42 protein-coding genes (1 of these 42 running past the window's edge) are annotated in these 57,671 nt (G+C 45.0%); 23 read left to right on the plus strand and 19 right to left on the minus strand.

Going from position 1 to position 57,671, the window contains the following annotated elements; genetic code table 11:
* Positions 1-95 precede the first annotated feature (95 nt).
* Positions 96-686, minus strand: coding sequence for a cytochrome b (locus QUA10_RS03375; protein ID WP_333081166.1), 591 nt, complete (start codon positions 684-686; stop codon positions 96-98).
* A gap of 128 nt (positions 687-814) precedes the next feature.
* Positions 815-1,027, minus strand: a complete 213-nt coding sequence (locus QUA10_RS03380) for a hypothetical protein (RefSeq protein WP_333081165.1) — start codon at positions 1,025-1,027, stop codon at positions 815-817.
* Positions 1,028-1,323: 296 nt separating this feature from the next.
* On the opposite strand from QUA10_RS03380, the gene QUA10_RS03385 reads away from it, so the two are divergent.
* Positions 1,324-5,277 carry a PAS domain S-box protein gene (locus QUA10_RS03385; protein ID WP_333081163.1) on the plus strand — a complete coding sequence of 1,318 codons (3,954 nt, stop codon included), beginning with the start codon at positions 1,324-1,326 and terminating at the stop codon, positions 5,275-5,277.
* Between the two features lie 77 nt (positions 5,278-5,354).
* On the opposite strand, the gene QUA10_RS03390 is transcribed toward QUA10_RS03385, so the two are convergent.
* From QUA10_RS03390 to QUA10_RS03410, 5 genes are all read right to left on the minus strand, one after another.
* Entirely contained in the window at positions 5,355-10,259 is a 4,905-nt protein-coding gene (locus QUA10_RS03390) for a choice-of-anchor Y domain-containing protein (protein ID WP_333081162.1), read from the minus strand.
* 437 nt (positions 10,260-10,696) lie between these two features.
* Complete coding sequence (locus QUA10_RS03395) at positions 10,697-13,954, minus strand: tetratricopeptide repeat protein (protein ID WP_333081160.1); 3,258 nt, start codon at positions 13,952-13,954, stop codon at positions 10,697-10,699.
* 225 nt (positions 13,955-14,179) lie between these two features.
* The gene (locus QUA10_RS03400; protein ID WP_333086175.1) at positions 14,180-14,674 is read right to left on the minus strand and encodes a glycosyltransferase; all 495 of its coding nucleotides are present in this window, start codon (positions 14,672-14,674) and stop codon (positions 14,180-14,182) included.
* A gap of 66 nt (positions 14,675-14,740) precedes the next feature.
* Positions 14,741-14,932, minus strand: coding sequence for a hypothetical protein (locus QUA10_RS03405; RefSeq protein WP_333081158.1), 192 nt, complete (start codon positions 14,930-14,932; stop codon positions 14,741-14,743).
* Positions 14,933-15,148: a hypothetical protein gene (locus QUA10_RS03410; RefSeq protein WP_333081156.1), complete on the minus strand. Its 216-nt coding sequence runs from the start codon at positions 15,146-15,148 to the stop codon at positions 14,933-14,935.
* A gap of 39 nt (positions 15,149-15,187) precedes the next feature.
* On the opposite strand from QUA10_RS03410, the gene rpiA reads away from it, so the two are divergent.
* The 3 genes from rpiA (at position 15,188) to QUA10_RS03425 (ending at position 18,328) form a co-directional block, all read left to right on the plus strand.
* Positions 15,188-15,904 (plus strand): ribose-5-phosphate isomerase RpiA, encoded by a 717-nt coding sequence (gene rpiA / locus QUA10_RS03415; RefSeq protein ID WP_333081155.1) that lies wholly within the window; start codon positions 15,188-15,190, stop codon positions 15,902-15,904.
* 247 nt (positions 15,905-16,151) lie between these two features.
* On the plus strand, positions 16,152-17,360 hold the full coding sequence (locus QUA10_RS03420) for an aldo/keto reductase (protein ID WP_445243552.1): 1,209 nt from the start codon (positions 16,152-16,154) through the stop codon (positions 17,358-17,360).
* A gap of 212 nt (positions 17,361-17,572) precedes the next feature.
* Positions 17,573-18,328, plus strand: a complete 756-nt coding sequence (locus QUA10_RS03425) for a Fe-Mn family superoxide dismutase (RefSeq protein ID WP_333081153.1) — start codon at positions 17,573-17,575, stop codon at positions 18,326-18,328.
* 66 nt (positions 18,329-18,394) lie between these two features.
* Here the strand turns inward: QUA10_RS03425 and rsmG are convergent, their stop codons facing one another.
* Both rsmG and QUA10_RS03435 read right to left on the minus strand, forming a co-directional pair.
* Entirely contained in the window at positions 18,395-19,138 is a 744-nt protein-coding gene (gene rsmG / locus QUA10_RS03430; RefSeq protein WP_333081151.1) for a 16S rRNA (guanine(527)-N(7))-methyltransferase RsmG, read from the minus strand.
* Between the two features lie 198 nt (positions 19,139-19,336).
* Positions 19,337-20,002, minus strand: a complete 666-nt coding sequence (locus QUA10_RS03435; protein ID WP_333081148.1) for an energy-coupling factor ABC transporter ATP-binding protein — start codon at positions 20,000-20,002, stop codon at positions 19,337-19,339.
* Positions 20,003-20,374: 372 nt separating this feature from the next.
* Here QUA10_RS03435 and QUA10_RS03440 point away from each other — a divergent pair, with 372 nt between their 5' ends.
* The 3 genes from QUA10_RS03440 (at position 20,375) to QUA10_RS03450 (ending at position 22,478) form a co-directional block, all read left to right on the plus strand.
* Complete coding sequence (locus QUA10_RS03440) at positions 20,375-21,391, plus strand: Sll0314/Alr1548 family TPR repeat-containing protein (RefSeq protein WP_333081146.1); 1,017 nt, start codon at positions 20,375-20,377, stop codon at positions 21,389-21,391.
* A 15-nt stretch (positions 21,392-21,406) separates the two neighbouring features.
* Positions 21,407-21,859 (plus strand): DUF3531 family protein, encoded by a 453-nt coding sequence (locus tag QUA10_RS03445; RefSeq protein ID WP_333038358.1) that lies wholly within the window; start codon positions 21,407-21,409, stop codon positions 21,857-21,859.
* A 184-nt stretch (positions 21,860-22,043) separates the two neighbouring features.
* Entirely contained in the window at positions 22,044-22,478 is a 435-nt protein-coding gene (locus tag QUA10_RS03450; protein WP_333081144.1) for an NUDIX hydrolase, read from the plus strand.
* Positions 22,479-22,626: 148 nt separating this feature from the next.
* On the opposite strand, the gene QUA10_RS03455 is transcribed toward QUA10_RS03450, so the two are convergent.
* On the minus strand, positions 22,627-22,992 hold the full coding sequence (locus QUA10_RS03455; RefSeq protein WP_333030414.1) for a phage holin family protein: 366 nt from the start codon (positions 22,990-22,992) through the stop codon (positions 22,627-22,629).
* Between the two features lie 21 nt (positions 22,993-23,013).
* Positions 23,014-24,105: a redox-regulated ATPase YchF gene (gene ychF / locus QUA10_RS03460; RefSeq protein WP_333081142.1), complete on the minus strand. Its 1,092-nt coding sequence runs from the start codon at positions 24,103-24,105 to the stop codon at positions 23,014-23,016.
* A 175-nt stretch (positions 24,106-24,280) separates the two neighbouring features.
* On the opposite strand from ychF, the gene QUA10_RS03465 reads away from it, so the two are divergent.
* Complete coding sequence (locus QUA10_RS03465; protein WP_333081140.1) at positions 24,281-24,583, plus strand: hypothetical protein; 303 nt, start codon at positions 24,281-24,283, stop codon at positions 24,581-24,583.
* A 133-nt stretch (positions 24,584-24,716) separates the two neighbouring features.
* On the opposite strand, the gene QUA10_RS03470 is transcribed toward QUA10_RS03465, so the two are convergent.
* The gene (locus QUA10_RS03470; RefSeq protein ID WP_333081138.1) at positions 24,717-24,965 is read right to left on the minus strand and encodes a gamma-aminobutyric acid A receptor, epsilon-like protein; all 249 of its coding nucleotides are present in this window, start codon (positions 24,963-24,965) and stop codon (positions 24,717-24,719) included.
* A gap of 525 nt (positions 24,966-25,490) precedes the next feature.
* Here QUA10_RS03470 and QUA10_RS03475 point away from each other — a divergent pair.
* From QUA10_RS03475 to QUA10_RS03505, 7 genes are all read left to right on the plus strand, one after another.
* Positions 25,491-25,721, plus strand: a complete 231-nt coding sequence (locus QUA10_RS03475; protein ID WP_333081136.1) for a hypothetical protein — start codon at positions 25,491-25,493, stop codon at positions 25,719-25,721.
* Between the two features lie 98 nt (positions 25,722-25,819).
* Complete coding sequence (locus tag QUA10_RS03480; RefSeq protein ID WP_333081133.1) at positions 25,820-29,263, plus strand: caspase family protein; 3,444 nt, start codon at positions 25,820-25,822, stop codon at positions 29,261-29,263.
* 83 nt (positions 29,264-29,346) lie between these two features.
* Positions 29,347-35,751 (plus strand): nSTAND1 domain-containing NTPase, encoded by a 6,405-nt coding sequence (locus QUA10_RS03485; RefSeq protein WP_333081132.1) that lies wholly within the window; start codon positions 29,347-29,349, stop codon positions 35,749-35,751.
* Positions 35,752-35,927: 176 nt separating this feature from the next.
* Positions 35,928-37,535 carry a penicillin-insensitive murein endopeptidase gene (locus tag QUA10_RS03490; protein WP_333081131.1) on the plus strand — a complete coding sequence of 536 codons (1,608 nt, stop codon included), beginning with the start codon at positions 35,928-35,930 and terminating at the stop codon, positions 37,533-37,535.
* Positions 37,536-37,976: 441 nt separating this feature from the next.
* The gene (locus QUA10_RS03495) at positions 37,977-39,539 is read left to right on the plus strand and encodes an aminotransferase class I/II-fold pyridoxal phosphate-dependent enzyme (protein ID WP_333081130.1); all 1,563 of its coding nucleotides are present in this window, start codon (positions 37,977-37,979) and stop codon (positions 39,537-39,539) included.
* Between the two features lie 99 nt (positions 39,540-39,638).
* Positions 39,639-40,232 (plus strand): precorrin-6Y C5,15-methyltransferase subunit CbiT, encoded by a 594-nt coding sequence (gene cbiT / locus QUA10_RS03500; RefSeq protein WP_333081129.1) that lies wholly within the window; start codon positions 39,639-39,641, stop codon positions 40,230-40,232.
* 277 nt (positions 40,233-40,509) lie between these two features.
* Positions 40,510-41,427, plus strand: a complete 918-nt coding sequence (locus tag QUA10_RS03505; RefSeq protein ID WP_333081128.1) for a phosphatidate cytidylyltransferase — start codon at positions 40,510-40,512, stop codon at positions 41,425-41,427.
* Positions 41,428-41,548: 121 nt separating this feature from the next.
* On the opposite strand, the gene QUA10_RS03510 is transcribed toward QUA10_RS03505, so the two are convergent.
* Positions 41,549-42,340 (minus strand): DUF2993 domain-containing protein, encoded by a 792-nt coding sequence (locus tag QUA10_RS03510; protein ID WP_333081127.1) that lies wholly within the window; start codon positions 42,338-42,340, stop codon positions 41,549-41,551.
* 349 nt (positions 42,341-42,689) lie between these two features.
* Positions 42,690-42,815, minus strand: coding sequence for a hypothetical protein (locus QUA10_RS03515; protein ID WP_333086170.1), 126 nt, complete (start codon positions 42,813-42,815; stop codon positions 42,690-42,692).
* A 143-nt stretch (positions 42,816-42,958) separates the two neighbouring features.
* On the opposite strand from QUA10_RS03515, the gene QUA10_RS03520 reads away from it, so the two are divergent.
* Positions 42,959-43,753 carry a pseudouridine synthase gene (locus tag QUA10_RS03520; RefSeq protein ID WP_333081126.1) on the plus strand — a complete coding sequence of 265 codons (795 nt, stop codon included), beginning with the start codon at positions 42,959-42,961 and terminating at the stop codon, positions 43,751-43,753.
* Positions 43,750-44,631, plus strand: a complete 882-nt coding sequence (locus tag QUA10_RS03525) for a RodZ domain-containing protein (RefSeq protein ID WP_333081125.1) — start codon at positions 43,750-43,752, stop codon at positions 44,629-44,631. The genes QUA10_RS03520 and QUA10_RS03525 overlap by 4 nt, the downstream gene beginning before the upstream one ends.
* A 500-nt stretch (positions 44,632-45,131) precedes the next feature.
* Here QUA10_RS03525 and malQ read toward each other — a convergent pair whose 3' ends face one another.
* The 4 genes from malQ to QUA10_RS03545 all read right to left on the minus strand — a co-directional run bounded on the left by malQ (position 45,132) and on the right by QUA10_RS03545 (position 50,024).
* Positions 45,132-46,640: a 4-alpha-glucanotransferase gene (gene malQ / locus QUA10_RS03530; protein WP_333081124.1), complete on the minus strand. Its 1,509-nt coding sequence runs from the start codon at positions 46,638-46,640 to the stop codon at positions 45,132-45,134.
* Positions 46,641-47,102: 462 nt separating this feature from the next.
* Entirely contained in the window at positions 47,103-47,228 is a 126-nt protein-coding gene (locus QUA10_RS03535) for a photosystem II protein Y (protein WP_333053037.1), read from the minus strand.
* Positions 47,229-47,403: 175 nt separating this feature from the next.
* Positions 47,404-48,162, minus strand: a complete 759-nt coding sequence (locus QUA10_RS03540) for a MinD/ParA family protein (protein ID WP_333081123.1) — start codon at positions 48,160-48,162, stop codon at positions 47,404-47,406.
* A gap of 71 nt (positions 48,163-48,233) precedes the next feature.
* Positions 48,234-50,024 carry a CHASE2 domain-containing protein gene (locus QUA10_RS03545; protein WP_333081121.1) on the minus strand — a complete coding sequence of 597 codons (1,791 nt, stop codon included), beginning with the start codon at positions 50,022-50,024 and terminating at the stop codon, positions 48,234-48,236.
* Between the two features lie 336 nt (positions 50,025-50,360).
* Here QUA10_RS03545 and QUA10_RS03550 point away from each other — a divergent pair, with 336 nt between their 5' ends.
* The 5 genes from QUA10_RS03550 to QUA10_RS03570 all read left to right on the plus strand — a co-directional run bounded on the left by QUA10_RS03550 (position 50,361) and on the right by QUA10_RS03570 (position 54,957).
* Complete coding sequence (locus QUA10_RS03550; protein ID WP_333081120.1) at positions 50,361-51,101, plus strand: DUF928 domain-containing protein; 741 nt, start codon at positions 50,361-50,363, stop codon at positions 51,099-51,101.
* Positions 51,102-51,243: 142 nt separating this feature from the next.
* The gene (locus tag QUA10_RS03555) at positions 51,244-51,981 is read left to right on the plus strand and encodes a DUF928 domain-containing protein (RefSeq protein WP_333081119.1); all 738 of its coding nucleotides are present in this window, start codon (positions 51,244-51,246) and stop codon (positions 51,979-51,981) included.
* 204 nt (positions 51,982-52,185) lie between these two features.
* Positions 52,186-52,980 carry an HAD family hydrolase gene (locus QUA10_RS03560; protein ID WP_333081118.1) on the plus strand — a complete coding sequence of 265 codons (795 nt, stop codon included), beginning with the start codon at positions 52,186-52,188 and terminating at the stop codon, positions 52,978-52,980.
* 409 nt (positions 52,981-53,389) lie between these two features.
* A complete protein-coding gene (locus QUA10_RS03565) occupies positions 53,390-54,607 on the plus strand; it encodes a DNA double-strand break repair nuclease NurA (RefSeq protein ID WP_333081117.1) in 1,218 nt (405 codons plus the stop codon).
* Positions 54,608-54,738: 131 nt separating this feature from the next.
* A complete protein-coding gene (locus QUA10_RS03570; RefSeq protein WP_006633087.1) occupies positions 54,739-54,957 on the plus strand; it encodes a hypothetical protein in 219 nt (72 codons plus the stop codon).
* 119 nt (positions 54,958-55,076) lie between these two features.
* Here QUA10_RS03570 and QUA10_RS03575 read toward each other — a convergent pair whose 3' ends face one another.
* Positions 55,077-57,128 (minus strand): ABC transporter ATP-binding protein, encoded by a 2,052-nt coding sequence (locus QUA10_RS03575; RefSeq protein WP_333081116.1) that lies wholly within the window; start codon positions 57,126-57,128, stop codon positions 55,077-55,079.
* 445 nt (positions 57,129-57,573) lie between these two features.
* On the opposite strand from QUA10_RS03575, the gene QUA10_RS03580 reads away from it, so the two are divergent.
* Positions 57,574-57,671, plus strand: the beginning of a protein-coding gene (locus QUA10_RS03580) for a GNAT family N-acetyltransferase (protein WP_333081115.1). The gene runs 427 nt beyond the window's last position; only the first 98 of its 525 coding nucleotides appear in the window; it begins with the start codon at positions 57,574-57,576; its stop codon lies off the right edge, out of view.

The raw sequence follows: 57,671 nt of genomic DNA on the forward strand, positions 1-57,671 counted from the left end.
ATGCTTTCATTAGGTTTGATTACACAATGATATTTCATTATTATTGATTGTACCTCATTACAGCGGGAACCGCTGTATAGTACCTCATCGCAAATTTATCCAACCTTTTGAGACTTTGCGAACTTAGTGCGAACAAAATTTTCCAACCTGCGCCAATTAGCCCTCACAACTTTCTTCTGATCTAAAATATGCAAAATTACGCACGCTAAAAACGTGTATCCAAGCCAAAAATGCAAACTCCTTCCCACCTCGACCAGTGCGGAATTCTGCGGAAACATATCCGGCAAAAGAATTCCGAAAAATTTCACATTGTTACTTTTGTAAGAGTTAGAAAGTAAGAAACCCGCAACCGGAACTAGCCACATAAAAACGTACAAATTTGCGTGCAGAGCAAAATTTTTGTACCATTCCTTCGTAAACTTTGGCAGGCGTTTCGTATATTTTTTCCACCATACGCGCAGCAGAGTTAAAATCCGCCAAGTCAGCAAAGCCATTGTTAGCACTCCTACGGATTTGTGAAAATCGTAAAGGGGGCCTCGAATAAACAATTCTCCTGGCAATCGAGCCATAGAAGTACCGGTAATAAACAGCACTAAATAGCAAGCTGACATCGCCCAGTGTAAAGACATCAATTGTTTGAACGCAGAATTAAGTCTGGGTTTCGCAGCGGGTTTTACGGTACTCACTCTTTCTTACCTCCTTAGCGTTTGCTGCACAAGATTAAGTATAAACTATAGGACTAAAGCCCGTGGTCGATTGTGCCTTATAAGATTTACTTAACTTAATTATTACAAATATTTATTGAACAGTCTAATTAACTATATTCACGATCGTCATTCCCAACACAAAACATCGTACTTAGGTCGATCGCCTCCCAAGCAGTTTTCAGGTCGAGTATCCCCAAAGCCACCACAAAAGCTGACCCGATAATTGCAACCGCCGCTCGGTTCATCCGTCGCCCCGGCAAATATCCCCAACCGAATCCGAAGTAGGTCGGTCCCAATACTAGGTATTTGAGTGTTATCATATATACTTAAAACTATTGATTGCCGATTTTTTTTATTGTCTAGGATGCTAAAAGTACAGCCTGGGTAATTGCAGCTAAACCTGCTGGCATTGCAACTATCGGGAAATATCGTCTGCAGACCGTGTACCAGCTAGAAACAAACACAGTGGTTGGATGTGGAAGCGAAAACCAGCACGCTGGACAAGTCGTATTTTTGTTACAACTTGTAACTTTTTTCAAACAACAGGTTTAATTTAGTTTCACAAAAAAGTTAAATTCCAGAAAGTAAAATTAATTACAGTCGAGTTAAGCTAAAAGTGTTTGCTAAAAAAAGTAATTCAAGCAACCCCGAAACCAACTATTCTCACTTGATCGACACCGAGGGCGACTTCGCGACAGCAAAACTTTCGTGTAGCCAACAAGTCGAACAAGATTGGTATGGAACTCTCTACGAGAATTTTCCGGGCATTTACTTCGTTCTAGATGCTTTGGGAAGAGTTTTTTCGCTAAATGAATTCGGCGCGTCTCGCCTCGCCTACAAATCGCAGGAATTAATTTGTCATTCAATTTTTAACATATTTTACTGCCAAGAGCAAGGGAAAATGCAGGCAGAATTTGCCGGATTGGCCCAGCCGGAAAACGGTACGCCAACTCCAAAAATTGCCTGTTGGGAAGGCTGCTTGACTTGCAAAGACGGCAAGATTATTATGGTAAAAGCAACAGCGCGACCAATGCCGGCGGTAGATTGGAAAATAGATGAAAATACCAAGGGTCGCTCACTTGCCAATTTCCAACGACCGGCTGTACTGTTAGTTTGCGAAGAAATTAAGGCCGCTTCGCAGTCACCCATGCCGCCCAACCAGAGAGGAAATTGGCGCAGTCCAACTTTGGCGATCGCAAAATTAGCCAAAAGTCAACTTAAAGAACGCCACAATATAGAAGACTTCATCCGCGAAGTAACAGAAACCGCTGTCAGTATTGTCAACTGCGATCGAGCTAGTATTTGGCTGTATGGCGAAGACAAAACGCAGCTTCACTGTATCGACCTTTACGAACAAAATACTAAACTCCATTCCGTACAAATCATCATCACAGCATCCGACTGTCCGGCATATTTTCAAGCTTTAAAATCTGCAAGTGTGATCGCTACTGTGGCAGCAGAAAATGACCCCAGAACACGAGAACTTGTCGGTCTTTATTTGCTCGATCAGGCAACGACTTCCCTGTTAAACGTACCGATTATGCTAGCAGGTCAAAGGTTGGGAATAGTCAGCGCCGAACGCCAGTGTTCCGACGGTGATTGGACGGAAGAAGAACACGAATTTACCCAAATATTAGCAGATTTTGTATCCTCCAGTTTGTCAGCTAGCGAAAAGTTAAAATTAGAAGCAATGCGGCACGAACAGCAGCAAAACTTGCTGACCCAATACTACGATCAACTAGAAGAAAGAGTAGAAAGACGCACTGCTGAACTCAAAAAAGCTAATCAAAAACTGCAAAAAGAAATAATTAAAAGAAAACAAGCAGAAGCAGAACTACGCCTGCAGCAACAAGAACAGCAAATTATTTTTGATTCCGTGCCGGCGATGATTTGGCTCAAAGATACCGAAAGTCGTTTGCTGCGAATTAATCAAGCCGCTGCTGCATCAAGAGGTTTGCCCGCAGCTCAATTAGAAGGTAAATCATTTTATGAAATCTATCCAGACGAAGCAGAGCAATATTATTTAGAAGATTTGGAAGTAATCAATTCTGGCGTTCCCAAGCAGGGCAAAGTCGAACTGCTACCAACAGTTTCTGGTCAAAAATGCTGGGTGCGTACAGATAAAATACCTTACCGCGATGAAACAGGTAAAGTCGCTGGTGTAATCGTCTTTGCAGTAGATATTACTGATTTAATTAAAGTCGAAAGAGAACTGCGAGAATATCGCGATCGCCTCGCACAAAAAGTCGAAAAACGTACTGCTATGTACAGGCAAGCCATGACCGCTTTGTACTCGGCAAATACGCAATTGCAACAGCTAATTAACAACAGCTATTCCTCGGGCGAAAATGGCAGCAGTTACTCAGCAGCGCGCTTGCTCGAATGCGAAGCTTATTTTGAAGCAGTTGCCGTGGCTGACCGCGACACAATTTTGAGCGTCAGCAGTAATTTTGCCCAACTTTTCGGTTACGAAACGGCGGAAATGGTGGGAATGAGCTTGCTGGAACTACTGTCGCCGAAATCATACAAACAGGCGCCGCAAATGATTTCAGCAGCCAGCAATACAGTCTGTGAAACTATTTTTCTTAAGCGAGATGGCACTGCTTTTCCTGCTGACGTTCGCAGCAAATTCGTATTTTGGGAAGGTCGTTTAGTACAGGTGAAAGCAGTCCGAGACCTCACGGAACGCAAATTGACCGCAGCAGAATTAGAGCGATCGCGCTCTTTGCTGCACGCTACCTTAGAAGCAACGGCAGACGGCATTCTCGCCGTTACTACCGCCGGAGAAATGATTAGTTATAACGAAAAGTTAGTTCAAATGTGGGGGATTTATGAAGAAGTTAGAAACTCAATGGATAGAACGGTGCGGCTGGCATTTCTCACTAAGCAAGTGAAAGATCCGAGGGCTTTTTTGCAGAGAGTTAAAGAATTTTATAGTGATGCGGAGTCTGAAGGTTGCGATATTCTAGAATTTAAAGACGGCCGCACTTTTGAGCGCTACACGCAGCCAATTAGAGTCGGACAAAATATTATTGGCAGGGTGTGGCGCTTCCGCGATATTACCTCTCGCGAAAAAGTGACGGCAATGTTGGGAGATTCTCAAAGGCGCTTTCGGGCAATTTTTGATTCTTCTTTCCAATTTGTGAGTTTATTGAAACCGGACGGTACTCTGCTGGAAGCTAACCAAACTTCTCTGGATTTCGCGGGAATTAAGCTGCGGGATGTGGCCAATAAACCGTTTTGGCTGTTGCCTTGGTGGGGAGATTCGGAGGAAGTTCAGGAACAGTTGCAAGATGCAATTTCTCGATCGGCACAAGGTGAATTTGTCCGCTATGAAGTGGAAGTTCAAGGTGTAAATCGGACGGCAATTGTTGATTTTTCTCTCAAACCTGTCGCGGATGAAACTGGCAAAATAGTATTGTTGCTGCCGGAAGGTCGGGACATTACTAAAAGTAAGCAAGCCCAAGTCGCGCTGCGGCAACAAATAGAACGGGAACGCCTGATCGGGCAGATTCAATCGCGCATCCGTTCTTCTCTGGATATCCAAGATATTCTCAACACTACAGTAGCGGAAGTGCGGGAGTTTTTGGCAACCGATCGCGTGCTGATTTTCCGCTTCCGACCAGACTGGAACGGAGATGTGGTGGTGGAGTCGGTTGCAGAAGGATGGATACCACTCAAAGGGATGGGAATTGACGATTGCTGTTTTGCCAATACTTACATCGGACAGTATTTAAAGGGCCGCATTCGCGCCATAGAGGATATTCATGCTTCTAATTTGAGCGAGTGTCACCTTAAGTTTTTGGAGACTTGTCAGGTGAAGGCAAATTTGGTGGTGCCGATTGTCCAGCAGGGCATAGAACCTAGGGAAGGTAACGGTTCTTGTCAAGTGCCGAAGTTGTGGGGTTTGCTGATTGCCCACCACTGTTCGGCACCCCGCCAGTGGCAGCAATTTGATGTGGATTTGCTGAGTCAGTTGGGTACTCAAGTTGCGATCGCGATCGAACAATCTTTACTTTACCAGCAGCTAGCTGCGGCCAACCAGCGGTTGGACGGGTTGGCGAATTTGGACAGTCTGACTCAACTAGCTAACCGCCGCCGTTTTGACGAGGTGATCAACCGAGAATGGGAGCAGTCGAGCTCTTCGGAACCGCTATCTTTGATTCTGTGCGACATTGACTGTTTTAAACTTTACAACGACAATTACGGCCATCAAGCCGGGGATGCTTGTTTGCAGCAAGTGGCGCGGGCGATCGGGGATGCTTGCACAAATGCACCCGCAGAACGCCTCTATTTGGCTGCTAGGTACGGCGGCGAGGAATTTGGGGTAATTTTGCCAAATACGGATGTCGTGGCTGCACAGGCGGTTGCGGAGGGCATCCGCAGCCGCGTCAAAGCCTTGGCCATTCCCCACATCAAGTCGGTTGTCAGTGATTGTGTGACTCTCAGCTTGGGAGTGGCGGGCGTTTCGCAAAGTCAAAACTCCCCGAAAATGTTGATTGAAGCGGCGGATAAGGCACTGTATCGAGCTAAGTCTGGCGGGCGCGATCGAGTGGCTATTAATGAGTAGTTGTTACTTGTTACTTGTTACTTGTTGGTGAGTAGTTATTTGTTTCCCCTAACTCATAACCAACAAATAACCGATAACTAAAGTAAAGTGATATCGCTAAGTGCGATCGCACTAGCTTCCACTCCTACCAACAGAACCAACCGTTCCCCATTTGCTTTACTAATTAAAGTGCCTTCTGGAATTTGAGTTATTGCCAAATTCCCAATAGTTCCGCCTTTATATTGTAGCACATCCAGCCCTTTCGTGAAATCAGAAATAATATCAAATCCGCCGTTACTTTCTAACACAAATGTGTCATTTCCTAGACCCCCAATTATAGTATCATCGCCCAAACCAGAGATTAAAATATCATCGCCCAAACCGCCAGTGAGAGTGTCACTACCAGCCCCGCCAAAGATAGTATCATTTTCCTCGCAGCCATCGAGCAAATCGTTACTTTGATTCCCACTTAAAAAATCCTTGCCAGCACCTCCGCAGATAGTATCGCTGCCCGAATTGCCGTAGAGAAGATCATTGCCTTTGCCACCCAACACAATATCATCACCTTTGCCACCAAATGCAGAATCATTACCTTTACCGCCGTCGATAAAATCAGCACCTTCATTGCCAAAAATTAAGTCGTTTTCTTCCTTGCCATTTATGGAATCATTGCCACGATTGCCAAAAATAATATCTTCACCTTCACCACCAAAAATGATGTCATTATTCTTTCCTCCAAAAAGGATATCATCTCCCTTGTTCCCGTCAATAAAATCATTGCCTCGGTTCCCGTAAAGGATATCGTTTCCTTCACCGCCATAGAGGTTATCGTCGCCTAAATCCCCATCGAAAAGGTTCTGATTTGGACTGCCGTAAAAAGCATCATTTCCTGCAGTGCCAAACTGAATTTCACCGCTACCATTGCTGTTGATAATATTGTCAACTTGATTGGGTTGGTTGAAATTGGGCTGCGGAATAGTATCGCAAATGCAATCGCTTTCAGTGGGCGTTGGCGTAGGCGTTCCGGCTGGGGTCGGCGTCGGAGTTGGTGTTCCCGTTGGAGTTGGGGTCGGTGTTCCCGTCGGAGTCGGAGTTTCCGTTGGCGTTGGAGTCGGAGTCGGAGTTTCCGTTGGCGTGGGAGTCGGTGTTCCCGTCGGAGTTTCCGTTTCCGTTGGAGTCGGAGTTTCCGTGGGAGTCGGAGTCGGAGTTTCCGTGGGAGTCGGAGTCGGAGTCGGAGTTTCCGTTGGAGTTGGAGTCGGAGTTTCCGTGGGAGTCGGAGTCGGGGTTCCCGTTGGCGTGGGAGTCGGAGTCGGTGTTCCCGTGGGAGTCGGAGTCGGAGTTCCCGTTGGCGTTGGAGTCGGAGTTTCCGTGGGAGTCGGAGTCGGAGTCGGAGTTTCCGTTGGAGTCGGAGTCGGAGTCGGAGTTTCCGTTGGAGTCGGAGTCGGAGTTGGTGTTCCGGTGGGAGTCGGAGTCGGGGTTTCCGTTGGAGTTGGAGTCGGAGTTTCCGTTTCCGTTGGAGTCGGAGTTTCCGTTTCCGTTGGAGTCGGAGTTTCCGTTTCCGTTGGAGTCGGAGTCGGGGTTTCCGTTGGAGTTGGAGTCGGAGTCGGAGTTTCCGTTGGAGTTGGAGTCGGAGTGGGAGTCGGAGTGGGAGTCGGAGTTTCCGTTGGTGTGGGAGTTGGTGTGGGAGTGGGAGTCGGAGTTTCCGTTGGTGTGGGAGTTGGTGTGGGAGTCGGGGTGGGAGTTGGCGCGGTAATATTAACGCTGAAAGTTCCTAAAATCGTAGGATTTACAGGATTCCCAGCAGTATCTTGAATTTGATTACCTTGCAGATTAATACTGTAAGTTGGATTATTATCTGCAATATCCCAACTTCCCCCAGGCGGAGTAAATGAATAAGTAGCTGTCCGCGTCAAGCCATTCGTATTAGTATCAATACTGACAAAGTTAACAGGAATACCACCGCCCGACCAATTGATTAAAAAGTCAGAACTGTCTAGAGTTGTAACATCGATCGCGCTATCATCGTTAAAAGTAACAGTAAAATCTTGAGTGGTTCCCCCCGCGACCGTAATATCAGCAATAGTTGTCGGATTTACAGTTGGGGCAATGCCATTTATTACTATTGCCTTATTTTGACCCAAGGAATTAGCAGCAGCCGGATTCGGCAAAGTCAACACAGCATCACCATTAGTCAAATTCCTAATACTACCGCCGTTGAGAGATAAGGCAGTTGCGGAGGTATAATCTAAGTCGAGACTGCTATTGCCTGCTGTGACTGTGTAATTAAATGTCAGAGTATTGCTGCCGCTGCCACTGGCATAATTGATCACAGTACCTGCACCGCCTGTGGCTAAGGTAAGCTGCGGCGTACCCGTAACAGTAACTGGTTGACTGAATGTGACGGTAATGGGAATTACTGCACCGATGCCGTAGCTTCCATCTGCCTGATCTGATGTGATATTAGTAATAGCAGCTAAAGGACTAACTGTAATGCTGGCTGTTTCGCCGGCTGTACTAAAAGGACTAGAAACGCCATTATTTTCTAAGTCCCCTGTCACATCGGCTGTGCCGCCGTTAGTGCCGGTGATTGTATCCCAAGCATTGAAGGTAATGCCGTCAGTAACTGTTCCGGTGTAGTTAGTATTGGGAACGAAGCGGAGGCGAGTTGTCGCGTCGGCTGCTAACAACAGGGCAGTTGCAGCGGTAGGAACAGTAGTAATATTGTTCCAATTTGTGCCGTCTGTCGTATACTGCCAACTGCCATTTGTGGTATCTAAATTTGTGAGGGCGATGCCTCTGGGACGCAGGGAAATTGAGTCGTTGGGGTCGGTGATGCTGCTGCCGATAATAGCAGAAATTAATGTGCCGCTATTGTTGGTTTCGTTGATATTAATTGCTGTTAAATTAGGCGTGCCCGAGTTGTCTAAGACTGGGGAATTGTTGACGAGGACGCTGACAGTTGATGTGCTGGTACTGTAACCGTCGCTTGCTGTGTAGGAGAATGTGTCGAGGCCGTTGAAAGTGGGGTTGGGAGTGTAGACAATACTGCGTTTGGGGTCGATCGCGATCGTATAGACATAACTATCGGCATTGGGGTTAAAAGTAGGATCTGCCGTGCCGTCGCTGCTGTTCAATCGGGCAATTCTGTTGCGGGGTTGCCCGCCGATATTGGTGAAATCGCCACCTACTACTGAGTTGCCGTTCGCATCAAAGGCGATCGCACTGACAATACTATTCGCATTATGGTTAAGAGTAGGATCTGCTGTACCGTTGCTGCTGTTCAACCGGGCAATTCTGTTGCGGGGTTGCCCGCCGATATTGGTGAACAAGCCACCTACTAATGGGTTGCTATTCGCATCGAGTGCGATCGCCATAACCTCATTATTCGCATTGGGGTTAAAAGTAGCATCTGCCGTACCGTTGCTGCTGTTCAACTTGGCAATATAATTGCGGGGTTGGCCACCGATATTGGCGAACAAGCCACCTACTAATGGGTTGCTATTCGCATCAAGTGTGATCGCATAAACCAAACCATCCGCATTGGGGTTAAAAGTAGCATCTGCCGTGCCGTTGCTGTTATTCAACCGGGCAATTCTGTTGCGCGGCTGCCCGCCGATATTGGTGAATTGTCCCCCTACTACTGTGCTGTTAGCATCAAGCGCGATCGCATAGACACTATTATCGGCATTGGGGTTAAAAGTAGGATCTGCTGTACCGTTGCTGGTGTTCAATCGGGCAATATAGTTGCGCGCCTGCCCGCCGATATTGGTGAAAAAGCCACCTACTACTGGGTTGTTGTTAGCATCGATCGCGATCGCCAAGACTGAATTGTCCGCGTTGGGGTTGAAAGTAGGATCTGCTGTACCGTTGCTGCTGTTCAACCGGGCAATATAGTTGCGGGGTTGCCCGCCGATGTTGTTAAAAAATCCCCCTACTACTGGGTTGCCGTTAGCATCTATGGCGATCGTATAGACACCCTGATCCGCATTGGGATTAAAAGTAGGATCTGCCGTACCGTCGCTGCCATACAACCGGGCAATTCCGTTGCGGGGCTGCCCCCCGATATTTGAAAAATATCCTCCCGCATAAATCCAGTCGTCAACAGTCACAGTGCCGCCTGCTGGTTGAGTAACACTCTGCACTCTCAGTGCCTTTGTGCCGCCCGTATCGTTTGCCAGGACTTTAATTTTAATATTAGGAGTGCCGACAGTTGCGATCGCATTGTCGGGAGTAGCAACAGGCAAGTCATTAACAGCTATCCTGCCCAAACGAAATGTAGCGCTTCCCTGGTCAGTATTGTCCCCAAAAAATAGAAAACTCGGCAATCTGTAAGGATTGAAAGTTAAAGGAGGAGAACTTTTAGTGGGGTCAAACTTGATTGGACGCAGCGGCCCTGTGAGGATTGCAGTTGGGTAATTATTAACAAAAAGTTCATAATTGCTGCCTTGTACTTTTAAGACATAATTGTTATTTGAAGTTAGATCGAATCCCGCCGGAAGTGTAGCCGTTTCAGCTTCGACAAAAGTATCTGACTGACCAAAAATTTTATTGTTTTTAAAACCCAATTCTAAACCGTTTAAGCCGTCGCTGCTAATAGCTGTGACGCTAAAACCCGCGCGGTTGGGGTTGCTAGTTTCTGTGGGAATTGCTGCATTAAAAGATATCGTATAACCAGCGGTGCGGTCTAATGCGGCGGCGGTGAAAGGCGGCAGTATCACCGGCGTAGGAGTAAGTAGCGATTGTGGATCGTAATTGTTGTAACCCGCATAGCCAGCATTGCTATTAGGAGTGTAGATGGTACGAGTATTGATGCCCGTCGAGTTTGGCGTAAACGCACCCGTAGCCAGAGAAGCCGTAGAACCGGGAGGAAAAGGGGGCGTGGGAAGCGGACCGGGCGGGGCTATTTGTCCGTAAGCAAGGGCGGTGCCGTTGGGCGTCCCTATGCCGGGGGGCGTTCCGGCGGGAAGGTTGGTAATCGCGTCGTAGAGGGTAATATTGGGCATGATATATCTAAAGGTAGATGATTTTGCTGAGTTTGATAATGTCAAAGCCTAGCAAATTTACTAATGAGTGTCACCGTTTTTGTACCTGCTGTCAAAAAACTTACGCAATCTTTAAGTTTTGGATAATTCCTGCACCACAAAAAAGCGATCGCCCTAACTGGCATAAAGTTAGTGCGATCGCGGTACTATGAATCAGCTATTTATCTATCAGACTCGGCGCGGAATTTTTACGCATTTTCATGGGTATTGTTACAAAACTTTACTGGGCGTTGGGTAAAAATATCCAGAAATCGCTTTTCTCTACCTGATATCTCTTTTTTTTATTGAACCGCAGAGGGCGCAGAGGGCACAGAGGAAGAAAAGAGAGTAAGAAAGGAGTTCACAAATGATGAGGGATTGCTATGCCAATTCCCAATGCCCAATTCCCAATTCCCCGCCTATTTAGCTAACAGTTTTTGAAACACCTCATACATATCCTCAGCCAACTTTTTAGGATTCCACAAAGGTGCGAGATGTTCTGGCTGCTTAGATTTTAATAAATGCTCTTTCACCGCATTTCTGAAACCCGCATCGCGACCAAACTTAACTCCCCACTGCGTGTATTCCTCCCAAGTCCACGCCGCACCAACATCAACATTTGCACTTTTCAGAAAAGCGTAACCCATGCGCGAAAGATATTGGTCGCCCGATCGAGTTACTACTGGCAAATTGGCCCACAAAGCCTCTAAATTGTGAGTCCCGCCGTTGTAAGGATAGGAATCTAAAAGCACGTCGGCTACATAATAAATAGCCCGATGTTCTTCTTCACTTCGGGTTTGCCCTATAAACTTAATCCGAGCAAAATCTACTCCCTGAATTTCGCATTCTTGGCGGTAAGTGCTGTGAATAACATCGGGGTCGCCTTGACCTTTGCGGATTAACACACTATCTGGTACTTCCTTAAGGATTTGAACTTGAGCTCGTACCATTTCGGGATTAGTTTTTCTCCCTGGCGCAACGCACAGATAAGTCATTTGATCCAAGCCAATTCCGAGAGCATTTCTAATCGCCTCTCGATTTACAGGAATGCTTTGCAGTGCGCCAATTGCTACCGAACAAGCAGGCAATCTTACTAACTGTTCTAAGTAATTCTTTTCCACACCAGGGGGGTGAGTGTGTTCGTCGCACAGAAAGTAGTGATTATCTGAAATGTAGGGTGCGTCAAATCCTAGCCAAGAAACGCAAATACCCGCAGGATATTGATACAGCACTTCCACATTTGTTGGCACTGTCATCGAGTCTAAGTCTATCAAAACATCCAAGTTGTCTTGCGCTACTTCGGCGAAGATTTCACCGCCATCAGCAAAACCGTTTGGATATTTTTTAGGCCAGTAAAACTTGCCCGCCATGTCTTCAAACCGCTGCGTAACTTCATCTCGGTGGAGTTTGCCGGTGACGTAAAGGTGAACGTGGGGGGTGATGTGGCTTAATTCGCGAATTAAAGCTTCGCTGCACCAGCCTACTGAGTGGCGGCGGAAGTGTTTGGAAAGAAAGCCGATTTTTAAAGGACGCTGTTCTTTTGTTTGGTAATTTGCTAAGTTTATTCTGTTAATGTCTTGGCGCTTAGGGACGGCTTTTTGGTAGTATTCTTTGGCAATTAGTCTGTAGAAGCTGGCATTCTTTTCGCGGTTGTCTCGCAGGTGAGAAACTGCAAACAGGAAGATTTCGTAGAGAAGTTTTAGTTCGATTACGCTAAAGGTTTCGACCTTTTCGTAGCAGAGTTTTTCGATTTCTTCGAGTTTCTGAATTGCCTGTTTGCTGACACCTGACTGCAGGTAGGAAAAGACGTAGGCTGTAGCTGACATGACTGGGGCATTTTCGCCGCAGTTTTCGCAGTATTTGTCGGCAACGCTGCGGGCTCCGGCGAGGTTGGTAGAATGGCTTAGCAAGTCGCACAGTTGTTGGTAGGCTTCGCTATATTTGGAGTTGCATTGGATCGCTTTTTCAAAATTGGCGATCGCCTCCAACGGCTTATCTTGTTTCTGAATGTGTCCCATCCGGCAGTAAACCTCTGCCCAATTTGGTTTTAATCCCAAAGCTTGCTGATAGCTGGCTAAAGCTTCTTCCAGCCGCCCCTGCATGGAAAAACAACTGCCGAGGTTAGCGTGAACTTCCGGCCAGTCGGGCTTTATTTTCAGAGTGTTTTGATAATTAGTAATTGCTTCGTCGTACTTGTTTTGCTGTAAAAAAGAATTGGCTATATTGAAGTGCAAAACTTCTAAATGCGGCTTTAAAGCTACAGCTTTCTGATAGTAAGCGATGGCAGCATCGAGATTGCCTTGTTGCGATCGCGCGCTGCCGATATTACCGTAAGCTTCGGCCCAATCCGGTTTAATGGCGATCGCATTTTCGTAGCTTTCGATGGCTTCCTCGCGCTTTCCTTGGCTGAAAAGCCGATTACCTAAGTTAAAGTGGAAGTCTGCACCGACTAGCTGCGGGTTGAGTTCGGATGTTCTTTTAAAACAGGCGATCGCAGCTTCGATGTTGCCGTGTTGGTGATATACTTTCCCTAAATTCCAGTGAGCTCCCGCTAAATCAGGACTCAGGGCAATGGCTTGCTGGTAATGGGCGATCGCTTCTTCCAAACGCCCCATTTTGAAATACATACTGCCGATATTGGCGCGCACTTCCGCAAAATTTGGCTGCAATTCTAGGGCTTGAGAATACGATCGAATTGCAGCTTCAGTTTTGCCTCCTGCTTGCAAGGCATTTCCTAAAGTGACGTAAGCGTAGATGAAATCCGGTCGAATTTTTAGCGCTTGCTGACAAGCTGCGATCGCCTCTTTAATTTTTCCTTGAACTAAAAAGTTTTCGGCGAGTTTATTGTACGGTTCTACTTCTTCAAAATTGGCAACTTGTCCGCTATCTGGAACGTTGAGCGAGGTAACTTGTTCGGAAAGTTCGGCGGGGTTTGTAAAGGGAGTATTTAAAGTCTCAGTGGTGGGGGCTGGCGGCAAATTGATGCTCGAAGGCTGCAAGCCGTAGCCTTCATCTTTGTTGACAGATACTGGTTGCGCTTCGCCTGATTCGGTTTCTAATTCAATAAAGTTGCTGTCAGTATTTTCCCGCTCTTTTTGTGCGATCAAACTCGATAGTTTCTCAGCAGTGCTGGCATCTCCCGGTTGCTGTTGCAGCACTTTTTGATAGCAAGCAATGGCTGCACCTAACTTTCCTTGCTGCTGCAAAAGGTTGCCCAGCATCATATTGACCGAACACAATTGAGGATTAATCGCCAGAGCTTTCTGGTAATAATTTGCCGCCTGTTCCAATTGCCCTAACTTGTAATACATACTGCCGAGATTCGCGCTGGCTTCAGCAAATTCTGGCTGAATTTCTAAAGCTTGCAAGTAAGCTTCAATTGCCATTTCCAGCTTTTCTTGACTGTGCAGGGCATTCCCCATTGTCAAGTAAGCGGCAGCAAAATTAGGTTTGAATTTAAGAGCAAGATTGCAAGAGGCGATCGCCTTTTCAAATTCTCCTTGCAAAACATAAACTTCCGCCAACTTTTTATGAACTTCTGCATCTCCTGGATTAAACTCTAAAGCTTTCTGATAGTTCTCGATTGCGCCACCGAGATCACCTCGCTCTTTCAGCCAATTTCCCTTTTGAAAATAATCTCTCACTGCCTCTAAACCTACTAAAGAATTCCCGATCATTTGCTCTGCCACTCTTACAGGTTTTACACTAATACTATTCAGCCATTCTACCCACTATCGGGATCGCACAGACCAAGTACGCCCTCGATTTATATATTCTACCTGCTGTCTCCGATGATTTTCAGCCGTGGCGCCGCCCGCACCCCTAGCCTCATTTAAAACTCCGACTACGGCCTCTGAAAACCGCCTTGTATATCCCTCCCAATCTGCTTTGCCCGCCTGCTTCTAATTAGTGATCAATGCCAAATTTTCCACCCCTGACATTGAAACTAGACGGGCAAATCCAGCAGTTGTTTCCGGCAAAGCTGCCAATTCACTCGTCACAATCGGGCAACCACTTGCCATCGCCTCCATCACGGCAATAGATGAGGTTTCCAAATAGGTATTCGGGTAAGCTAAAACCGCAACTGAACGCAGTTGCCGGACGAGTTCGGGTTGGGGTATGGAACCGACGTACTCGACGCCTTTTGTTTCCTGACACTGGCGGTAAAGTTGACCGAAAAAAAGCTGGTTATCATTGTCGTCTATTTGGTGTACTTTGATGGTTGAAAATACTTTTAATCTGGTTCCGGGGACAGCTTGACGAATTGCGGGAAAGGCTTTTAACAAAATATCGAGTTTGCGAAATGGAGTCCTGGTGTAAGCTATAATGAGCGGCAGAGATTTATGAGAGACGAGAGAAATATTATCGGAGAAAATGTTAGCAAAACAAGGTGTAATCGCATTTCTTAAAACATAACTGCGATGGAATTAACTCCCAAAGCGCTGGCAAAATTGCTCGCGCTGCTAGTCGCTGACAAATACAAAGGCATCGCAAGCATTGATTTCTCGCTCATTCTTAAAATTTTCGAGGAATACAAAGCCGGGTTCGTTATTAATCCACAAAATTAATTTAGTTTGTTCCCCCAAAAGCCGCTTAACTTCCAGCGCTTTGCCGGCTATATTAACTATAACTAAAAAATCGAGTGATCGCAGCAATTATAAATTTGATTTGTCCGCCACCCTGCGCCTGCAATCAACGGCGCGCGACATCCCCGACTGGGAAGTATTTTTGAGAAAAAATACCTCGTTTCCCTGTGCAGCCAACGCCTCAGCTAAGTAACAAATAGCAGACTGAGTGCCGCCCAAAGGTTCGCGGTAAGGAGTTTCAATATTGTAATCCCAGGTGTAGGTATCGAGAAAGCCGATTTTCATTCAATGGTATAATCTTAAAACTATTAAGGAGTACCGAACATGACCACAGAACAAGATCCCGTAAAATTGATGAAACAGCAAGTCGGCTTTGCTGCTGCCGATCGCGTAAAATCGGGTATGATTGTCGGACTCGGCACCGGGTCAACTACAGCTTATACTATTCAAGCATTGGGCGATCGCATAAAATCAGGTGAACTCAAAGATATCAAAGGAGTGCCGACATCTTTTCAATCAGAAGTGTTAGCCAAACAGTACGGAGTACCGCTGACAACACTAGATGAAATTGACAGAATTGATGTTGCTATTGACGGCGCTGATGAAGTAGATCCCCACCTCAACTTAATTAAAGGTGGCGGCGCTGCCCACACCCGCGAAAAAGTAGTCGATTACCTCGCCACTCAATTTATTGTAGTAGTTGACAGTTCCAAAATCGTAGATAAATTGGGTTCGACTTTTCGCGTCCCCATCGAAGTTATACCGATGGCATTAACACCAGTGATGCGCGCCATTGAAAAATTGGGTGGCAAACCAGAACTCCGCATGGGTGTGAAAAAAGCAGGCCCGGTAATTACCGATCAAGGTAATATGGTAATTGATGTTCAATTTGATAACCTGGACAATCCTGGGGAATTAGAAAAAACTTTGAATAACATTCCCGGCGTGTTAGAAAATGGCTTGTTTGTCAACTGTACAGATTTGGTTTTAGTGGGCGAAATTCAAGACGGAAAACCAGTAGTCCGGGAAATTTCTAAATAGAAATACCTAGCACTGGTTGAATTTGTAGGGTGCTTTTCGGCGCACCGATTGACTGTGCACCCTACAATATAGACTTGAATGGCATTGATTCCCTCGCTCTTCTAGAAATTATCTGCGTTAATCTGCGTTAATCTGCCTGACATCTGCGGTTGACAGGCTATCAAAGATTTATGCAATAAGTCTAATGACCGATGCTCAGTGGACGCCCTACAGTTAGATGTGTTGATAAGTTCATATCTCTTTTTTGATGATGCAATATCGCAGATTCGGTCGCACAGAATTATCCATGCCCGTCTTTTCCTGCGGTGGCATGAGATATCAGTACAAATGGCAAGACGTGCCAGCCAATGAAATTCCCTCAGACAATCAACAAAATCTAGAAGCAACGATTAGCTACTCAGTTGAATGCGGCATCAATCACATAGAAACTGCTCGCGGTTACGGCACTTCCGAGATGCAATTGGGGCTAATTTTGCCGAACTTTACCCGCGAAAAGTTGATAGTGCAAACGAAAGTTAGCCCCAAACCAAACTCCCAAGAGTTTCGCGAAGAATTTGAAAAATCCTTAGCTTATTTGCAACTGGAATACGTCGATTTACTGTCGCTACACGGTATTAATACGTGGGAATTGTTAGAGGAGTCTATCCGTCCGGGCGGCTGCATGGATGTGGCGAGAAAGTTGCAAGCAGAAGGGAAAGTTAAGTTTATTGGTTTTTCAACTCACGGCCCGACGGACGTGATTGTCAAAACAATTGAAACCAATCAATTTGATTATCTTAACTTGCACTGGTACTACATCAATCAAAGTAATTGGCCTGCTATTGAAGCTGCTAAACGTCACGATATGGGCGTTTTTATTATCAGTCCTTCCGACAAAGGCGGTCAACTTTACAACCCACCGCAAAAATTGGTAGATTTGTGCTATCCGCTGAGTCCGATGGTGTTTAATGATTTGTTTTGTTTGTCGCATCCGCAAGTACACACTTTAAGTTTGGGTGCTGCAAAACCTGAAGATTTTAACGAGCATCTCAAAGTTTTAGAATTGTTAGAGAGATCTGATGAAATTTTGCCTCCGATATTAGAAAAGTTAGAAAAAGCAGCAATTGATAAATTAGGAGAAGAGTGGTTTAAGACTTGGCACGTGGGTTTACCAACTATCGAAAATACTCCCGGAGGTATTAATATTTATGTGATTTTGTGGCTGTGGAATTTGGCGCAGGCTTACGATACGATCGACTATTGCAAGATGCGCTACAACCTTTTAGGTAATGGGGGCCACTGGTTCCCCGGCCAAAAAGCCGTGAAGCGTAGCTATCCCGTAGGGAATCGCCTCGATGAATTAGACTTGCGCCGCTGTCTAGCCCACAGTCCCCACGCTGCTAAAATTCCCCGTATTCTTCAAGCAGCCGATCGGCTTTTTGGAGGTCAAGCCATCCAGCGCTTGTCCCAAGAATAATCAAAAAAAACCCGGTTTCGAGACAGAAACCGGATTAGTGAACCGGAGCACGTGAGTTAGTGACGCGCACACAATTAGCCTATACTTGAGAAACTCTCACAACCATCGCCCATCCGTCTCATCCATTCGGGCGATACCACTTTTTTCTCAACTCACTCCCATTTTGCTTTAATCTGAGATAAAACAGTTGATAATTCACTTAGGTACTTTTTATGACTCTCAAACGCCGAGATTTCTTGTATTTAGTGACAGCCACCGTCGGAGCTATTACCGCAGGTGCTTGCCAAGCGTCAGGAAATAATGTATCCCAAGCAAGTCCAATTGCAGAAAGTCCAAAAATAGCCCAAACTCCGGGGCTTTTTACACTGCCACCTCTGCCCTACGAATACAATGCTTTAGAACCGCACATCGATGCGCGGACAATGCAATTTCACCACGACAAACACCACGCCGCTTACGTTAAAAACCTCAACGATGCTGTCAGTAAATACCCGCAACTCAAAAATATCTCTGCGGAAGATATGCTGCGAGATTTGAGCAAAGTGCCGGAAGATATTCGCACAACCGTGCGTAACAATGGCGGCGGACACCTAAATCACAGTATGTTTTGGGAAATCATGGGTCCCAACGGCGGCGGCGAACCCACAGGGGCACTTGCAACAGCAATTCAGCAAAATTTCGGCAGTTTTGACGATTTTAAAACAAAATTTAACGATGCCGGCGCCAAGCGTTTTGGCAGCGGTTGGGTGTGGCTAGTCCGCAATAAAGCTGGCAAACTTGAGATTACAACTACGGCAAATCAAGACACTCCTTTCATGGAGGGCAACTATCCAATTATGGGTAACGATGTTTGGGAACACGCTTATTATCTCAAATACCAAAACCTTCGCGCCGACTACTTAAAAGCTTGGTGGAATGTTGTTAATTGGGCGGCAATTAACAAGCGCTACGAAAAGGCTATCGGGTAGTTTTCAATTAGATGAAATACAGGACACGGCCGATGAAATACAGGACACGGCAGTGCCGTGTCCCTACTAGCGCACGGGACGCTCGAACTGCTGTACAACTTTCCGCAAGTAAACGCAGTGCCGCGCCCCCTGACTCGTCGGCGTTGTGAATGCTTCGACTGACTCAACTGTGCCGCCCAAATGCTCGATCGCCCTTTGCAACTCGGTTTCTTCCTCCACCGTCCAATTCCCTCGGTAAAGTACAGCTAAACCGCCATTTTTCAGCAGAGGCAGCGCGGATTTAGCGCAGAGAGGAGCGGCTCCCACTGCTCGAAGAACTGCTAAATCGTAAGCTTGTTTGTGCTGTGGCTGTCGGGCAATTTCATCGGCTCTGCCCAACAAAGTCGCCGCATTTTCTATCCCTAAAGACGGCACAACTGTTTCCAAAAAAGTAATTTTTTTGCGAGTAGAATCCAGCAAAGTAACTGATAAATGCGGCAGGGCGATCGCGATCGGCAACCCTGGAAAACCCCCACCAGTGCCAATATCAATAACTTTATGCACCGAATCTAGGGGCAATTCGCTATTTTTTCCTGGACTGTTATTAGCTGGCAGCAGTCTCGCAATTCCCCGCAGAGAATCCCACAAATGTTTTTCCCAAAACTCCATCGGCTCAGTAATTCGAGTTAAATTCAAGGAGCGATTTCCCTCGACAATTAACTCATAAAGCCGCTGAAATTTTTGTTGCTGCGACTCATCCGGCTGCCAATTCAGCGTTTTTTGCCACAACTCGTTCATCTGGGGCAACACAGGCATTTTAATCTCATTCATCAGATTCTATTTCCACTCTTTTCTTTGAGTCCGTACAGGCGGACTTTGTTTGTGTAGTCGCGAATTTTATTCACAGAAAATTTCTTTAGTCCGCACAGGCGGACTTTGTTTGTGTAGACGCGAATTCTATTCATTCGCTGCCCATTGATTTAGACGCGAATTCTATTCGCCGGGAAACCATTGGAAACGCCAGAAAAATCAAACGCAACTCGTTTCCTTAGCTTCTAATTTAGCCCGATCGACCTCCTGCAAATCCCCGTGATCTAAAGTCCAAAATCGGTCAGCAACGCTCAGCAAATCGCTAGCATCGTGAGTGACAATCAACAAAGTCCAGTGACTTTTCAACTTACTCAACAAGCTTACCAACTGCCGACGCATCGACCAATCCAAACCCGCCGTCGGTTCGTCCAAAAGTAGCAAATGCGGCTGCCGAATTAGCTGCACCGCCAGGGCTACCCTGCGCTGTTGCCCGCCACTCAAAGCGTGGGGGGAAGCGCGCAGCGGCAAATGTCCGAGTCCCACTTCTGCCATTGCTTTGTTGATTTGTTCTTGTCCCAATTCAGGATGCCCCAGTCGCAATTCTTCTAAAATTGTGCCTCCGCAAAAATGCCTTTCTGGAAACTGGAATACTAACCCTCCTAATTGTTGCAAGTGTTCCGGTGTTAATTCTTGTTCCCGCCAACGGATGTCGCCGCTAGTTTTTTCCGCTAAACCTGCTAATATTTCTAATAGCGTACTTTTGCCTGAACCGCTGCGGCCCACAATCAGCCCCATTTGCTGCGATGGAAGTTCTAAGTTAATATTTTTCAGAATAGGATTCGGACAGGCGGTAGGATGATATACTAAGTTTTTTAGATAAAGCATTAACGCAATTGGTAATTGGGGAGAAGGAAAGCACTAAACGAATTTTGACACGGATACACGGATTAATTATCGAGCCTCAGCCATTTGTTTCTGGTTGTTGCCGATCGCACACAATTATTTTACATAAATCTTTACAAAAATTTCCTTTTTTTTCAGGATGGGCGTTTGATTTTTTGGTTTTTTCATGGTATATTTTAATAATGGAAATCTGTCCTTTAATATATTACAAGTCACACTTGCATTATTAAAATATACCTCAAAAACCACAAAAAATCAAGCAAATTTCACTCTTTTTTTGGTCGCGGCCCGAAAGCCTGAAAATTTAACTCTCTTGTTTCTAGTTTACAGTATATTCCATTGAGAGAATTGACGATGACGAAAACCCCTTTAGCATCGCTTGGCAAGCAAATGTTAAGTTCTAAACAGACAGTGCGGGCGATCGCCTGTGCAGGAGCGATCGCCCTCAGCATCTGCATTAACTCCGCATTAGCGGGCGATCCCTTTCGCAGCAGCAACCCGCAGGCGATCGGGCCCAACACCGAAACTGCTTTCAAAACAATGTTTCAACAAGGAAACTACAAACAAGCAAAAACTCAAATTCAACAAGCACTATCAACCGAACCAAACGAGCCGCTAGCCTATGCAATGGCAGCCTCCCTATCCTACATCGAGCAGGACTTAAACTCGATGAATTCCTACGCACAAAAAACCCGCGAAGTCGGCGAAAAATTGACTAAAACTAATCCATTGCGCGGCAATATTTACACAGCAGTAGGTCACTTTCTAGAAGGGGCGAACATTATAGCCAAAGAAGGAACAGCCAAAGGCGCGCCCCAAGCGTTGAGTAAATTGCGAGTAGTATTTCAATACCTAGATGCCGCCGATAAAATAGCGCCCAACGACCCCGAACTAAACCTGCTCAAAGGCTACATGGACTTAATTCTAGCCACAAATCTGCCATTTTCCAACCCCAACGAAGCCATTCAAAGACTCGAACAAAAAGCCTCTCCTCGCTACTTAGCTTATCGCGGCATGGCAGTAGGATATCGAGACTTAAAAAAGTATGATCGCGCTTTAGAATTTGCCAACAAATCGCTAGCTGAAACGCCAAATAATCCCGAGGTTCTCTATCTAAAAGCACAAATCTTGTTTTCCCAATCCCAGGGAAAAGACAGCAACAAAACCTTACTTGAGGAAGCTCGAAAACACTTCGACGCAGCCTTAGCAAAACCCGACCAACTGCCACGCAGTTTAGTAGCAGAAATTTTCTTTCAGCAGTGCAGAACCCGTAACCGCCTCGACAGCCAATCTCGCGCCTGCGACCCGATGCGCGATAAAATTAGAGATGCAGATGGAGTCTGGGGGCCGGCGGCCTTACCACCACTATAAAAACACCAAAAAACTATGCAAGTAGAGTTTCGCGAGTTTAACCCCTTTGACCTCTGGATTTGGCTGAAGTTCAGCAACGTGCCTTCAAACGGTGAAAAACAGTATGTTGAAGAAGTGTTTGACTCTTGGTTTTTCTTGGGAAAACTCGGAGGATTTAATGCCGAAAATTTGCAAGTTCAAGATGAAGGCTTAGATATCAGTCAGATGAATTACGATGTTAATCTAGCCGACCAAAGCATGATGGCTTTGATGCACAATATGGGAGAAATGGAGTATCAAGGTTCTTGGGCTCGCTGCTGGTTTGATTTGGGTACTAGCGATGCAATTGGCCTCGATGTCTTGATTAATGTTTTCCAGCAACTCAGCAAAGAATTCGTAACCATTGAAAAACTCATTATTGGAGGGGAAAATAGAAACTGGCCCGTTGACACCAGTCGCCGTCGAGAGACTTTTGCCGCCGATAATTAGTGATTAGTGATTACTCATTAGGGGCGGCTTCTACTCGTTACTACGCTCTGCCTGGTAACACATATCCGGAGGCTGTGCCTCCTATTTTGCTGCTGCGAAAGCGAGGCAGAGCCTCTGGACATTGATTCCTAGACATAGCCTAGGAACCAGTTAAGGATTGATCACTAATGACTGATGACTAATTATGCAAAAAGGTAAAGTTCGCGTAATTGTTTTAGGATTAATTCAATCGGGCGATCGCATTTTCGTGTCAGAATGCGAAGATCCGGTCAAAAAAGACACATTTTACCGCGCTTTGGGCGGCGGCGTAGAATTCGGAGAACACAGCATCGACGCTTTGCAAAGAGAGTTTCAAGAAGAAATTAAAGCCGAGTTAACAAATATCAAATATTTGGCTTGTTTGGAAAACTTCTTTGTTTATAATGGCCAAGCTGGACATGAATTAATACAACTATACCAGTGCGATTTTGTCGATGGCAAATTTTATGAATTGGAGAGTCTGGATTTTGCAGACGGAGATGGGGAGCATACTGCATTTTGGATGCCGATCGAGCGCTTTCGATCGGGCGAATTGCGCTTAGTTCCAGAGCAATTTATCGACTACTGCGAAGACAAATAACTCAACCAATACCAAAAAACAAATACCTGATATGGGGGAATTCAACCTAAAATATTTGCCGAAGAGGCGAGTTTCACCTGAAATATTTGCGATAACTAACAGGATGAATAAACCCGCCCCTTCCTTCCGCCCCTCGCATTACCCGGATCTACCTTACACTAGGCAGAGTCCGCAACAGCTCATAGAGCAAAGAGTTGATAAAACCGAGGGCGATAGCCCCCAGCAAAGCACTCCAAATTCCCCAGCGCAAGCGAAATCCATCCACTAGCCAAGCCGCCAATCCAAAGATAATCGCGTTGATAACAATTATCCACAAACCAAAAGTTACCAACACCAAAGGAAAACCCAAAACCACAAAAAGCGGCCGCACCAAAGCATTCAGCAATCCAAAAACCGCAGCCGAAATCATCGCTTTTCCAAAAGTGTCAATGTCCACCCCGATGGGCAACTTGGAAATGATAAAAAAGCTCACCGAAGTAACTAGCCAAGCAATTGCCAGCGAAACGATATCCATGTGTTCATCTCCTTAAAAAAGCTAAACATTAAATCGGAACAACAGCACATCCCCCTCTTGTACAATATACTCTTTTCCTTCACTGCGAACTAAGCCTTTTTCCTTAGCTGCATTCATCGCGCCCGTAGCAACCAAATCTTCATAACTCACAGTTTCGGCCCGGATGAAACCCCGTTCAAAATCAGAGTGAATAACCCCCGCAGCTTGCGGTGCTAACATTCCCGCGATAATCGTCCAAGCGCGAGTTTCTTTAGGCCCGCTAGTAAAATAAGTCCGCAAACCCAATAATTCGTAAGTAGCTCGAATCAGAGATTTCAAGCCCCCTTCTTTTACCCCTAGAGATTCTAGGAAATCCGTTCGTTCTTCCTCGGATAACTCCACCAATTCTGACTCAACTTGCGCCGAAACTATGACAACCTTAGCATTTTCTTTAGCTGCTACTTCCCGCACTTGTTCGACATAGCTATTTCCCGTTGCTAAATCGTCATCAGACACGTTGGCAGCATAGATAATTGGTTTGTTGGTCAGTAATTCCAAACCTTTAACTAATTCAGCTTCTTCATCTGTGAAATTGTACTGCCGCGCCGGTTTCCCCGCATTCAAAACCGCGACTAATTTTTCGAGCACATCAACTTCGGCCTGAGCTTCCTTATTGTTGCGGGCTAGCTTGCGAGTGCGATCGAGCCTGCGTTCAATTTGAGCTAAATCTGCTAGAATTAATTCGAGATTGATAATGTCAATATCTCGGATCGGATCGACAGAACCGGCAACGTGAATAATATCGTCATTTTCAAAACAGCGGACAACGTGGACGATCGCATCTACGGCCCGAATGTGAGACAAAAACTGATTTCCCAGTCCTTCTCCCTGACTCGCCCCCTTCACCAAACCCGCAATATCCACAAATTCCATGCGCGTCGGCACAGTTTGCACGGAATTGGAAATATTGCTCAGCACCTTCAACCGTTCGTCTGGCACTGCCACGATACCCGTATTTGGCTCGATCGTACAGAAAGGAAAATTAGCAGCAGTCGCCTTGGCATTAGCAACCAGAGCATTAAACAAAGTAGATTTGCCAACATTAGGCAGTCCGACAATTCCGGCAGTAAGCATAGCTATTTAGAAACATATCACTGTTTCAAAATATCATAAGCAATAGCAATATATCTGACTTGTCCCTTCTAACTTCTACAGCTAAGCTTGAATAAATATCTAACTTGAGGTAGATGGCTCAATGGTTAACAAGTAATTAAGCAAAGTAACGATCGCTGCGGGGCTGTCGCTGCCCATGTTAGGGCTGACAGCAGCTAGCGTTTTCGCTCAGATGGTCAAAATTTCGGTGGTTAACAACAGCGGCCAGACGATGACAGCAGTCTATATGTCTCCTCCCGATAAGGATACTTGGGGAGAAAACGAGCTAGAGGCCCCCATTGCTGATCGGGAAAAGGCAGATTTTGAGTGGAATCGAGCTGACTACGGTGGGTCGGAGGCGGGCTGTGTTTTCGATGTCAGGGCCGAATACTCTGATGGCAAATCCACTGATTTGGAGGCTGTTGACCTTTGTAAAGAGACTGCGGTCAACTTCAATTAATCGATAATTTAGGCAAAAACCGAGTTTTTTCAAGTCTGATATTCAACAAAATGATTGGGGACTTGGGAGAAAGCCGGTTTTTGCGATCGGTCTGACAAACAATCTTAAATTGTGCGATCGACTAAAACATAATTTATACAGGTTCAGGGATTGTCTGAGGAATAGGCTCCGGCACTGTCTGAGGAATTGGAGAGGGTACAGTTTCCGGCACCGGTTCAGGAATTGGCTGGGGAATTGGGGCAGGTACCGGTTCCGGTACTGGCCCGGGAATGGGTTCGGGAACGGGGCCCGGCACTGGTGGCGATGCGGGTATAGTCGGCAGCCCCGGTTCGGTGCTGGGAATCTGCGGGCCGGGAAATGGACTAGGGTTGGGAAAAATCACGGCAATTCTATTAATAACTCGATACAATCATGCTAGATAAAAAACTAAAAATACGACATCTATCTAAATAGTGAAAATTTATTAAATTTGATATTTTGTACCATTTTTAATCAGCTTTTTGGAGTAGACGAAAGCAACCGGGTTTATCTGTATTTGATTTTTTATGCTGACTGAAAGCAATTTGGTCACAGCCCCCCGGTACAGGCCGTGAACCCTTGAAAAAAGCATAGCGTACTCATCACGTGCGAGCTCTACAGCCCGTGGGAGCAATTCTAAAATCTAAAATTTAAAATCTCAAATCTCAAATCGTTCGCCCTCCGAAAAGCCTTGCCAGCCTGTGGTTTGGCACGACACCTAGCCAAAAGTACAGGTTCTGTCCTGTACTTACGGTCAGTTGCGAGCTGGCCTTTTGGCTAATTTAAGACTGAACTAAAAGCTAGGAAGTTTTTGGGGATTGCTCTCTTAGAATCAAACCACGACCAGCCCCACAATTTAGTTGAAATTCAACAACTAAAATTAAGCTTTATGACACAGAGTGATGAATTATATCAAAAGCTGTTAGAGCTTGATGAAGATAGTCTCAAGGCGCAGCTTGGAATCAGAGTTCAAGAAATAGCGAGAGATCCAACGCCGAGAGCGGCTTCTTTAGAAAGTCTTGATGAGGCTCTAAGTGCGACTCCGAGAGGTGGAAGTCCCGATCGTGCTGATGTCAATTTTGGCGATCCTCTCTTCAAGCGCCTGAATGTCACATCCTAGAATCTGATGGGCAGCGAATTGTTTGACGAGCGAGAAATTCAAGCTCAACTCGAAACAGCTTTCAATTTTGCCTTTTTCCCTCTATAAACTAAACGCTTATGACTCGTAACATCTACGCACTATTAGTTGGAATAGACAAATATGAAGCTCCAACTCCTCCGTTGCAAGGCTGTATTAATGACATTACAGCGATCGCGCAGTATCTAAATGAACGGGTTGCCAAAGAAGGATATCAACTACATTTGCAAACACTCAAGGATCAAGAGGCTACCCGTCAAGCGATTATAGATGGATTTCGGAAACATCTGTGTAACGCTCAAAGTAATGATGTAGTTCTCTTCTACTACAGTGGTCATGGCGCTCAGGAAGAAGCACCACAGGAATTTTGGCACGTAGAACCCGATCGACATAATGAAACATTGGTCTGTTATGACAGTCGCCAGGAAGGAGGCTGGGATTTAGCCGATAAAGAATTGGCAAAATTGATTTCTGAAGTCTCAGCTAAAAAACCACACATTACTATTATCCTTGATTGCTGTCATTCCGGTTCTGGAACTAAAAACCCATTTCAAGAAACAGGAGTTCGCCTCGCTTCCACAGACAAGCGCAAGCGCCCGATAGATAGCTTTATTTTTCAATTGGAAGAATTAGAGCAACTCTCTAATTCCAGTAACGTTGAACTGAATTCCATTGGTCTGAAGCTTCCTAAAGGTCGTCACATTCTCTTAGGGGGTTGTCAAGATAGTCAACTGGCGAAGGAATATAATGGAGGGGGTCAAAAACGGGGTGCTTTCTCCTACTTTTTGATGGATACGTTGCAACAAGCTAATGGCAAGTTGACTTATCGGGATTTGTTCAACCGAGCAAAAGCTATAATTGGTAGTCGAGTTTTAGATCAGTCTCCCCAACTTGAAATAAATCATCCAGGAGATGATAACCAATTTTTCTTAGATGGCGCGATCGCCGAACGCACTCCCTACTTCACAGTTAGCTATCACAAAAAGTATGGTTGGGTCATTGATGGGGGTGCTATTCACGGGCTTCAAAGTCCTTCTAACGGCGAAACGACTTTACTAGCACTCTTTCCCTTTGACAGCCATGCTGAAGACTTGCGGGAACCATCAAAGTCTGTCGGTGAAGCCAAAGTAACTCAGGTTTTGCCCCAGTTAAGTCAGGTCAGTATCAGTGGAATTGAAAACCTAAATTCCGACGAGAATAAGACGTTTAAAGCTGTTATTACCAGTTTACCTCTGCCACCTCTAGGAGTTCACTTTGAAGGAGAGGAAGCGGGAGTAAAGCTAGCACGTCAAGCGATACAGTCAGCAGGACTGAATAACGAACCCTCTGCTTATGTTCGCGAAGAACAGGAACTCGCCAAAGCTCAATTTCGTTTGCTATGCAGCAATAACCAGTATTTGATTGCTCGTCCCGCTGACGATCGTCCCTTGGTCGCTCAGATTGATGGTTATACTCTAGAAAATGCGGAAAAAGCAATTCAACGATTAGAACATATTGCTCGGTGGAATGCGATCGCAGAACTCCCCAGTTCAGGTAATGGTCTGATTAAAGTTGGGGATGTGGAAATGAAACTTATCTTTAATGATCCAAACATCTCTCAATCCGGACAGATGCGTTTGGAATATAACCACAAGGATAATCAGTGGGAACCTCCTAGTTTTCGGATAAAACTGACTAATAAAAGTCAGAAAAAACTTTACTGTGCTTTAGTTAATCTAACAGATTCATTTGCCATTAGCTCTCCGTTTTTTGACGCAGGAAGTGTAGCTCTCCAACCGGGAGAAGAAGCTTGGGCTTTAGATCGAGAAGAATTAGAACTAGAAGTACCTGATGAGTTATGGGAGCAAGGAATTACCGAGTTTAAAGACATTATTAAGTTGATTGTTTGTACGGCTGAGTTTGATGCTCGGTTACTGACTCAACAAGAACTGGATTTTCCCCGACCTATCGAAAGAGATATTTCCTCCCCAAGTCAAAGTTCCCTGAATCGTTTGATGAATCGAGTCCAAAGTCGTACTATCAAACCCAAAAGCCAAGGGAAGTATGATGATTGGTTCACCGAGGCCATTACAATTACAACTGTTCGACCCTTAGATGCTATTCGAGTTTCACCCACAGCAGAAAAGGAACTGGCAGCAGGAGTCAAGTTACAAGCGCATCCTAGCTTAGAAGCAAATGCGCGTTTAACGACAATTCCTCAAGTGAGTCGGGATTTAGGAAATGCGATCTTGCCTCCTATTTTGCGAGAAGATCCTCAAGTCACTCAAACTTTTCAATTCACGAACAGTCGCGGCACCGATCCAGGTTTAAGTGTACTGGAATTGAGTCAAGTTGAAGACTATACAGTTGTTACCCCTGATGCGCCTTTAAAGTTGTTAGTTGACACAACATTAGGAGAAAATGAACATCTCTTACCTGTTGGCTATGATGGTGAGTTTTTCCTACCATTAGGTCGAGGTCAAAAAACTAAAGATGGCAAAACGGAAATTCAGCTACAACGATTACCAAAACCATTTAATCAGGACAGAAGCGTACAAGGGTCTATTAAAATCCTATTTCAAAAGGTGTTGTGGGAACCGCTGGGTTTAGAGTTTGAATATCCGCTTCTGAGAGTGGCTAAGGTAGCGTCAGATGAAACGATAACCTATGTCACCGATCAAACGCAGATAAAAGCACTGGTAGCGAAGAGCAAGCGAATTTTGCTCTATGTTCACGGCATTCTCGGCGATACCGATAATATGGTCAAGAGTGTTCAACGAGCGAAAGTTAAAGTAAATGAGAAACTATGTCCTCTCAAAGACCATTACGATTTAGTTTTGGCTTTTGACTACGAGAATATTAATACTTCAATTGAAGATAATGCTCGTCAGTTGAAAAAACGCCTAGAAGAAATAGGATTGAAAGCTAATCACGGCAAACTTTTGCATATTGTTGCTCATTCAATGGGGGGGTTAGTTTCCCGTTGGTTTATTGAGCAAGAAGGCGGCAATAAATTTGTTCAACATTTAATTATGTTGGGTACGCCGAATGCGGGTTCTCCTTGGTCAACGGTTCAAGAATGGGCAACGGTTGCTTTAGGAATTGGACTTAATAGCCTTTCTAGCGTTGCTTGGCCTGTGACAGTATTGGGGTATTTAGTCAGTGCGATAGAAGCTGTGGATGTATCGCTAGACCAAATGAAACCGGGTTCTGAGTTTCTGAAATCTCTAGCTTCAAATCCTGGCGATCCAAATATTCCCTATTCAGTAATTGCTGGTAATACTTCCATCAAAACGATGCAGGGACAAGGGGAAGAAGCGAGTCGATTAAAACGGCTGATGCAAAAGTTATTCAGGCGAGTTGTAGAGTTACCTTTCTTTGGCCAAATGAATGATATTGCGGTGACTGTGCAAAGTATCAAGAGTATTCCAGAAAAAAGAAATATTACTCCTGCGATCAAAGAAGTGGCTTGCGATCATTTGACTTATTTCGATGATTCAGAAGGCTTAAAAGCTTTGAGTTTAGTTCTCACAAAACAAAAGTAAAAATTTAAAAAAGCAAAGGTAAAAATTTCATTTTTTTACTTTTGCTTCTATCATTCCTTGATCGATTAACGGAACGTGTAACCATGTCTCAATCCAAACATAAGTTCAACCGTAATTTCGCTGTAATTGTGGGAATTAATAACTACAATAATGGAATTCCTGCTTTACAAACAGCAGTTCCCGATGCCAAAAAACTAGCTGAAATTCTTGAATCTAATGAGAGAAATGAGAATGATAAATATCATGTTATAAAATTACTAGATAATTTGGCTAATTTTGATGGATTGAACGGTTTATTAGAAGGTTTTAAACAGGATAATCCAACCATTTATTTGCCGGATGGCTCAACATACAATATAGAAAAAGATGACAGACTATTATTTTATTTTGCAGGTCATGGTCTGATCCTCAAGGATGTGTTAGAAGATAAGGGTGATTGGGACGGCTACCTTGTTCCTCAAAATGCTACAGGAAGTGTTCTTGCGGAAACAGATATTGAAAAAATCAAAAAAGTTTTGCTTCCGATGCAAGACTTACATGATGCAATTACCAAACTTCCTTGTCGTCATGTTATGGTCATTCTTGACTGCTGTTTCGCAGGAGCATTTCGGTCAACTTTATCCAGAGATATTGTAGCTTCCCGAAAAGTTTATAAAGAACGCTATGAGCGTTTTATTGACAGTCCTGCATGGCAAGTGATTACTTCTGCATCTCACGATCAAAAAGCCGTTGATGCTTTTGGCAGATTTGGTCAACGAGGTAATCAAAGCGGACATTCACCATTTGCTCAAGCTTTATTTAAAGGTTTAAGTGGTCAAGCGGACATTAGATCAGGAAGGAAACATGGCATTATTACAGCTACTCAACTTTATGTCCATTTACGAGATGAAGTTGAGGTAACTACAATAGACAATCATACTCGCCAAACACCAGGAATCTATCCATTTTCACCAGAAAAACATGATAAAGGTGAATACATTTTCTTGCTTTCTCACTTCGATCATAACAATTTAGAAGAAGCCCCGGCCCTGAAACCAGAAAATAATCCCTACCGAGGATTGAATTCTTATGAAGAGTCAGATGCTCAACTGTTTTTTGGGAGAAATAAACTTATTGAGGATTTAGGAAAACTTATCTGTAATTCAAACCAGCAGATGACGATAGTTATCGGAGCCTCTGGTTCTGGTAAGTCAAGCCTTGTCAAAGCTGGGTTAATCCCCTACATAAAAGAATCTGAAGTTGGCCAACAGTGGCGGATTCTTGCTCCTATGCGTCCTGGTGAGTCTCCCTTTGGAGAATTAGCAAAGGCAATTTTTCTTAGTAGAGTTAATTTTTGCTCCTCTGATGCCGTGAACTTTATTGCAGAAATCCTGAAGAAGACACAGGATGAACAAGCTCATAAAAATTCCCAAAATAAGCAGAATGAAAATGATAATAGTTTAGCTAAAATTTCTGCGGCTTGGGATAAGGCTAGCCTTCAGTCTAAGCTATTGCTAATCGTTGATAATTTTAAATATTTACAAGGAAAATGCAGAAATACAGAAGTGCAGAAGTTGCAGGTATTGCGGAATAAAACTTTAGATGAAGTTAAAAAATTAGAACAAGATTTGCGGAAAGGAGACACAAAAAAAATCATTGATAGCTTTGTAGCTGGAAGTCCAGACTCTAACAATATTAAAATCATGCTAGTTATCGATCAATTTGAAGAGTTGATCACGCTCTGTCAGCCAGAGGAGCAAAAGCTATTTTTAAAGTTCATTGCTAAAATGATCCATACTTACCCGCAACAACTGCGTATTATCTTAACTTTGCGATCGGACTTTGAACCTCAGTTTCGAGAATCAGACCTCAAAGGCTACTGGAATCAGCCCAAAGCTAAATTTCTCGTAACAGCTATGAATACGGAAGAGTTTCGTCAAGCCATTACGGGACCTGCGGAAACAAATATGCTGGAATTCGATCCATCACCTCTGGTTGGTACGCTCATTGATGAGGTGGGACAAATGCCCGGTGCGCTACCACTACTTTCTTTTGCTTTAAGCGAACTTTACATTAATTGCGTAAAGCGGGGATATCGGACAATTACAGAGAAAGATTATCAAGATATGGGGAAGGTAGTCGGAAGCCTCACTCAACAAGCTGAAAAGAAATATGAGTATGTGGTTGGCAAGAAGGGAGTTGAAGAGCAAACGGTTCGTAATGTAATGCTACGGATGGTAGCAGTTAGTGGAGGTGAACTGGCTCGCAGAAGAGTAACAAAATCTGAACTGGAGTATCCAGGTAATAAAAACGATCAGGTGAAGATACTAATTGATTGCTTTACAGAAGCTCGCTTGCTAGTAGAAGGAAAAGATACTGAGGAAAACCTTTATGTAGAGCCTGCCCATGACGCTTTAGTGCGAGGGTGGCCGAGGTTACAAAAGTGGATCAAAGAAGAGCAAGATAATTTGATATTGCAACAGCGTTTAACACCTGTAGCTAATGATTGGAACCAGATAAAAAAAGAAGAAGAAAAACTTAACTTTCTAGGAAAAGGAGAATTCTTTCTAATTGACACAATCCAAAACTGGCGACGGAAGCTGAAACGCCAAAAGCAAGAACAATCAAATTCTAATAAGAATCATCATGGAAAATCAACAGGCTATCTTTGGAATAACGATCCTCGGATTGAGCAGTTAAATCCACTGGTGAACTCGGATAATAGCTGGTTAAATCAAGTCGAAAATGATTTTGTGAGACAAAGTGTTATCCAAAGAGGTAAAAACACTTATCGGGTGAGCTTTATTGTTCTGGGAGTCATTGCCGTACTAACGGGTTTAACTATTTTTGCACTCATTCAGCGTCAGACTGCTATTACTCGTCAACTTGCATCTCAAGGTAAACTAATACAGACAGAGGATAACACCCAGCTACAACTTAGTAATTTACTTGCTATAGAGTCGCTAAAGCAAGGTACACTTCAACCCTTGGATGCTACTCAAGTTTTACATCAAGGAATAGCCTTACTGCCTCGTTATATCAGTAGCACAACCTCTTCTCGACCTCCAGGATACTCGCCATTCTTTAACGGAGGAAGTTTTGTGCCCCTTTTCGCTTTCACTAGGGATAGTAAATACTTAGTCATTACCAAACAGGATGGAATAGCATTAAAAGAAGTCGCTACTGGTAAAGAAGTTGCACAGCTCAACTACGATTACAAGGATTTGAAGATTGCCACTCTCAGTGCAGATGGGAAATATGCTGTGACGGTCACAAAAAATAACACTATTAAGGTATGGGAATTGGGCAGCTTCCAAGAAATCGCCAGTCAAATTTACCCTCAAGTGGTAAACAATATTTTTTTAAGCCCAAATGGTAAGTACATAGTTGTTGCTAGCCTAGATAAGGCTAAAAACAATGATATTGATGCAAATGCAGAGGAAGGGAATTGTGAAGGAAACAATGTAAAAGTTTTTGAATTAACGGGTGATCGCTTATTAGCACCAGTAAGCCTTCAACTTGCAAAGGGATCTTGCAATAATCCGCTTGTCTTCAGTCCAGATGGCAAGTATCTAGCTGAATACGTTGTTAAAAGTAAGAGTGAGAATAGCAGCGATAATATCAGAAGGGTGTGGGAAATAGCTACTAGAAAAGCAGTCATCAACTCCCAAGTTACATTAGATAGACCAGAATCGTCAGACGAAAACCCTAATGGAGCAAATGCAAGAAATGATGATATGGTATTTAGTCCTGATGGAAAATATTTTGCTGCATCAATAGGCGCTAAGACAGCGGAAGTCTGGCCCTTATCTTCTAGTATACAAAAGTTTAAAAGGATCAATGTTCAGGTAGGAATACATGGGATTGCTCTTAGCCCAAATGGTAAGTACCTAGCTGTTGGCGATCAAGGTGGAAACCTAAAAATAATAGAGGTTTCGACTGGCAAGGAATTTGCAAGCATGATACATAGTTTTCCAACTTGGATAGGGAAAGTAGCTTTTAGTCCAGATGGAAAATATATCGCGGCTGTGGGTTGGGGTAATCACAAACTGGTGATCGTTTACGAAGTGCCTGAGCCATCATTGTGTAGAGAAAAATCTTGCCAACTTAAAGAAACTGCACGCATGATCCACGAACATAATGCCTCAAATTTAGTTTTTAGTCCAAGTGGAAAGTATCTAGCGACCGAAGAATATACCTGGGAACCTTCAGAATGGCGTACTGTTAAGGTATGGGAAGCAACGAGTCCTCCTGAAGTTTTACGTACAGAAATTAATGAGCATTTAGAATCAATTAGTTGGGCTAATAATGGCTTGGAAATAGTTGCTTATACAAACAAAACAAAAATAACTAAAAGAGTAATTGGTGATCTTGATACTGGACAAGAATCTCTACAGATTCAACCTAGAAGTGAAACAGATTATGTTGAGGTGTCGCCAGAAAAATTTCTTATCTCTGATAGTCAAAATAATCTAGGGGGGAAAAATATAAAACTCATAGGTCGTGAAAACGCAAAACCTGTGAAATTAACTCCAGAATTCCTAATACGAGTTTCCGACTGTAGCGATAATATATGCTTAAGATCTGCTTTCAAGTTGAGTTCTAGAGGCGAATATCTTGTTGGATTTGGTGGCGATGAAGGTGGTGATGCCTCTCGAGATACATCTGGTGTTATAAAACTGTGGGAAGTATCTAGAAATAATCCTCAAGAAATTTTTCTTCAAACATTTCCCAGAGTAGTGTATCGAGTGATTTTTAGTCCAGATGAGAAATACTTTGCAGCAGTAATTGGTGATGGAACCTCTAGAATTTGGGATTTGAGTACTCGCCCTCCTCAAGAAATTGAGCGTCTCCAATTTAAGGATATCTTTCCTCAAGAGATTGCTTTTAGCCCGGACGGTAAGCATTTTGTTACAGCTAGTAATACTGACACATCTCAGCAATCTAAAGGTATTGTTCAGGTATGGTTGAGACGACCAAAAGATTTAACTACTGAGGCTTGCAAACGTTTAAGCCGTAACCTCACACCCGACGAATGGCAACAATATTTGGGTACAGGGAACCCTATTATCGATCCATTATTTTCTTGGCTTTATCAAATTTTTCCCACTTGTCCCAAACTTGGAATAAGTGAAATTGAACAGAAGGGAGAAATCACTAGAGGCGATAAAATTCTAGTACCAACTGCTGTAAATCCTGATAAACAAGCTGGGGTGGAAGCTATTGCTGCTGGTAACTTTACTACTGCTATCAAACATCTGGAAGCCTCTTTGAAAAGCAACCCCAACGACCCAGAAGCCAAAATTTATCTAAACAATGCCCAAATTGGCAATCAAAAATCCTACACGATCGCAGTATCCGTTCCTATTAGCGATATCAACGGTTCTTTAGAAATCCTGCGGGGAGTAGCTCAAGCTCAAGACGACTTTAACAAATGGGCAAAGACACAGCAGGGTATCATACCAATACAAGTGTTAATTGCTGACGATCGCAACGATCCAAAAATCGCCCAAGAAATTGCAAAACAACTTGCGAATAATCCCGATGTTCTTGGAGTAGTAGGACACTTTTCCAGCAGCGTCACCAGGGAAGCCTCCCAAGTTTACAATGATAAAAAATTGGTGGCAATTTCTCCAGTCAGTACCTCTGTGCAATTATCAGATGTCCTTGGTAAATACGTTTTTCGTACTGTTCCTAATGACAAAGTAGCTGCGGAAAAGTTAGCTGATTATACGCTTAACTCCTTAAAAAAGCAGAAAACTGTCTTGTTTTATAATTCCCAAAGCGAGTATAGCTGCTCCCTCGCCTCCGAATTTACAACTGCTTTTTCTGGAGAAATAGGAAAACAATTAGAGCGTGACTGCTCCAAGTATGGAACTAGCTCTGCCACTTCTGCGGAAAAACAACAAGGACAAATATTGAAAGAAATTGACTTATCCAATCCTGATTTTGATGCTACAAAGAGTCTTGAAGGACTCGATCAAAATACCGTACTGGTTTTACTAGCAGACACCAGCAAACTCAATCAATCTTTTGAAATTTTAAAAGCCAATAAAGGGCAGTTGCCTATCTTAGCGGGAGACGATCTCTATGGGTCTACCTTCTTAGAAAAAGCTGGAAAACAGGCGCTCGGTATGGTTGTTGCAATTCCTTGGCATATTGAAAATAATCGTGAGTCACGCTTTTCGGCCGCCTCTAAAAACCTTTGGGGAGATCGAGATATTAACTGGCGAACTGTTACCGCTTACGATGCAGCAAAAGCTTTGATTGCAGCTATCAAGCAACATCCCGACCGCAAAGAAATCGCTAAAATTCTCCATTCCAATACCTTTCCTGCTCAGGGGGCAATCGAACCAGTACAGTTTTTACCATCGGGCGATCGCGAAGGAAATATTATCGAACTTGTGAAGATTCAGCCTGGCTCTAATTCCGGCTACGGCTATGATTTTGTTCCCGTTGAGAATAACACTAACTCAAACCAGGTCACTAAACCAAAAACCTCTAAATAGGTAAGGTTAGGGTCGAATCAAGGCGATCGCCAAAATCATTCTACTTTAATCATATCCAAACACTCAAGAATCATTATGTTAACCATTCTGTTACCTTGCCATTGGCACTGGCGAAGATCGCCTTCCTAAAAAGCGATCTTGCAACACAAAAACACACTCTAAAAAGGAAATTAACAATGGTATTAAAAATCAATCGCAAACGCTCTGAAACCTTGCAGCATAACCATACCCACTGCACTGCAAATATTGGTTTCACAAAAGAAGAAATCGAGCAGTTTAGTTGGGGAACGCGAGGTCTTTTTGAACAACTTCCTGGTAGTGGAGTTGGGTATGAATGTTACGGCCCCGTAGAGCATCGCTACGGTCGTCCCGAAGCGATCGAGGCTCTCAAATATGTCTGTAATGAGTGGGCAAAACGATATCCCAGACCTCGCATTGGCATCGGAGATATCAGTACGGCAGAAGGTCCTACACCAGGCCACAGTTCTCACGAACACGGAATTGATGTTGATATTGCTCTTGTTGCTAAAACTGATGCAGAAATTGGACTTACTTGGCACGATGCTGAATACTCTCCTCAGCGCACTCAAGAATTGGTGGATTTATTTTACAATAATCCTATTTTGCCTATTCGGGTAATTCTCTTCAACGATCCAGAAATTACAGGGGTACAATTTTGCGAAGGACACCACAATCACCTTCATGTCAGTTTCGTTTTACCTGGGATTGATTCAGCCCCCTACAGCAGCGATCGAGATGGGGATTTGCGATTGGTTATCCCACCGATGCAGGGAGAAAGAGTTCGCAAACTGCAAGAAAATTTAGCGAACGTTGGAATTTCAGTTACAGCAGATGGTATCTTTGGCGAGCAAACTGATGCCGCAGTCCGAAAATTTCAGGTCGATCGAAATTTGCAAGTCGATGGAATTGCCGGATTTGTAACCCAAACTAAACTAGCAGAGTTAAGCTCCGGACAGTCTCGCGGAGTTTCTAGCGAACCATCCAATCTGAAACTCCAAGATGTAATTGACCAAAAGCGATCGATTCCTTTTGATGATATTAACTCTGGGGTTTTTGTTGACGATCGACTGTTTTGTGCAGAAATTCAAACCATCCTGCGCGCTAATCATCTTTTAGAAGTTGTCGATGGTATTTATGGCTCTAAAACGCAAGAAGCCTTACGGAATTTTAAAGCCACCCGTCAACTTGATGGCGGGGATGTGTTAGGGGCAACAACCGCTAAAGCTTTACTGGATGCCAAGCAGGGTGCTGGAAAGTTACCTGATTGGAAAGGTGGTGATAATAAACAAGCGGCGGTGCAGGCAATTATCAAAGAAGCTCATCGCCAAGGTATTGCGTCTCAAGCTCAAATTGCTTACATTCTCGCCACCGTTCAGCATGAAACAGCAGATAGTTTTCAACCCGTGCGAGAATCCTATTATTTGGGCGAACCAGAAGCAGAAAACCACCGTAAAACTCTAGATTATTATCCATTCTACGGACGGGGCTACGTGCAACTAACCCTCCTGGGTAATTATCGCAAATATTCGGATTTGCTATCCCAAGACTTGGTTAACAATCCGGATCTTGTGATGCTTCCAGATATTTCACTCTTTATCCTAGTTCATGGCATGAAATGGGGGGTCTTTACGGGTATGAAGCTGGATGATTATATTTCGGAAAGCAGTGTGGATTTCTGGAGTGCGCGTAAAATTATCAATGGCACTGACCAGGCAGAAAAGGTTCAAAGTTATGCTATGAATTGGCAAACCCAATTAGGGTAGAACTTGGGGCGATCGCAACTCAACAATCTACCTTGAATTTAAGCTTGACTTTGATAGCTATTGGGTCAAGCTATTAAAGCGTCTTGGTAGTGTGTGACCGTAGTGCGCGATCTCCCAAAACTTCCTCACAACAGTAAGCTGAAAAATAGTCGCAGACTGTGGTAGGATTTTGTGCTGTAACTGAAACCACAGCCCCTAGACAAACCATAAGTAAAGCAGTAGCCCGGATTTTCAACTGTTTGGCTTTCATACTTAAGCAGTCCATATTAAGTCATTTTAGAGAAGTTTGAAATTGAGACGGTGTTGCTTGTGGGCGATTGCAAGGAAAAAGGCAGCAGTCGATGCGATCACGGAATTTCCAGCAACGGTTTCAGCAATTAATAACGTCCAGTGAAACCTCGGCGGTTGCTATAATTCCAAATAATCAAATCAAGATTAAGCGTGTCACCAGCAAACTCTCAACAACAAACGCCTCTATTAGATGCCTTGCGCGATCGCATAAATCACCCGCACGCCCCATTCTACGCCCCCGGACATAAAGGCGGACAAGGAATCTCTCAACCCCTAATTGACTTATTCGGTGCGACAGTATTTAGATCGGATTTGCCCGAATTGCCGGAGTTAGACAATCTCTTTAACCCAGAAGGTGCAATTGCCGAAGCTCAAGACTTAGCCGCCGCAGCTTTTGGAGCCCAATCAACTCGGTTTTTGGCAAACGGTTCGACTTGCGGAATTATCGCCGCCATCTTAGCAACTTGCGGCCCCGGCGATAAAATTATCTTGCCTCGAAATATCCACTCCTCCGCGATTTCAGGTTTAATTTTATCCGGTGCAATTCCAATTTTTGTCAATCCAGAGTACAACCCGGATTGGGATATTGCCAACAGCATCACCCCAGAAGCCACAGCCGCAGCATTAGAACAACATCCCGACGCCAAAGCAGTAATGATAGTTTATCCAACCTATCACGGCGTCTGCGGGGATGTGCGGGCGATCGCCAAAATTACCCATCAATACAACATACCGTTATTAGTAGACGAAGCCCACGGCGCGCACTTTAACTTTCATCCAAACTTGCCAGAACCAGCACTATCAGCAGGTGCCGATTTAACAGTACAATCAATCCACAAAACCCTGGGTGCAATGACGCAAGCATCGATGCTGCACGTCAAGGGCGATCGCATAGATATCCAAAAAATAAATAAAGCATTGCAGCTAGTACAATCTACCAGTCCGAGTTACATACTATTAGCATCATTAGACGCCGCCCGCCAACAAATCGCACTCCACGGCAAAGAGTTAATGGCGCAAACTTTACAGCTAGCAGAAAAAGCGCGATCGCGCATCAGTCAAATTCCCGGCTTATCAGTTTTAGAACCGTTAAATACACCGGGTTTTGCAGCATTAGATCGAACCAGACTAACAGTAAAAGTATCCGAGTTAGGAATCACAGGATTTACAGCCGATGAAATTCTGCACTCTCAACTCGGTGTCACGGCAGAATTACCAATGCCGCAACATCTAACATTTATTATCAGCTTGGGAAATACAGAATCAGATATTGACAATTTAGTTAAAGCTTGTACTCTTTTAGAAGGAAGAAGGAAGAAGGAAGAAGGAAGTTCGGCAACGAACACTGTACAAGATGTAACGGATGTCAGGAAGAAGGAAGAAGTCCGAAAGAAGAAGTCCGAGAGAAGAAGTCCGATGTCCGATGGAAGATTTGCCCACTCTCCCACTCTCCCACTCTCCCCCTCTCCCCCTCTCATCTCCCCCCGCGAGGCCTTCTTTTTCCCAGCGGAAACAGTACCCGCAGACAAAGCAGTCGATCGCCTGTGCGCCGAACTCATATGTCCCTATCCCCCAGGAATACCAATCCTGATGCCCGGTGAAATCATTACCCCAGCAGCCGTTGACTACCTGCAACAAATCCTTGCCGCCGGCGGCAAAATCACAGGTTGTAGCGATAGAAACCTCCAAACTCTCAAGGTTGTGCGACAGTAAATATTAAGGCTTGGGGGAAATTGGGAGAATTTCTACTTCTTCCGCGAGTTCCAACTTCGGTCTTTCTTCAATCAAAAATCAAAAATCAAAAATATAACTATGCTTTGGCCCTACGTCACTCCAGGCATCCCGGATGACTTATTTGAACGTTTACCGGGAATTCCCATGAGTAAGCGAGAAGTCCGACTGCTGTTAATCTCCCACCTGCGGCTGCAAGCAGATTCAGTCGTGTGGGACATCGGTGCAGGTACTGGTACGATCGCCGTAGAAACAGGTTTGCTGTGTCCTAAAGGTCGGATTATCGCCGTCGAAAGAGACGAAGAAGTAGCAAGCTTGATTCGCAGAAATTGCGATCGATTCGAACTCAACAACGTAGAAGTCATAGAAGGCAGTGCCCCGGAATGCCTTGCAAACCTGCCCCAACCCCCCCACCGAGTCTGCATCGAAGGAGGTCGCCCCATTAAAGCCATTCTCAAAGAAGTCTGGCGGTACTTGCAACCGCACGGTAGAGTTGTGGCCACAGCCTCGAATTTAGAGAATCTTTACGCCCTTTCCGAAGGGTTCGCCGAATTGCAAGTCCGCAACATCGAAGTAGTCCAGTCCGCCGTCAACCGCTTGGAGACTCGCGGCCTGAGTCAAACCTTTGCCGCCGTCAATCCCATATTTATTCTCAGCGGCGAAAAGCTCGATTAGAAGGAAGAAGAAGGCACGACACGAATTTTGACACGGATACACGAATTAATTCTGTAATTCTTAATCTTTTTTAAGTTCACTTAACCTTCATACTTAAGAATAGGGGCCACCATAGCTGGATTGACCGCCTGACTGGAGATATTGGATAACGGATGGGGGATGGGGGTTATTTGTGCAAGGGATCAACTCGTGCTCTAGAAAAATCCAAAATCTCAAATCCAAAATCCAAAATCTCAAATCGAATTACCCACCGCCGTCTGCAAGAGAAATTCATTTTATGCCTTGGTCTCGTATCCTGAGTGGAATAGTTGCGATCGTCCTTGCTTTGGGAATGATTATTTTGGGCGGATGGTACTTCACCGTCGGCTTTGGGGTCATCGTCTACCTAGGGCAATTGGAATATTTTCAATTAGCCAGGGCTAAAGGCATTGCACCCGCTGCCAAAACTACCTTAGCAGTCAGTCAAGGCCTGTTAATTACTGCTGCCCTAGCACCGCAACTCGTAGACGCCATGTTCCCCCTAGCGGGAACCTTAATCTGTTTCTACCTGTTATTCCAACCTAAATTATCGACGATTGCCGATATTGCCTCCTCAGTTTTAGGATTGTTCTACGGCGGTTATTTGCCCAGCTATTGGGTACGGCTGCGAGTCGGCCTCGACCCAGCCAATCTTGCTACAACCCAACTTTCGCAAGCAGTAGCAAGCAATTTGCCGGTTAACATTTACCCGTCCCCGTCTTGGACAAATTCCAGCCACATATCTTTAGGATTGACTTCGCTGCTGCTGGCTTTCTTCTGCATCTGGGCCGCTGACATTGGGGCTTATTTTGTCGGCAAATTCTTCGGCCGCACTAGCCTGTCCCACATCAGCCCCAAAAAAACAGTTGAAGGTGCCGTGTTTGGAGTTTGCGGCAGCATCGCCGTGGCAGCCGCTGGGTCTTGGTATTTACACTGGCCGGGGTGGCCGTATACTGGGGCTGCTTTTGGTCTGTTGATTGGGGTTGCTAGCCTGTTGGGAGATTTAACTGAGTCGATGATGAAGCGAGACGCCGGCGTTAAGGATTCGGGGCAGTTGATCCCCGGTCACGGCGGCATTCTCGATCGCACCGACAGTTATGTTTTTACCGCACCCTTAGTCTACTATTTTGTGACTTTATTTTTGCCCGCGATCGACTCTTTTTTAATTAATCGGTAATTGGAAATTGGGAATTGGGAATTGGGCATGGGGAATTGGGCATGGGAAATTGGGCATGGGGTATGTATTCCCAGGCTATACCGAAGAACCTGGTTAAAGCCAACTGTCAACAGTCAACTAACTAAGGCAAAACTCTAATTCCTCCCCGACACACAATCTCCCCCTGACTCAAAATCAATTCTTCAATCTCAACTTCCGGCCCAAAATCAATTTTAAAACCATTGAAATCACTGCTCTTTAATTCTCCATCCATTTCGATTTCTGGTGATTCAAACATCAATTCGCGACCGCTGGCTATCCGCAAACCCGTCCGCAATACCAAGGGAATTTGCCTACCCCCAGCGCGCAAAATTGCAGCCGAAAGCGTCAACAAACCCGCCTTAATTGCAATCTGCGAATTTTGCAACTTCAGCGACTGTTCCCTATCTGTCAGTGGCAGCATTGGCAGCAAAAATTCGCTTAAAGCATCAGCCAGCAAAGGCGCTTTCAGCGACGCATTCAAATCCGCTTGGCTAAGCCTCAAAACGCCTGCCACGGGAACGGATTCCAGGAGGCGCAGGGGTTGGCCTTTGAGAGCTTGACCGAGGTTGATGCGAATGCCGCAGCCCTCTATGGCAACTTCAGTTAGGTGTAGTCCTTTATACACAGCACCGCGAGCGGCAGCCGTGACTTTGGGGATCGCACCGCTGAAGATTTGTCGATCGCTCCCCTCAATTTTCACCTTCAACTCGTCCACCTGCTGAACTTGCGATCGCAGCCACAACTGCACAGCCGGAGACAGCACTGCGCTCGCGATCCGGCTGCCTGGGCTCGCCGAAGGTCTCCCGGGTTCCTCGCCGAGATTAACAGTCCCACCACAGCCACCAGCGGTATCTCTATTGTCAAATTGAAGAGAGTTTCGATCAACAGTCATAAACAATTTCAGAATATAAACCTTAATATTCAAGCACATAAATTTAACTAGAACTTGCACATCCAGCCTCAAAAACCCGGTTTCTGCACAAATATACGGCTATCAACCTCTGATTTTCGTGAGAAACCGGGTTGATGAACACAAGTCCGATTAACTCCAAAATCAAGCATCAATCTGGCATCAGCAACGCCAGAAGCAGAAAAATTCTCAGCTTTCTCCCCTTGGGATATTGGGGTAGTTCACGAGTTGTGCGATCCCGATGAAAAATTCGCGATCTAGCGTATAAATTTAACCAGGAGTACGGGATTTATGGTAGTGTTGGTTTATGGTCGGGTCAGACCCAAACCTTTCAAACCAGCCGCAAACCAACGGTGCAAACCTGTGCCTGCCGCGAGTCTTTTCGTCGTAGTTTTTGCACAGCATTCAGGGTAATGCCATCAGGACAATCTGCACCGGGCACAAGGACAATCTGCACTCTTGCCGGGCGTCCTGTAATAATTGGTCAGCATTATAATTTATTCCCAACCAGGAATTGAGCATTGCTAGTACGGTTAATCAATTAACCGTGTCGTGTTTCCTCCCCACCGTTCGCTCGTTGGGGATTTCCACACTCCCGTCATGTCTGATGAAAGGCTGCAAAAAATCCTCGCCCAGTGGGGCATTGCCTCTCGCCGTCTTGCAGAACAGATGATTGTAGCTGGACGAGTCCGAGTTAATGGCAATATTGTTCGCTTAGGAGAAAAAGCGAATCCCGATCGCGATCTCATCCAAGTCGATGGAATCCCGGTGAAACCAACGGATCGACCCGCAAAGGTCTATCTGTTGCTCAACAAACCGGCAGGCGTAGTTTCTACTTGCAGCGATCCAAGGGCCCGATCAAAAGTTCTCGACTTGCTGCCACCCCAACTGCGCTCCGGTCAAGGCATCCACCCCGTAGGACGCTTAGATGCAGATTCCACCGGCGCCCTCTTGCTCACCAATGATGGTAAGCTGACATTTTGTTTGACCCATCCGCGTCACTCGATCGCCAAAACTTATCAGGTTTGGGTGAGCGGCGATCCCCCGGAACCCATACTACAAACGTGGCGTCAGGGCATCATCTTGTCCGGCAGAAAAACTTTGCCCGCGAAAGTTAAAGTTCTCGATCGCGCGCGAGACCAAACTCTGTTAGAAGTCATTCTATCAGAAGGCAGAAACCGACAGATTCGGCGAACGGCCGAACAGTTGGGATATCCCGTGGTGCGCCTGCACCGCACAGCCATCGGCCCGATTCAATTGCAGCGGCCCGGTTCGCCAATATTGCCACCCGGCTGCTGCCGACCCCTAGAAGATGCGGAAATTATTTATTTATGGAATCTAGTCAACCTAACATCAATAAGCGTGCCAGTAAATTCCCAGGAGCACAGCATATGACAAAGAATTTATTGTTTTTATTCTTCAAAACCACTAAGCAGAAACTGCACTCCCAAGAGCCAGAAACAGCTCAAAAGAAGCTAGCGGAAATAGGAACTCAACTCCGCCAGTACCGCGAACAGCAGTCGATTTGTTTGGACAAAGTAGCCGTGGTAACAATGATTCGGCGGAATCTACTGCAAGCCATCGAGGACGGTCAACTAGACCAACTTCCCGAACCCGTCTACACTCAGGGTTTGATCAAGCGCTACGCTGAAGCAATGGGTTTGGACGGAACTCAGTTTGCCGACTTTTTCCCGATCGAACCGCCACCCCGATCGAGAACCAAGCTATCCTGGCAAGATGGGCCTCAGTTGCGGCCGATGCACCTCTACCTGTTTTACACATTTCTAATTATCTGTTCGGTCAATGTCTTATCTCAGTTGATGAGCGGTTCTGTTACCGCAAAAAACGGTGCCGGAGCCGAAGAACTAGCACTTGGGCAGCAAGAAAAAGCTCGTTTAGCTGCTGAGGCATCAAGAGCCTCACAAAATCAGAAACCGGATAGTTACGAGACTGTCGAAGCAGTAAGAACCGGTCAAAATTTAAATAAATCTGGCCATAAACCAGTAATGGTTAGCGTCACTTTTAAAGCAGAATCGTGGATGCAGGTTGAAGTCGACGGTAAAACAGAGTTTGAGGGAACTTTGCCGACCGGAACCGTTCGCACTTGGGAGGCTCAAAAGCAATTAGTAGTGGTAGCAGGTAACGCCGGCGGGGTAATGGTTGCTCTTAATAACGGACAAGCCGAACCACTCGGAGCTCCTGGAGTCGCCAAAGAAGTTGTTTTTAAAGCAAACGAACTCAAGCCTTCAGCACCGCCCAAGAATGAAGGTTGAGTGTTAATTGGTAATTGTTAATGGGTAATAGGTAATAGCGGGCAGTCCACAGAGTTTAATTAGAATGTCGGGAGCATCTCTTTTTTGGAAAAACACTTCTTCTGGCTCCTTCCTTCTTCCTCAAAACTCCAATTTTGGGCTGGGCTTCTTTCATTGAGATGCTCCCACAATGTCCGTCTTGATGCACTCATTACCAATTACCAATTACCAATTCTATCAAACCCGGTTGCATCGGAATAGTCAACTCCAGTCAACAGTCAAGAATCACGGATGGTGCAAGCGTAATTGATATCATTCATCTGCGTTAATCTGTGTTTATCTGCCCTCATCTGCGGTTAAAAAAAGAGAATTTCTGAACCGCAGATGACAACGGATTGACGCTGATTTACGCAGATCAAGAGTATAGAGATAGGAATAATTCCGATGTTAACAGATTTCATATTACCCATTAACAATTACAAATTACCCACTACCAATTACAAATTACCCCTTACCCCCCATCAATGTTTATTAGGAGCGCGGCCGGAGATGTAAGTCATGGTTTTGAGCCGATCGCGCACTTCCCAATTCAAAGCTTCGGGTCGATACCGCCAGCCCCAATTTCCCTCTGGTTTCCCCGGAAAATTCATCCGCGCGTCAGTATCTAAACCCAACAAATCTTGAAAGGGAACAATTGCCAAATTAGCAATAGAAATCCAGCCCATGCGGATTAAAGACCAGTGAATGCCTTGGGGATCGATGCAGCCCAAATAACGTAAAACCTCATCTCTTTCGTAGTGTTGCAGTTGATTGAACCAGCCGACAGTCGTGTCGTTGTCGTGGGTGCCCGTGTAAACTACGCAGTTGCGATCGTAGTTGAAAGGCAAAAAAGGATCGCCCGGGCCCGCGCCGAAAGCAAACTGCAAAATCTTCATTCCTGGAAACTCGTATCGATCGCGCAAAGCTTCCACTTCTGGAGTAATTACCCCTAAATCTTCAGCGATAATCGGCAAGTTGCCAAACTTCTCGTTAATTAGATCCAACAAAGCTGTTCCCGGCGCTTTAATCCACTCTCCCTCGATCGCAGTTTCTTGTCCGCGCTTCACCGCCCAGTAAGCCTCAAATCCTCGAAAGTGGTCGATCCGAGTCACGTCTACATAAGCGAAAATCGCTTCAAAACGCTCAACCCACCACTCGAAATTATTTGCTTGCAACTTCTCCCAATTGTATACGGGGTTGCCCCACAATTGACCTGTATTGCTGAAGTAATCTGGGGGAACTCCTGCCATTAAAGCTGCTTCTCCGGTGGCTTCATCCAAGCAGAATATTTCTGGATGAGACCACACATCCGCGCTGTCGTGAGCTACATAAATCGGAATGTCGCCAATAATTTTAATGTCCCGCAGGTTAGCATAGCGTTTCAACTCCGTCCATTGGCGAAAAAACTCAAACTGAACGTATTTGTAGTAATAAATCTCAGCATTTAGCTGCTGACGCCACTTCTCTACTGACTCTGGTTTTCGACGGGCAATTTCTGGTTCCCAATTGTTCCAGCTAACACCGCCAAAGTGATCTTTTAGTGCCATAAATAAGGCGTAATCTTCCAGCCAATTCTCTTTGCTTTGGCAAAAACCTGAGAATTCTTTTTGCTGGATCGGAGATGCTTTGGCTTTGAAGTTTTCGCAAGCTTTTTTGAGCAAAGGCACTTTCAGCGCGATCGCCCGATCAAAGTCTACATAATCCAGCGGAAATTCTGGCAAATTAGCGAAGTCTTCATCTGCAAGCAGTTGCTGATCTCGCAGCAGTTCTGGGTTAATCAGCAGCGGATTTCCCGCCATTGCTGAATAGCACGAATAAGGAGAATTGCCGTATCCTGTCGGGCCCAGTGGCAATAGCTGCCAGTATTGCTGATCACTCTCTACTAAAAAGTCAATAAAGCGATATGCTTCTATTCCCATGTCCCCAATGCCAAATCGACTGGGAAAGGATGTGGGGTGGAGTAGAATGCCGCTTGATCGGGGAAAAAGCATAATCTATCTAAAGATATAGGAATTTAACATTGACAATTTGACCTATCTTCCCTACTAATTAAACTTCGTAGTTTTGAGGGAGATTCTCAGGGCAAATTCTTTTGTGATTGTCTCATATTTTCTGCGATAACGTGCTTACCAAATATTTTTATAACACTCTACTCACAAGTCCTGAGTAGAAAGGAAAACATCACAATCTGAAGTTATGCGATCGCCCTGCTTTCACAGCTAGGTTTTTTTACCCAGGCTCGTTTGCTGCAACAAAGTATTTTGCTTGAGCGTACCCGGTTTCTGCTTAATCTTTAAATATACTTTTCTTTTGTTTTCGCCCCCTCTCTCTGCAGTCGTAAATTGCCCGCCAACAATCAGCCATCACTTAAGCAGAGCCAATGCACAAATTAGCCGGCTGTTTTGTATCTCAAAAAACAGCCGGCTGCGAAATTACTGGTGATAATGCTTAGTTCACGCTTGCTTGTTCAACAATTTCTGCACTTGTTTGAGAGCTATAGCGCCGACGTTGTAAGCAGCCCAGCCGCCCGCCAACAATACGGGCATCAATACTATTAGTATGCGGAAGTCAAAATCCATGAGTTCTCCTCCTAAAGTTTTTTAACAAATTCTCATAATCTATTTGTATCTCATTTTGTCGCCATTCTCCTGACTCTTTAACCAAATATTCGGGATACACAGGAGGACATCGCTCCGCAAGAATTGAGAGCGAAAGCGAAACTCCTAGGCGGACGATCGGCATTCGCTGCACTAATTATCCCACAATCTGTTTGGCAATCCCTTCCACCACCTTAGTTAGAGGGTCGTTAGGGAAGTGCAGCGCAAACACCCCCTTGCTGGCGAGCAGCATCATCTTGTCGCTGTGGGGCAGTACCCCTGCCACTGGGATTTTGTAAATACTCTCTACTTGCTGCTTCAAATCCTCGAAATCCAGCGATTCTGGGGCTTTATTAATCGTCATCAAAATCTTGGGAACTTCTAATTTGCGGGCCACATCTACCGTGACAGCCGTTCCCTGAAAATCTTGCTGATCCGGACGCAGAATCAGCAGCAGGATGTCGGAAATGGTGATGCTGAGGAGGGTTTCTTCGTTGAGCCCCGGGTGCGTGTCTATAAATAGGTAGTCTAAGTTCAAAACCTCAATCAGTTCTTGAAAGCCGTCGGTAAGCAGTCCCACATCGTAGCCTTCCCGCAAAACTCGCGCTATCTCCCCTGCTTTAATGCTCGAAGGAATCAGGTAGAGGCTGCCGTTACTGGCTAATTTTGGCAGTAGCGAACTCACATTGTAGGCCGTATCCGCGATCGGACACCGGCCCCACAGGTAATCGTTCAGGCAGCGATCCATGTTGCTCTCGCTGAAACCGAACAGCACATGAATCCCTGGTGATTGAATGTCTGTGTCCACAATGGCGACCCGATTTCCGCTGCGAGCGATAATAGATGCCAGGTTTGCTGTCGTGTTCGATTTGCCAGTTCCGCCCCGGTAAGAGTGGACAGAGATGATTTTGGACATGATCTGCGTAGGAGGGTAAGAAACGGGGAGAACTCATTATGATGCAATTTTCGATGCATTCTAGTTCTCTGTCATTCTTCCTTGCCCCCCAAATCCTCCTTATCTGTTAAACTATCAATTTTTTCATCTTTTATCATCTTTTGGGCGCCCCTGCGCTGCCGCATCTGTTTGGCTTTGGTTTGCAAATCGCTGAACTCGTCATCATGTTTAGTTTCGGCTGAACTAGCACCACAACGGGTATCGTTCGGGACACCCGTTGGAGAACCGCTTTCCGATTCAGTCACGGTGGCGCGCTGCTTCTGGTGTTTGGATTTTTCCTGCAACTGAGCTAGGTATTCGTCTTTCTGACTTTCGACCTTGGGAATATCTGGGGTAATGGCAATTATTTCTTGAGGTTCGGAAGGTGCTTTTTCACAGGTTTCTTGTTTGCTAATCCTCAGTTTATCTTTCTTTTGCTGCAATTCTTTAAAGAAATCAGATTCTGTGATTTCTGCGACTTGCTGTTCTTTTTTGGCTTGGTCTATTTCGATTTTGAAGACTTGTTTAACTCGATCGCTAATTGCTTTCCCGTATCCGGCTTTATTAAATCTTTCTGCTGATACAATGCTACCGCCAGTTAAGATTAATGCCAAGGCTGGCGCTGCCACAGGCACCCACCCTCCCAACAGAAAAATCCCAAAGCTAATCGCGCAACACCCGGACAGCACTGCTCCGAATGTCACCGTCAACTTCGCTGGGTGAGCCATCCGCGATGCCAACGTTCCTCCGACAATTGACCATGCCGAAATCCACAGGATTTCTGCCCATTCCGGCCAAAACCACAACATCGGTCTGTTGTCTAAAACGGCACTCAAAATTTGGCTGACTACTTGTGCGTGTGCCACGATACCAGGCATGAATTGGTTGCTTTGCTGTCGCCCACTGTAAGGAGTATAAAAGAAATCTTTAACGGTTTCTGTGGTGTAACCGATGAGCACTATTTTATCTTTAACTAAATTCGGGTCAACTTTCCCTTCTAAAACATCGGTGATTCTGACTTGGTTTGCGACTTGCTGCTTGGAACGATAGTTAATTAATATTTGATATCCCCTGACATCGGCATTTTTGTATCCTCCGTCATTGCTCGCTAGTTGTTTTAATTGGGTTTTTCCCAGCCATAAAGATTGATCGGGTGCAAGTTGGGGAGAGATTTTTTGCCCTTGCAGGTAGCGGAGTGCTAGCTGGAGGTTGAAGGAATATAAAACTTGAGAATCGTCATTGCAAAGATGTTTTTGGGCCGAGGAGTTGCCCTCAATTGTCGGTGGTTTCATAAATAATAAAGCCCTGCGGAGTATGCCACCCGGATCGACTCCGAAATCTGCAAATCCCACCCGGTTTTCTGGCAGCCCCGGCGCAGGCGGAGAACCTGGATTGTCGGGGTTCCCGTCGGTGACTAAACATACCCCGATAATGCGATCGCTTTTTTGTAAAATTTTAGTTAATTCCTCGCGCCCGTCTCCTAATGGTACGTCTCGCAGTACATCTAAACCGATGACTGCCGGCTGCATTTTGTCGAGTTTTTGTAAGATTTCAGCTATTTTGCGATCGGATATTGGCCACTCTTTCAGTTTCTGAATGTCTGCTTCGGTAATCCCGACAACTAGCAAACGCGAGTCTGGCTGTTCATCGGGACGCCACCTCACCATTTGGTCGTAAGCGCTTAATTCTACTGGTTCGAGTATTCCTAGCTGTCTGGCCCCCATCAAGGATAATGTTACTGCCGCGCTGGCAAGTAATACAGACTTAGCCAATGCTAGTGATGGTTTATACATTTGACTCAATTGAGCCACTGTCGATCGAATGTTGTTAGATATTTTATTCATTATCCCAGCATAAAAGTTTGACTCGTTTCTGGAACAGCAGTTGTTTCACATTTTCCGCCTGCTGGAGGCTTCCTCCATCTTAGAACACTCGGAAACTGCGACCACTTTGTTACAAAATTTTACAGTACATAGCGAGCAACTGTATCCAATGATACTGGCAGCCTAGGCAACCTGATTTTTCCGACAGAGAATCCCCTTGCCGCTCGAATTAATAAATGTTATTGATGATATGTCAAGGTATAAATTGTGTATCTGCGCCCTCGACTAGCAGCTCAAAAATATTTGTTGCCATCAGCCAATGCCTGTGTTTGGAATTATAGTGAAAGGTACAACAAAATGAAACGTTTTCTACATCGGGCTACACTTGCGGTCGCCGTATCTGCGATCGCAGCTACCGTACCCAGTTCACTTACACCGATGCGCGCACAATCTCAGCCGCTTCTACTGAGTCAAAATGTTAATTTCAAGCCTCCCGACGTAACAGCCCCGGCCGGCCGACAAGGAGGGACACATCGTGGCAACAAGCTTTGTCCAGCGGGTTTATCTATTACTCCTTTAGTGCCTCCAACTAATATCGGTTTAACCTTAACAGATTCTCCCACAATTTTTGTCTATATTCCTAACACCACGCCCGAAATAGAGTTTACTTTGCTCAACGAAAAGGAGGACAAAGTGGTCTACGAAAAAACCTTTAAACTAGACAAATCAGGGATTGTTGGAGTTAGTATTCCGGCTACCGTCGACAACAACAAATCCCTTGAAGTTGGCAAGCGATACGTATGGTCATTTTCGATGGTTTGCGACCCCGAAGACCGATCGGCGGATTTAGTTGTTAAAGGGTTCGTGCAGCGAATTGAACCGCAGGCAACTCTCAAGAGCGATTTGGCAAATCCCGACCCGATGACTAGGCTCAACGTTTATGCTCAAAATGGGATTTGGTACGAAACTCTCGCTACTTTAGCCCAAATGCGGCGTCAAACACCGGGGGATGTGAAGCTGACGGCCAAGTGGACGCAATTATTGCAGTCCCAAGGACTCGAATCTGTTGCAGCTCAACCACTGGTTGCGCCTCTTTAAATCTCGCTATTTCTAGAAATTTTGTCGGTCTGCCGATGGCGATGTGAAAATTGACCCATTTAGTTGATCGCGCCCGGGGCTAAAACTCCGGGTTAACATTTAGAGATACGCTCTATAAATATTTCTACAAGTTGGTGAAAAAATGAAACGTTTTATACATTTTACTGCACTGGCGATGACTGTATTGGCGATCGCCGTTACTCTCCCCAGTTTGCTGACACCGATGCAGGCTGTGCCTGCACCCATTGTGCTGAGTCAGAATGTTAATTTTACACCTCCCGATGTAACAGCCCCCGACAATCGGCAAGGGGGAACGCATCGAGGCTGTAAGTTACGGGATGGTTTATTCATTACTCCCTTAATACCTGAAAGCAATATTGGCTTAACCATAACAGAGTCGCCAACATTTTTTGTATATGTTTCTCAACCGGCGGCTCAAGTAGAGTTTATTTTGCTAAACGCAGATGAATCCGAAGTAGTCTACGAAACTACTTTAAAAAATGACAAAGCCGGAATTGTTGGAGTTAGCCTTTCTGAGAAAGACAAGACAAAAAATATTGAGGTTGGTAAACGATATGTGTGGTCGTTTGCACTAGCCTGCGATCCTCTGGAGCGTTCGGGAGATTATATTGTTAAAGGATGGATGCAGCGAATTGAACCCCAGGCAAATCTCAAGAACGATTTGGCAAATCCTGACCCTATGGCTAAGGTGATTGCTTATGCTAAAAATGGGATTTGGTACGAGACTCTTGCGACTCTAGCCGAAATGCGGCGCCGCGCACCCGATGATTCGCGGCTGACGGCCGAGTGGACGCAATTGTTGCAGTCCCAAGGACTCGAATCGATTGCCACTCAGCCGCTAGTTCAGTCTTTTGAATAACGACTCTTGACCTATCACTGCTGAGTGTTTGCATAGTCAATTCTTCAATTCTTAAATCCAGTGACCGAAAGCAGCCAGGGTATAAGTCTCCGTTTTTATCCTAGAACAGCCCAAACCTAGTATCCGATAACAAGGCCAGGTATTCCTCAGTGAGATCGCTTTCTTCAATTCTTCAATTCAAAATCCAAAATCTAAAATCGATTGATGGCTAATAACTTTCCGACAATTCTAGCGCTTGATTTTGACGGTGTGATTTGTGACGGACTAATCGAGTATTTCCAAACCGCTTGGCGTGCCTACTGTCAAATCTGGAAACCAGTCGAAACAGTGCCAGATCCAGATTTAGCTTTGAGTTTTTACCGAGTGCGGCCCGCCATCGAAACCGGTTGGGAAATGCCACTGCTGATCCGCGCGCTGCTGACAGGAATTTCCCCAGAGCAAATTTTGCTAGAGTGGCCCAATATAGTACCGCATTTATTGACCGAAAATAATTTAAAAGCGCAGTCTGTCGGTGCTATGTTAGACGGATTGCGCGATAATTGGATTGCTGAGGATTTAGCTGGGTGGCTGTCTTTGCACCGCTTTTATCCAGGGGTTGCGGATCGCTTGCACTCGTTGCAGGAGAGTTCGGTGAAAGTGGCGATCGTCACTACAAAGGAAGGTCGTTTTGTGCGAGAACTTTTGCAGCTAGCAGGGGTACAAATGCCGGCAGAGTTGATTTTTGGTAAGGAATACAACAAACCTAAACACCAAATTTTGCGGGAATTTTTGGCGGCGTCTGGCAAAGATGCGACTATTTGGTTTGTGGAAGACAGGTTAAAGACTTTGCTGTCGGTGAAGCAGCAGCCGGATTTATCTCAGGTGAGGTTATTTTTGGCTGATTGGGGCTACAATACTTTGCCCGAACGGGAATCTGTGGCTCAAAATCCACCAGTTCAATTGCTTTCTCTGTCCCAGTTTGCCGGAGATTTTTCAGATTGGCTGCCGATCGACTGTTGATGTTAGATTTGTTTACAGTAGTGATTTTTTTTCGCTTTTCAGAGTCAAAAAAAATCACAAAATTTTACATTTTTTTTGTTGACTTTTGCGGTCTAGACATGGTATTTTAGTATAATGGGATGGTGGCAAAAATAATATTTTTGCCACCATCCCATTATAAAATAAATATAACAGAAATCCCTCATAAAAGCAAGGCGATAAACAAAAAAAATGTTTTTTTTATAGACTATTGCAGGTACTCTTGACATCAAAAACCGGGTTTTTTTACTATTTATGCGGGCTGGTACGAAGTATTTTAGTTGCTCAAACCGCGTGGATGACAAAAAACCAAGCTTCGGAACCAAAAAATTGAAAAGTGTTTTGATAATTTCTCAGCTTGAAAGCTTTCTAATATTGAGACTTAAAACCCATGCTCGATTTAACTAAAGCAGCCAAGGCAATGCAGGGAATGAGCCAACATTTGAATGTGGAAGCTCAGGCCGCTCGCCAGCGTTTGGAAGTGGCTCAGAATTTGCTGGTAAAAGCTGCTGCGGAACAGGAAAAATTGGTGGAATTGCAAGAGAATTGGCGCGATCGCACTTTATTCAATGCTGCCACGCCGATCGAGCCCTTAGACGATCGCACCTACATCACCGCACCCCCCGCCGCCCACACAGTCTTTGCCACAGACGGATCGCAAATTTCCCCCAACCATCACGAAATAGCCTACTGCTACCTGCTAAACGTCGGCACAGTCATGCTGCACTACGGACAAAGCCGCCACCCAGTTTTAGACAGCGTACCCGAGGTTTTCTACAAACCCGAAGACTTGTACGGTTCCCGTCAGTGGGGAATTAGAACCGAAGAATGGATGGGATATCGGCGCGCAGTTTCCGAAGCAATTGCCTTAGCAGAAATGGGCTGCAATTGGGCAAAAGTTAACGACAATAAATTGCCCGCGCCAGCTTTAGCAATGGTAGACGGTTCCCTGATTTATTGGTTTTTGGAACAGTTACCCACCGACGCGCGCGATCAAATTTTGCTACCAATTTTAGAAGCTTGGGACAAGTTGCGTTTAGCAGGAATTCCGCTGTTAGGATACTTAAGCGCTTCTCGCAGCAGCGAAAGCTTATCTTTTTTACGATTTGAAGCTTGCACCCACGAAGTACCAGACTGCATGACAAATTGCCCGAACGTCGGATTTGCCGCCACAATTTCTTTCGCCGAAAAAGCACCTTGTCAAGAATTTGAACCTTTGCGAGATGCCATATTGTGGGCAACAATCCTGTCACCGGGACAAAGAAGCCCTTTATGGAAGTCCCAAGCTCGAATTTTAGATTTGTACGGCGTTAATTCCGTCTATTTCTGTTACGTTCACGTTGGCACAGAAATTGCTAGAATAGAAGTGCCGGAATGGGTAGCACAAGATACAGCACAGCTAGATTTAGCATTAGGAATGATGCTGGCTCAAGTACACAAAGGCGGTGGCTATCCGGTGACGCTAGCAGAAGCTCATAATCAAGCGGTAGTCACGGGGGGCGATCGAAGTCGCTTTTTCGCTTTGTTAGAGCAGCAAATGATTAAAGCTGGCTTAAAAAATGTGGGAATTTCTTATAAGGAAACACGGAAACGTGGCAGTATTGCTTAAAGTAATAAGTAGAGTCTTGGAGGCAGAAACCGGGTTTTTTACGAAAATACTGAAATTGAGCCTTTAACACAGATAAAAAACCAGGTTTCTTTGGTTTTGATACGTAATTTATGTAGAGTTAAAAATGTTATATGCCAATAGAACTAATTATCTTAATTGCTTCGTTACTTGTATCTTGGTTAGTGTTTAATTGGGCTTTTAAAGTATTGAAAGCCAGCATCGGGACAGCGATTGGTTTAGCAGCAATTGTGCTGACGATGCAGTTATTGTTTGGCATCGGCCCCAATCAGTTGTTTCAACATATAATTCACCTGCCCGAAACCTTGGGGAAAATGATTTCGGGCAAGTGAGCCGATTGTAGATTTTAGATTTTAGATACCCGACTTTTTCCAGAAGCCGGGTATCAGGGGATTCCGAGAATTTTCCCTCTTCCTTCTTCCTTCTTCCTTCTTCCTTCTTCCTTCACATATTAACTTCCCAGCATTTGCAGCTTGTACAAACTGGCATACAAACCTTCTAGCTGCAACAACTCTTCGTGGCTGCCAGACTCTACTAACTGCCCGCGTTTGAGCACTAAAATACGATCGACATTTCGGATAGTCGAGAGCCTGTGGGCAATAATTATCGCCGTTCTGTCCGCCATCAAACGCTCTAGAGCTTCTTGAATTAAAGCTTCCGTCCCCACATCCAAACTAGCAGTTGCCTCGTCTAGAACTAAGATACTGGGATTGCGGATGGCCGCGCGAGCAAACGCTAATAATTGCTTTTGTCCCCCCGAAAGATTGGTTCCCCGTTCCCGCAATTCTGTGTCATAACCTTGAGGCAACTGTTCGATTAAACGGGCAACATTTGTCTTTTCTGCTGCTGCTTGGATTTCCTCAATCGAGTAACTTTCTCCCAGGCTGATATTGCTCTTCACGTCACCAGCAAATAGAAAGCCATCTTGGATAATTACGCCTATGTGCCTGCGTAACTCTGCTTGAGGCAAATCCCGAATATCCACATGATTAACCAGAATCCGTCCTCGGCTAGGCTCGTAAAGGCGGCACAGGAGACGGATAATCGAACTTTTGCCTGCACCGGTGGGGCCAACTAATGCTACTTTTTCGCCGGATTTGATGGTGAAATTGAGGTTTTGCAGGACATATTCGTCTTCTTTGTAAGCAAACCACACGTTGTCAAATTGGATTTCTCCCGATTCTGAATTCTGCGATTTAGCATTTTCTCCCCCTCGAAGCTTGGGGGGGTTGGCGGGGGGTGATGGGGGATTTTTGGGCAATAAACGATATTCTGAACTTGGTGGATTTTGAGGATTATCTGCCAATTCGCGATCGAACGGAGACAAGTTGTAAGCAGTCGCCTCTGGGTGTCCAGTTATCAACAACGGTGAATAACCTGCCCTTCTTCCTTCTTCCCTCTTCCCTCTTCCTTCTTCCCTCTTCCCTCTTCCTTCTTCCTTCTTCCCGCTAGTTGGATCTTTAATTTCGATCGGTTCGTTGAGAATATCGCTAATCCGTTCGACGGCGGTAAATCCTGCTTGAATGGCGGTAAATTTCTCCGCAAATTGCCGCAGCGGATCGAAGAGACGCTGAGCAAATAAAATGAATGCAGAGAGAGTACCAAAGTTAAGATTACCGGCTAAAACCCTTTGACCACCCATCCACAAAACCGCTGCAATCGCTACTAAAGCAATCCATTCTAAAGTCGCAGATACTGCTGAGTCGTAAAATATAGTTTTGTCAACTGCTTTAATGTAGCGTTTATTCGTGACGCGAAACAATTGTGAATTGAACCTTTCGCGGCGGAATAGCTGCACTACGCCAATACCAGTCAAGTTTTCTTGCAATTGGGCGTTGAGTTCGGAAAGTTCTTCTCTGGTATTGTAATTGGCTATGCGATATTGGTACTGGAAATAAATTATGACCGCGGTAATTGGTATCATCATCAGCACCAACATTAAAGCTAGTTGCCACTGCATGGTAAACATGAAAATGGCAATTACTAAAATTGAAAATAGATCGCTGACAATGCCGATCGCCCCTGAAGAGAAAACCTCTCCCAAAGCTTCTACATCGCTGGTGAGGCGAGTCATCAATTTACCGACAGGAGTGCGATCGAAAAATCTCACTGCTAGCGATGTGACGTGGGCGAACAAATCATTTCTAATATCTGTAGTAATTATTTGCCCTACTTTCGTGACTAAATAGCCTTGAAGTGATTGCAGTGCTAATCTAAGTGTTATAGTTAGCATCAGCAAAATAGCCAAAATATTCAATGCAGCAGATAGCGACAATCCTCGCAAGAATTCGTAGGTAGGTTCCGAGCGAATTACCGAAATTGCCTGTCCGATGAGAATGGGTTGAATTGCTCCTGAGACTGCTAGCGGTACTAATAGTGCGATCGAAATAATCAGCAAGCGTTTGCTGCGGGTTGCATAAGATGCCAACCTCAGAAATAACCGCCAGTCTGTTTCCTGGCCGGATTTGTTTTTGGTGTCTGCTACTGGTGAGGAAATAGTCATCCGATTTTAGATTTTAGATTTTAGATTTTAGATTGCAAAAGCTATTATGCTGCTAAATTCGGCGGCTTTTGCTGAGGATATCGAGCGTTTTTTTCGCTGCGCGGCTTGTAGGGCGCGCGGCGAGATCGGTTCGATCAGCTTTTAGCAAAAAAGCTGTACAATATATCCAACTAATAATTGTAGCAAATAGAGTCAGTCAAATTAGCAAATCTTCTACATAGCCAGCAAATTATCGAACCAGACAGCGCTCAGTCGCCCATATTTATTACAATTGCGGATACCCGCTACTTGCCACTTTATGCCTTTAGACATAGAGTTGGCCACGGGTTTTATTTGCTGGATCAAATGCTAGGTTTTCCAAAGGCAGTTCACTGCATTGAAGAGATTGATTTTACATTTCACCGTCGTCCCCAAGAAAGTGTATTAGACTTTTTGGTTAAAAGTTATGCAAGAAATAGAGACAGCCCGATTGTATCTGAGACAATTTACGCCAGACGACTTAGAGGAGCTGTACCGTATTTACAGTGATGCAGAAATAATGAA

The organism is Microcoleus sp. Pol8_D6 (genome assembly GCF_036700965.1).
GTDB lineage: Bacteria > Cyanobacteriota > Cyanobacteriia > Cyanobacteriales > Microcoleaceae > Microcoleus.

Coding starts and splice junctions, on each gene's coding strand:
- rsmG (WP_333081151.1), bottom strand. CDS start 19,138: ATGAATGAGATTAAAATGCCTGTGTTGCCCCAGATGAACGAGTTGTGG.
- QUA10_RS03540 (WP_333081123.1), bottom strand. CDS start 48,162: ATGTCCAAAATCATCTCTGTCCACTCTTACCGGGGCGGAACTGGCAAA.
- QUA10_RS03480 (WP_333081133.1), top strand. CDS start 25,820: ATGACTCGTAACATCTACGCACTATTAGTTGGAATAGACAAATATGAA.
- QUA10_RS03380 (WP_333081165.1), bottom strand. CDS start 1,027: ATGATAACACTCAAATACCTAGTATTGGGACCGACCTACTTCGGATTC.
- QUA10_RS03575 (WP_333081116.1), bottom strand. CDS start 57,128: ATGACTATTTCCTCACCAGTAGCAGACACCAAAAACAAATCCGGCCAG.
- QUA10_RS03520 (WP_333081126.1), top strand. CDS start 42,959: ATGTCTGATGAAAGGCTGCAAAAAATCCTCGCCCAGTGGGGCATTGCC.
- QUA10_RS03550 (WP_333081120.1), top strand. CDS start 50,361: ATGAAACGTTTTCTACATCGGGCTACACTTGCGGTCGCCGTATCTGCG.
- QUA10_RS03565 (WP_333081117.1), top strand. CDS start 53,390: ATGCTCGATTTAACTAAAGCAGCCAAGGCAATGCAGGGAATGAGCCAA.
- QUA10_RS03570 (WP_006633087.1), top strand. CDS start 54,739: ATGCCAATAGAACTAATTATCTTAATTGCTTCGTTACTTGTATCTTGG.
- cbiT (WP_333081129.1), top strand. CDS start 39,639: ATGCTTTGGCCCTACGTCACTCCAGGCATCCCGGATGACTTATTTGAA.
- QUA10_RS03505 (WP_333081128.1), top strand. CDS start 40,510: ATGCCTTGGTCTCGTATCCTGAGTGGAATAGTTGCGATCGTCCTTGCT.
- QUA10_RS03475 (WP_333081136.1), top strand. CDS start 25,491: ATGACACAGAGTGATGAATTATATCAAAAGCTGTTAGAGCTTGATGAA.
- QUA10_RS03560 (WP_333081118.1), top strand. CDS start 52,186: ATGGCTAATAACTTTCCGACAATTCTAGCGCTTGATTTTGACGGTGTG.
- QUA10_RS03555 (WP_333081119.1), top strand. CDS start 51,244: ATGAAACGTTTTATACATTTTACTGCACTGGCGATGACTGTATTGGCG.
- rpiA (WP_333081155.1), top strand. CDS start 15,188: ATGACCACAGAACAAGATCCCGTAAAATTGATGAAACAGCAAGTCGGC.
- QUA10_RS03445 (WP_333038358.1), top strand. CDS start 21,407: ATGCAAGTAGAGTTTCGCGAGTTTAACCCCTTTGACCTCTGGATTTGG.
- QUA10_RS03390 (WP_333081162.1), bottom strand. CDS start 10,259: ATGCCCAATATTACCCTCTACGACGCGATTACCAACCTTCCCGCCGGA.
- ychF (WP_333081142.1), bottom strand. CDS start 24,105: ATGCTTACTGCCGGAATTGTCGGACTGCCTAATGTTGGCAAATCTACT.
- QUA10_RS03465 (WP_333081140.1), top strand. CDS start 24,281: ATGTTAGGGCTGACAGCAGCTAGCGTTTTCGCTCAGATGGTCAAAATT.
- QUA10_RS03410 (WP_333081156.1), bottom strand. CDS start 15,148: ATGAAAATCGGCTTTCTCGATACCTACACCTGGGATTACAATATTGAA.
- QUA10_RS03425 (WP_333081153.1), top strand. CDS start 17,573: ATGACTCTCAAACGCCGAGATTTCTTGTATTTAGTGACAGCCACCGTC.
- QUA10_RS03395 (WP_333081160.1), bottom strand. CDS start 13,954: ATGATCGGGAATTCTTTAGTAGGTTTAGAGGCAGTGAGAGATTATTTT.
- QUA10_RS03450 (WP_333081144.1), top strand. CDS start 22,044: ATGCAAAAAGGTAAAGTTCGCGTAATTGTTTTAGGATTAATTCAATCG.
- QUA10_RS03525 (WP_333081125.1), top strand. CDS start 43,750: ATGACAAAGAATTTATTGTTTTTATTCTTCAAAACCACTAAGCAGAAA.
- QUA10_RS03435 (WP_333081148.1), bottom strand. CDS start 20,002: ATGCTTTATCTAAAAAACTTAGTATATCATCCTACCGCCTGTCCGAAT.
- QUA10_RS03510 (WP_333081127.1), bottom strand. CDS start 42,340: ATGACTGTTGATCGAAACTCTCTTCAATTTGACAATAGAGATACCGCT.
- QUA10_RS03490 (WP_333081131.1), top strand. CDS start 35,928: ATGGTATTAAAAATCAATCGCAAACGCTCTGAAACCTTGCAGCATAAC.
- QUA10_RS03485 (WP_333081132.1), top strand. CDS start 29,347: ATGTCTCAATCCAAACATAAGTTCAACCGTAATTTCGCTGTAATTGTG.
- QUA10_RS03440 (WP_333081146.1), top strand. CDS start 20,375: ATGACGAAAACCCCTTTAGCATCGCTTGGCAAGCAAATGTTAAGTTCT.
- QUA10_RS03545 (WP_333081121.1), bottom strand. CDS start 50,024: ATGAATAAAATATCTAACAACATTCGATCGACAGTGGCTCAATTGAGT.
- QUA10_RS03535 (WP_333053037.1), bottom strand. CDS start 47,228: ATGGATTTTGACTTCCGCATACTAATAGTATTGATGCCCGTATTGTTG.
- QUA10_RS03455 (WP_333030414.1), bottom strand. CDS start 22,992: ATGGATATCGTTTCGCTGGCAATTGCTTGGCTAGTTACTTCGGTGAGC.
- malQ (WP_333081124.1), bottom strand. CDS start 46,640: ATGCTTTTTCCCCGATCAAGCGGCATTCTACTCCACCCCACATCCTTT.
- QUA10_RS03420 (WP_445243552.1), top strand. CDS start 16,152: ATGATGCAATATCGCAGATTCGGTCGCACAGAATTATCCATGCCCGTC.